Source organism: Bradyrhizobium sp. LTSPM299 (genome assembly GCF_000938235.1).
Classification (GTDB): Bacteria; Pseudomonadota; Alphaproteobacteria; order Rhizobiales; family Xanthobacteraceae; genus Bradyrhizobium.
Genome location: NZ_JYMU01000066.1, coordinates 1 through 53,302, shown reverse-complemented (window position 1 = coordinate 53,302; position 53,302 = coordinate 1). Strand labels below are relative to the sequence as shown.

Annotated in this window: 44 protein-coding genes and 1 pseudogene; 36 read left to right on the top strand and 9 right to left on the bottom strand. The window is 62.1% G+C overall.

What is annotated here, in order from left to right:
* Positions 1-1,392: mannose-1-phosphate guanylyltransferase/mannose-6-phosphate isomerase (locus UP10_RS31850; protein ID WP_245321999.1), on the top strand; the 1,392-nt coding region annotated here is incomplete at its 5' end.
* Positions 1,393-1,453: 61 nt separating this feature from the next.
* Here UP10_RS31850 and galE read toward each other — a convergent pair.
* Positions 1,454-2,458, bottom strand: coding sequence for a UDP-glucose 4-epimerase GalE (galE, locus tag UP10_RS31845; protein WP_044591158.1), 1,005 nt, complete (start codon positions 2,456-2,458; stop codon positions 1,454-1,456).
* A complete protein-coding gene (locus UP10_RS44670; protein ID WP_063775403.1) occupies positions 2,455-3,030 on the bottom strand; it encodes a VanZ family protein in 576 nt (191 codons plus the stop codon). Before UP10_RS44670 ends, galE begins: the two co-directional genes overlap by 4 nt.
* A gap of 256 nt (positions 3,031-3,286) precedes the next feature.
* On the opposite strand from UP10_RS44670, the gene UP10_RS31835 reads away from it, so the two are divergent.
* The 9 genes from UP10_RS31835 to UP10_RS31795 all read left to right on the top strand — a co-directional run bounded on the left by UP10_RS31835 (position 3,287) and on the right by UP10_RS31795 (position 14,090).
* Positions 3,287-3,955, top strand: a complete 669-nt coding sequence (locus UP10_RS31835) for a response regulator transcription factor (protein WP_044539936.1) — start codon at positions 3,287-3,289, stop codon at positions 3,953-3,955.
* Between the two features lie 190 nt (positions 3,956-4,145).
* Positions 4,146-5,522, top strand: a complete 1,377-nt coding sequence (locus UP10_RS31830; protein ID WP_044591157.1) for an ATP-binding protein — start codon at positions 4,146-4,148, stop codon at positions 5,520-5,522.
* Positions 5,523-5,665: 143 nt separating this feature from the next.
* Positions 5,666-7,063, top strand: coding sequence for a hypothetical protein (locus tag UP10_RS31825; RefSeq protein ID WP_044591156.1), 1,398 nt, complete (start codon positions 5,666-5,668; stop codon positions 7,061-7,063).
* Positions 7,064-7,214: 151 nt separating this feature from the next.
* The gene (gene ccmI / locus UP10_RS31820) at positions 7,215-8,339 is read left to right on the top strand and encodes a c-type cytochrome biogenesis protein CcmI (protein ID WP_044591166.1); all 1,125 of its coding nucleotides are present in this window, start codon (positions 7,215-7,217) and stop codon (positions 8,337-8,339) included.
* A 59-nt stretch (positions 8,340-8,398) separates the two neighbouring features.
* Complete coding sequence (ccmE, locus tag UP10_RS31815; RefSeq protein WP_044591155.1) at positions 8,399-8,902, top strand: cytochrome c maturation protein CcmE; 504 nt, start codon at positions 8,399-8,401, stop codon at positions 8,900-8,902.
* Entirely contained in the window at positions 8,899-10,881 is a 1,983-nt protein-coding gene (locus UP10_RS31810) for a heme lyase CcmF/NrfE family subunit (RefSeq protein WP_044591154.1), read from the top strand. The genes ccmE and UP10_RS31810 overlap by 4 nt, the downstream gene beginning before the upstream one ends.
* On the top strand, positions 10,881-11,387 hold the full coding sequence (locus tag UP10_RS31805) for a cytochrome c-type biogenesis protein (protein WP_044591153.1): 507 nt from the start codon (positions 10,881-10,883) through the stop codon (positions 11,385-11,387). The genes UP10_RS31810 and UP10_RS31805 overlap by 1 nt, the downstream gene beginning before the upstream one ends.
* Positions 11,388-11,556: 169 nt before the next feature.
* Positions 11,557-13,146, top strand: a complete 1,590-nt coding sequence (locus UP10_RS31800) for a Do family serine endopeptidase (RefSeq protein WP_044591152.1) — start codon at positions 11,557-11,559, stop codon at positions 13,144-13,146.
* Positions 13,147-13,409: 263 nt separating this feature from the next.
* Entirely contained in the window at positions 13,410-14,090 is a 681-nt protein-coding gene (locus UP10_RS31795; RefSeq protein ID WP_044591151.1) for a response regulator transcription factor, read from the top strand.
* A 641-nt stretch (positions 14,091-14,731) separates the two neighbouring features.
* On the opposite strand, the gene UP10_RS31790 is transcribed toward UP10_RS31795, so the two are convergent.
* A complete protein-coding gene (locus UP10_RS31790) occupies positions 14,732-14,968 on the bottom strand; it encodes a helix-turn-helix domain-containing protein (RefSeq protein WP_044591150.1) in 237 nt (78 codons plus the stop codon).
* An 815-nt stretch (positions 14,969-15,783) separates the two neighbouring features.
* Here UP10_RS31790 and UP10_RS31780 point away from each other — a divergent pair.
* The 12 genes from UP10_RS31780 to ertD all read left to right on the top strand — a co-directional run bounded on the left by UP10_RS31780 (position 15,784) and on the right by ertD (position 30,609).
* Positions 15,784-16,785 carry an ornithine cyclodeaminase family protein gene (locus UP10_RS31780; protein ID WP_044591148.1) on the top strand — a complete coding sequence of 334 codons (1,002 nt, stop codon included), beginning with the start codon at positions 15,784-15,786 and terminating at the stop codon, positions 16,783-16,785.
* Positions 16,786-16,804: 19 nt separating this feature from the next.
* On the top strand, positions 16,805-17,617 hold the full coding sequence (locus UP10_RS31775; RefSeq protein WP_044591147.1) for a phosphate/phosphite/phosphonate ABC transporter substrate-binding protein: 813 nt from the start codon (positions 16,805-16,807) through the stop codon (positions 17,615-17,617).
* A 329-nt stretch (positions 17,618-17,946) separates the two neighbouring features.
* The gene (locus UP10_RS31770; protein ID WP_044591146.1) at positions 17,947-18,888 is read left to right on the top strand and encodes an ABC transporter permease; all 942 of its coding nucleotides are present in this window, start codon (positions 17,947-17,949) and stop codon (positions 18,886-18,888) included.
* A complete protein-coding gene (locus UP10_RS31765; protein ID WP_245321998.1) occupies positions 18,885-19,796 on the top strand; it encodes an ABC transporter permease in 912 nt (303 codons plus the stop codon). The genes UP10_RS31770 and UP10_RS31765 overlap by 4 nt, the downstream gene beginning before the upstream one ends.
* Entirely contained in the window at positions 19,793-20,776 is a 984-nt protein-coding gene (locus tag UP10_RS31760; protein ID WP_044591145.1) for an ABC transporter ATP-binding protein, read from the top strand. The genes UP10_RS31765 and UP10_RS31760 overlap by 4 nt, the downstream gene beginning before the upstream one ends.
* A complete protein-coding gene (locus tag UP10_RS31755; protein ID WP_050043874.1) occupies positions 20,773-21,762 on the top strand; it encodes an ABC transporter ATP-binding protein in 990 nt (329 codons plus the stop codon). Before UP10_RS31760 ends, UP10_RS31755 begins: the two co-directional genes overlap by 4 nt.
* A 64-nt stretch (positions 21,763-21,826) precedes the next feature.
* Complete coding sequence (locus UP10_RS31750; RefSeq protein WP_044591144.1) at positions 21,827-23,752, top strand: LysR family transcriptional regulator; 1,926 nt, start codon at positions 21,827-21,829, stop codon at positions 23,750-23,752.
* Between the two features lie 203 nt (positions 23,753-23,955).
* Positions 23,956-25,248 (top strand): NtaA/DmoA family FMN-dependent monooxygenase, encoded by a 1,293-nt coding sequence (locus tag UP10_RS31745; RefSeq protein ID WP_044591143.1) that lies wholly within the window; start codon positions 23,956-23,958, stop codon positions 25,246-25,248.
* A 382-nt stretch (positions 25,249-25,630) separates the two neighbouring features.
* The gene (locus UP10_RS43390; protein ID WP_156180408.1) at positions 25,631-26,698 is read left to right on the top strand and encodes a flavin reductase; all 1,068 of its coding nucleotides are present in this window, start codon (positions 25,631-25,633) and stop codon (positions 26,696-26,698) included.
* Between the two features lie 71 nt (positions 26,699-26,769).
* Positions 26,770-27,549: an aldo/keto reductase gene (locus UP10_RS31730; protein WP_197086946.1), complete on the top strand. Its 780-nt coding sequence runs from the start codon at positions 26,770-26,772 to the stop codon at positions 27,547-27,549.
* A complete protein-coding gene (locus tag UP10_RS31725; RefSeq protein WP_156180406.1) occupies positions 27,519-29,162 on the top strand; it encodes an ABC transporter substrate-binding protein in 1,644 nt (547 codons plus the stop codon). Before UP10_RS31730 ends, UP10_RS31725 begins: the two co-directional genes overlap by 31 nt.
* A 52-nt stretch (positions 29,163-29,214) precedes the next feature.
* The gene (ertD, locus tag UP10_RS31720) at positions 29,215-30,609 is read left to right on the top strand and encodes a hydantoin-5-propionate amidohydrolase (protein ID WP_044591139.1); all 1,395 of its coding nucleotides are present in this window, start codon (positions 29,215-29,217) and stop codon (positions 30,607-30,609) included.
* Between the two features lie 50 nt (positions 30,610-30,659).
* On the opposite strand, the gene UP10_RS31715 is transcribed toward ertD, so the two are convergent.
* Entirely contained in the window at positions 30,660-32,015 is a 1,356-nt protein-coding gene (locus UP10_RS31715) for a UbiD family decarboxylase (protein WP_044591138.1), read from the bottom strand.
* Positions 32,016-32,037: 22 nt separating this feature from the next.
* The gene (gene ertE / locus UP10_RS31710; RefSeq protein ID WP_044591137.1) at positions 32,038-33,306 is read right to left on the bottom strand and encodes an N-carbamyl-l-glutamate amidohydrolase ErtE; all 1,269 of its coding nucleotides are present in this window, start codon (positions 33,304-33,306) and stop codon (positions 32,038-32,040) included.
* A gap of 146 nt (positions 33,307-33,452) precedes the next feature.
* Between ertE and UP10_RS31705 the strand changes: the two genes are divergently transcribed.
* Positions 33,453-34,022: a UbiX family flavin prenyltransferase gene (locus tag UP10_RS31705; RefSeq protein ID WP_044591136.1), complete on the top strand. Its 570-nt coding sequence runs from the start codon at positions 33,453-33,455 to the stop codon at positions 34,020-34,022.
* Positions 34,023-34,095: 73 nt separating this feature from the next.
* Complete coding sequence (locus UP10_RS31700; RefSeq protein WP_044591135.1) at positions 34,096-35,787, top strand: tetratricopeptide repeat protein; 1,692 nt, start codon at positions 34,096-34,098, stop codon at positions 35,785-35,787.
* 172 nt (positions 35,788-35,959) lie between these two features.
* Here UP10_RS31700 and UP10_RS31695 read toward each other — a convergent pair whose 3' ends face one another.
* Positions 35,960-37,162, bottom strand: a complete 1,203-nt coding sequence (locus UP10_RS31695) for an ABC transporter substrate-binding protein (RefSeq protein ID WP_197086947.1) — start codon at positions 37,160-37,162, stop codon at positions 35,960-35,962.
* Between the two features lie 64 nt (positions 37,163-37,226).
* A complete protein-coding gene (locus UP10_RS31690; protein ID WP_044591133.1) occupies positions 37,227-38,366 on the bottom strand; it encodes an acyl-CoA dehydrogenase family protein in 1,140 nt (379 codons plus the stop codon).
* Between UP10_RS31690 and UP10_RS31685 the strand changes: the two genes are divergently transcribed.
* The 4 genes from UP10_RS31685 to UP10_RS31670 all read left to right on the top strand — a co-directional run bounded on the left by UP10_RS31685 (position 38,365) and on the right by UP10_RS31670 (position 43,636).
* Positions 38,365-39,318: a FadR/GntR family transcriptional regulator gene (locus tag UP10_RS31685; RefSeq protein WP_082077345.1), complete on the top strand. Its 954-nt coding sequence runs from the start codon at positions 38,365-38,367 to the stop codon at positions 39,316-39,318. The two genes, UP10_RS31690 and UP10_RS31685, sit on opposite strands and share 2 nt — an antisense overlap.
* A 61-nt stretch (positions 39,319-39,379) precedes the next feature.
* Positions 39,380-40,189, top strand: a complete 810-nt coding sequence (locus tag UP10_RS31680; protein WP_044591132.1) for an enoyl-CoA hydratase/isomerase family protein — start codon at positions 39,380-39,382, stop codon at positions 40,187-40,189.
* Between the two features lie 47 nt (positions 40,190-40,236).
* The gene (locus UP10_RS31675; protein WP_245321994.1) at positions 40,237-42,432 is read left to right on the top strand and encodes an acyl-CoA dehydrogenase family protein; all 2,196 of its coding nucleotides are present in this window, start codon (positions 40,237-40,239) and stop codon (positions 42,430-42,432) included.
* 10 nt (positions 42,433-42,442) lie between these two features.
* Positions 42,443-43,636, top strand: a complete 1,194-nt coding sequence (locus tag UP10_RS31670; protein ID WP_044591130.1) for a CaiB/BaiF CoA transferase family protein — start codon at positions 42,443-42,445, stop codon at positions 43,634-43,636.
* Positions 43,637-43,652: 16 nt separating this feature from the next.
* On the opposite strand, the gene UP10_RS31665 is transcribed toward UP10_RS31670, so the two are convergent.
* Complete coding sequence (locus UP10_RS31665; protein ID WP_044591129.1) at positions 43,653-44,147, bottom strand: MarR family winged helix-turn-helix transcriptional regulator; 495 nt, start codon at positions 44,145-44,147, stop codon at positions 43,653-43,655.
* Positions 44,148-44,345: 198 nt separating this feature from the next.
* Here UP10_RS31665 and UP10_RS31660 point away from each other — a divergent pair, with 198 nt between their 5' ends.
* From UP10_RS31660 to UP10_RS31625, 8 genes and pseudogenes are all read left to right on the top strand, one after another.
* Positions 44,346-44,666: a type II toxin-antitoxin system HicB family antitoxin gene (locus tag UP10_RS31660; RefSeq protein ID WP_044591128.1), complete on the top strand. Its 321-nt coding sequence runs from the start codon at positions 44,346-44,348 to the stop codon at positions 44,664-44,666.
* Between the two features lie 22 nt (positions 44,667-44,688).
* Positions 44,689-46,008, top strand: coding sequence for a Rieske 2Fe-2S domain-containing protein (locus UP10_RS31655; protein ID WP_044591127.1), 1,320 nt, complete (start codon positions 44,689-44,691; stop codon positions 46,006-46,008).
* 12 nt (positions 46,009-46,020) lie between these two features.
* Positions 46,021-46,980, top strand: coding sequence for a PDR/VanB family oxidoreductase (locus UP10_RS31650; protein WP_044591126.1), 960 nt, complete (start codon positions 46,021-46,023; stop codon positions 46,978-46,980).
* 49 nt (positions 46,981-47,029) lie between these two features.
* Positions 47,030-48,220 carry an ABC transporter substrate-binding protein gene (locus UP10_RS31645; protein ID WP_349643990.1) on the top strand — a complete coding sequence of 397 codons (1,191 nt, stop codon included), beginning with the start codon at positions 47,030-47,032 and terminating at the stop codon, positions 48,218-48,220.
* Between the two features lie 77 nt (positions 48,221-48,297).
* Complete coding sequence (locus tag UP10_RS31640; protein WP_044591161.1) at positions 48,298-49,581, top strand: CaiB/BaiF CoA transferase family protein; 1,284 nt, start codon at positions 48,298-48,300, stop codon at positions 49,579-49,581.
* Positions 49,578-50,768, top strand: a complete 1,191-nt coding sequence (locus UP10_RS31635) for a thiolase C-terminal domain-containing protein (protein ID WP_044591124.1) — start codon at positions 49,578-49,580, stop codon at positions 50,766-50,768. Before UP10_RS31640 ends, UP10_RS31635 begins: the two co-directional genes overlap by 4 nt.
* Positions 50,765-51,241: a Zn-ribbon domain-containing OB-fold protein gene (locus UP10_RS31630; protein ID WP_082077344.1), complete on the top strand. Its 477-nt coding sequence runs from the start codon at positions 50,765-50,767 to the stop codon at positions 51,239-51,241. Before UP10_RS31635 ends, UP10_RS31630 begins: the two co-directional genes overlap by 4 nt.
* A 182-nt stretch (positions 51,242-51,423) precedes the next feature.
* Positions 51,424-52,094, top strand: a pseudogene (locus UP10_RS31625) (SOS response-associated peptidase).
* A 336-nt stretch (positions 52,095-52,430) separates the two neighbouring features.
* Here UP10_RS31625 and UP10_RS44665 read toward each other — a convergent pair.
* Positions 52,431-52,568, bottom strand: coding sequence for a hypothetical protein (locus UP10_RS44665; protein ID WP_156180404.1), 138 nt, complete (start codon positions 52,566-52,568; stop codon positions 52,431-52,433).
* Between the last annotated feature and the right edge of the window lie 734 nt (positions 52,569-53,302).

The window sequence follows — 53,302 nt, the reverse complement described above, 5'->3', positions numbered from 1 at the left end:
CTGATCATGTGCGGCGGCGCCGGCACGCGGCTGTGGCCGGCCTCGCGCGAGGTGCATCCGAAGCAGTTCCTGTCGCTGTTCGGGACGCGCTCGACCTTCCAGGAGACGCTGCTGCGGGTTTCGGACGCGGCGGTGTTCGAGTGCCCGATCGTGATCACCAACGAGGCCTACCGCTTCATGGTGCTGGAGCAACTGGCCGAGATCGGCCGCGAGGCCGATGTGCTGCTGGAGCCGATGCGGCGCGATTCAGGTCCGGCGATTGCGGCCAGTGCGGTATTCGCGCAAAGCCGCGACAAGGATGCGATCGTGCTGGCGCTCGCCGCCGATCATCTGCTGCGCGACACCGATGCCTTCGTGGCGGCCTGCCGCGCGGGACTGGTGGCCGCGGAAACGGGCCGCATCGTGACCTTCGGCGTCAAGCCGGAGCGGCCTGCCACCGAATATGGCTATATCAATCCCGGCGAGGTTGTCGCCGGCGAGGTGCGTGCGGTCGCAAAATTCGTCGAGAAGCCGGATGCGGCGACTGCGGCCAGTTATATCGATGCCGGCTATCTCTGGAACAGCGGCAACTTCATGTTCCGCGCCGCGATGCTGCTTGACGAATACCGCAACGTTGATGCGGACAGCATTGCCTCTGTCGAGGAGTCGGTTGCGAAGGCCGGACACGATCTCGGCTTCGTCAAGCTCGATGCACAGGCCTTTGCTGCGGCGAAAGCGATCTCGATCGACTATGCCGTCATGGAGAAGACGGCGCATGCGGCGGTGGTGCCGGTGGCGTGCGGCTGGTCGGACATCGGCTCGTGGCGCCAGGTCTGGGAGCTCTCCGACAAGGACAGCCAGGGCAACGCGGCGCGCGGGGCTGCCGTGTTCGAGGATTCCCGCAATTGCAACGTCACGACCGACCGCGCGCTGGTCGCGCTCGAAGGCGTCGACGATCTTGTCGTCGTCGCAACCCAGGATGCCGTGCTGGTGTCGCGGCAGCAGAACGCCAACGGGCTGAAGCGGCTGGTCGCCAAACTGAGGGTGACGGCGCCCGAGGTGACTGAGAACCACATCAAGGTGCATCGTCCCTGGGGCTCCTATCAGGCGGTCGACAATGGCGACCGCCACCAGGTCAAGCGCATCATTGTCAAGCCGGGCGGACGGCTGTCGCTGCAGAAGCATCACCACCGCTCCGAGCACTGGATCGTGGTGCGCGGTACGGCGCAGGTGACCGTCAACGAGCTGGTCAAGACCGTGCACGAGAACGAATCGATCTACATCCCGATCGGCGCAGTGCACCGGCTGGAGAACCCCGGCAAGATCCAGCTCGAGCTGATCGAGGTGCAGACCGGCAGTTACTTTGGCGAGGACGATATCATCCGCATCGAGGACGATTATCAGCGCGCGTGAGACCGTTTGGTCGTGACGCGATCGGCCCGGATCGCGTCACGCCCCAATCTCGTTCGCCGTCTCACGCGTATCCGCTCGGATTGCTGCTCTGCCAGCGCCAGTGGTCCGCGCACATCGTCTCGAGCGACCGGGTCGCCTTCCACCCGAGCAATTTCGATGCGTAGTCGGTCGCGGCATAATAGGCGTCGATGTCGCCGGGGCGGCGGGGCTTGACGTCGTAGGGGATCGGCCTGCCGCTTGCCGCTTCGAAGGCGCTGATGACGTCGAGAACGCTGCTGCCGGCGCCAGTGCCGAGATTGACCGCAAAGCATTGCGGCGTGTCGAGCAGTTTCAGCGCAGACACATGGCCTGCGGCGAGGTCCATCACGTGGATGTAGTCGCGCACGCCGGTGCCGTCGGGCGTGTCGTAGTCGTTGCCCCAGACATTGAGCCGCTCGCGCCGCCCGATCGCGACCTGGGCGACGAACGGGACGAGATTGTTCGGAACGCCCTTCGGATCTTCACCGATCAGGCCGCTTTCATGCGCGCCGACCGGATTGAAGTAACGCAGGATCGCGATTGCCCAGTTATTGTCGCTGACATATTGGTCGCGCAGCATCTCCTCGATCATCAGCTTGGTACGGCCGTAGGGATTGACCGCCTGAAGCGGGTGCTCTTCGGTGTAGGGCAGGAACTGCGGCGTGCCATAGACGGTCGCCGATGAGCTGAACACGATCTTGCGCACGCCGGTGGCCCGCATCGCGCGCAGCAGCCGATGCGACCCGATCACGTTCTGGTCGTAATATTCGAGCGGATCGGCGACCGAATCCTGCACAGATTTCAGGCCTGCGAAATGCATCACGGCGGTGCAGCGGTGCTGCGCCAACGCCTTTTCGAGGGCGGCCTGGTCGCGCACGTCGCCCTCGACCACGCTCAACGGTTTGCCGCAGATCGTCTGTACCCGTTCGAGTGCTTTCGGGCTGCTGTTTGAGAAATTGTCGAAGACAACGACGTCTTCACCGGCCGACAACAGCGCGACGCAAGCGTGTGAGCCGATATAGCCGGCGCCTCCGGTGACCAGGATCATGCGATGTCTCTGCGTTGTGCGACGGAGCGTGACGCGACGGCGTTGCCCGCGCTCTCGCAGCCTTCATAGCATTGCAGTTTTTTCGACGCCAAGCGCTGTTTGTCGTTATGGCGAATATCTGATCCGCGCGAGGCAAAAAGCTCACGCATGTTCGAAATATTCACGCACGCGGATCGTCGACGTTGCGTGGTTAAGTATCCGGCGGATTGTCCCGGTAGTTTCCTCGCGCGGTCGATCTGATCCTGCACAATCGCCAGGACGAGCCTGCCGGCCCCGATGCCGCAAACACCGCCTACGGCCTTCACCAGCGCGTCGAGCAGGCGGCCGTGGCGATCCGGCGTCAGCAGCTGCAGCGCTTCCAGTGCGAACGCGCTTCCGACGACAATCACAACGATCGCCAGCGTGCGCCGGGGATAGCCAAGCACCAGCGCCAAGCCCAGCAGCGCAAAGGCCGCGAAATGCTCAAGCTGCGCGCCGGCAATCGACGGCCGGTCGTTGATCGGCGACAGCGTCACAAACGCGATAAAGGCGAGTGCCAGCCAGCCCGCGATACGGGAAATTCTCTGGATCATAATGGATAGGGGTAGGCGACGGCTGATCCGATCGCAACTCACGTTCCCTCGCCAGGCACCGTTTACCGAACCGATCGGCAATTATCGTTAATACCGCGGGGCCCGTCCTCCGGCGTGTCTGGTCGCTCCAAATCTGCTATCAAGCCGGGAAATGACCAAAAAGTAACATTGCACCTGTTGGCCCGTTCATAACCCGTTCAGCGCCGAAAGCCTCATTTGATGACGAATATCGCAATACTCACTCCCGGAGGCCAACGTGCGTCTGCTTGTCGTTGAGGATGATCCCGATCTGAACCGCCAGCTTACGACGGCGCTGACGGATGCCGGCTATGTGGTCGATCGCGCGTTCGACGGCGAGGAGGGGCATTTCCTTGGCGACAGCGAACCCTATGACGCGGTTGTGCTGGATATCGGCCTGCCGAAGATGGACGGCATCTCGGTGCTGGAGGCCTGGCGACGGAACAAGCGGGCAATGCCGGTGCTGATTCTCACCGCGCGCGACCGCTGGAGCGACAAGGTCCAGGGCTTTGACGCCGGCGCCGACGACTATGTGGCAAAGCCGTTCCACCTCGAGGAGGTGCTGGCACGGATCCGCGCGCTGCTGCGCCGCTCGACCGGGCACGCCCAGGTCGAACTGGTCTGCGGGCCGGTTGCATTGAACACGCGCACCAAGCGCGTCACAGTCAATGGCAACCCGATCAAGCTGACATCGCATGAATACAATCTGCTCGACTATCTGATGCACCATACCGGTCGGGTGGTTTCCCGCACCGAGCTGGTCGAGCACCTCTACGACCAGGACTTCGATCGCGACTCCAACACGATCGAGGTGTTCGTCGGCCGCATCCGCAAGAAGCTGGAAGTGGATATCATCCAGACCGTGCGGGGCCTGGGCTACATGCTGGCGCCGCCGTCCGGCGCTTGATCGGCGCCTCGGCATCGGCATGATCCGGCCTCTATAGCCCCGTTCCGATGGAATCGGAACGGGGCTATAGATTCCTGTTTCTTGTTTTGACGCGTTTTCTTGACGCGAACCGGTATCCACTTCGCTCGAAAACGCTCTTGAGGACTGGATTCGCCATGTCGAGGCCTGCTGACATGATTCTCGTGCCCTGATGCGCGGAAGCTCGCTTGCGACCCGCCTGTTCGTCTCGGCGACCGCCTGGGTGGTGGTGATCCTTGCGATCACCGGCGTCATTTTGTCGTCGGTCTACCGCGACGCGACCGAGCGCGCCTTCGATCGCCGTCTCAACCTCTATTTGCGCACGCTGATCGCCGAAGTCGCCACTCCGGACGAGCCGCCGGACCGCCAGTTCCAGTCGCTCGGCGAGCCGCTGTTCGACCTGCCGCTGTCCGGCTGGTACTGGCAGATCACCCGCACCGACACCGAGAAGGGCGAAACCCGCGCCTCGCGTTCGCTGTGGGACAAGAAGCTGCCGAAACTCGAGGAGCACGGCGCGGAATTGACCGCCGCCGGCGTTCGCCTCGGTTATGTCGACGGCCCGGAAGGCCAGAGCCTGCGCATCGTGGAGCGGCCGGTCGATCTCGGTGCCGACGGCAAGTTCCTGGTCAGCGTCGCCGGCGATGCCACCGAGATTTTCGATGAGACGCGAAGCTTCGACTATTATCTCGGCGGCACCTTCGCGGCGCTCGGCATCGTATTGCTGTTGACTACGATCTTTCAGGTCCGCTACGGCCTCGCGCCGCTGAAGCGCATCTCGGACGCGATCGCCGACATCCGCTCCGGCCGCGCCGAGCGGCTGGAAGGCCAGTTTCCGGTCGAGATCGCACCGCTCGCGCGCGAGACCAATGCGCTGATCGATGCCAACCGGGAAATCGTCGAGCGCTCCCGCACCCATGTCGGCAATCTCGCCCATGCGATCAAGACGCCGCTGTCGGTGATCGTGAACGAGGCGGCCGCCCATGGAGCAGATCCCTTCGCCAACAAGGTGCTGGAGCAGGCCGCTATGATGCGGGACCAGGTCGCCCATCACCTGGAGCGCGCCCGGATCGCGGCCCGCGTCACCATCGTCAGCACCATCACCGAGGTCGCGCCTGTGATCGAGGCGCTGCGCCGGACAATGGAGAAGATCCATCGCGACCGCGCCATCTCGATCGAGGCCAAGGCCGATCCGGCGGCGCGGTTCCGCGGCGAGCGGCAGGATCTGGAGGAGATGGTCGGCAACCTCGTCGACAATGCCTGCAAATGGGCGGTCTCGCAGGTGTTCATCGAGGTGCTCGTCGAGCCGCCGGAGCAGCCGGGCGCCGGGCCCAGGCTGCGTATCGTGGTCGACGATGATGGACGCGGCCTGTCCGAAGCCGAGCGTGCCCAGGTGTCGCGGCGCGGCCAGCGGCTCGACGAATCAAAGCCCGGCTCGGGGCTCGGCCTGTCGATCGTGACCGACCTCGCGGGCCTTTATGGCGGCAATCTGACGCTGCAGAACGCGCCGATCGGCGGTTTGCGGGCCGAGCTGGTGCTGCCGGGAGTATAGGCCGTGTGGACATGGCACAGCCCCTTGTCTCGGGGCCGTCATTATTCCTAAACGGGTTCTTAACGCGCCGGCTTCTATGATCCGAAGCGGACGGGCTGCGGCGGTCCGCGGGGTGCGCGCACCAACGATTCATTACTTGACGCATGAGCCAGAGTTCGATCGAGCGGTTGAGGGATTATCTCGCGCAGCTTCCGCCGCAATCGCAGGCGTTGCTGATGCGGGAGTTCGAACGCGCCATCGAGCGCGGCGAAGACGCCGCCGTCGCCAATCTGGTGCTTGAGCAACTGCGCAAGATCGTTCGCGGCGCCGAAGAGGACGAGGAAGCACAGCCGCGCACCGATGACCCGGCGCGGCTCTTGTTCCGGCCGCTCGAGCCGTTCCTCGCCGAGACCAATTTTCCGACGCGAGCGGGTCAGATCCGGCGCGCCTCGCTGCTGCCGGTCTGGCAGTGGCTGGCCCGCGAGGGTGCGCCTGAAGCGGCCCGCGAGTTCCAGGCCGTGCTTGCCACCACATCGGAAGACAGTTCGACGGAGGCGGCGACCCGCAAGTTCCAACTCGCTGCCGCGGTAGCCATCGTCAAGATCACGGCGCCGGTCCAAGGCGACGACCGCCAGCGTGCGTTGTCGCGTGTCGGCCAGCCCAGCGTCGTCGAGGACCTCTTGCCGATCGGCCTGGTTTTGCAGACGCGTGATGCGCTGGAGACGCTGGGGAGCCGCCTGCCGGCCCAGGTACGGGTGTTCGCCGATGCCCAGATCGCGTCCGTCACCGAGGCGCTCAAGGTTCCTTCGCTGCAGACACCGCAATTGCTGCCGTTTGCGCTGTCGCTGATCGCGCAGCGGCTGGTCGCGCCATGGCAGATCGTTCGCCTGGCCATCAAGATGGCGGCCTCCGACGACGAGTTGCGGGTTGCGGCCACGCCTTATGGTGTCGCCGTCACGATCGCGCTGCACGATCTGTCCTTTGCCGCCGCCTGCTTGCGAACCGACATCAGGCGCGGTCATTTCGAATATGTCGGCGAGCAGCTCAAGACCCTGCACGATGGTGTCCGCGGCTTGCGCACCGAGCTTGATCTGCGCAACGATTCCACCTGGGGCCGCCAGCTCACCTCGATCCGCGCCGATACCTCCAACGCGCTTCAGTCTGAGATCGACAGCGTACCCGGCCGGGTCCGCCGCATCCTGCGCCAGCGTGCCGACAAGGACATTGGCACGGGCGCCAAGATCGATATGTCCGAGGTCGAGGACGCCGCCGCGTTGATCGATTTCGTCGCGGTATGCCGCACCTATGCCAGCGAACTGGCCATCAACGAGGTGACGCTGCGGACCTATTCCGACCTCCAGCACTATGTCGAGCAGTCGACCGAGGGATTGGTGCAATCGCTGCGCGGCGGGGAAGCGCGGGTGCTTGCCTTCCGCCAGCAGCAGGTCAAGGCCGCGATCCGCTTCTGCGAGGTGCTGTTCGGCCATGATTACGCCTCGCTGATGAACCGCGCGGTAGAGAACGCCATGACTGGCGATCGCAAATCGACCCGCGCCAGCTAAGCGTTTTCGATCCCGGAGACCCCGTGGAAACCCCTGCGGCGTGCACCCGCTGCCGATCCAGCGATTGTCAATTGCCGGGCTCGCCGCCAGTAGTGTAAAGCGATTCTAAGGCGGCTTGCCGGAAGCCGCCGTTCCGCCCGGGAACCGCTTGATGACGCTGTGGTTTGTGTTCGCGCTGATGACGGTCGCGGCGATCTTTGCCGTGCTGTGGCCGCTCAGCCGCGCCCGACAGGCCAGTCTTGGCGGCAATGAGGCCGTCGTCTACCGGGACCAGCTCGCCGAAATCGACCGCGACATGGCCGGCGGCATCATCGGCGTTGCCGAGGCGGCGGCCGCACGGGTCGAGATCAGCCGCCGGCTGCTCGCGGCCTCGGACCAAAGCGAGCGCGAAGCTCCAGTTCAAGGCAATCTCAAGCTGCGGCGGATGGCCGCGACCTTGGCCCTGGTCGGGTTGCCGGTCATCGCAGCCGGTGTCTATCTCACGCTCGGTTCGCCGCAACTCGGCGATTTTCCGCTGTCCACACGCAGCCGGGCCGCCGACGCCAACCAGCCGCTGGCCAATCTGGTGGCGCAGGTCGAGGCTCATCTGGAGAAGAATCCGACTGATGGCCGCGGCTGGACGGTGCTCGCCCCGGTGCTGTCGCGTCTCGGTCGCTACGATGAAGCGGTTCGCGCCTACCGCAATGCCATCACCTATGCCGGTGACAGCGGTGACCGTCGCGCCGACTTGGGCGAAGCGCTGATGGGAGCGGCCGGTGGTGTCGTCACGGCGGACGCCAAGGCGGAGTTCGAGCGCGCGGTCGCGCTAGAGGCCGATGACGCCAAGGCCAATTATTTCCTCGGCCTCGCCGCCGAGCAGGACGGCCGCAAGGGCGACGCGGCGGCGATCTGGCAGGGGATGTTGGCGAAGGCGCCGTCCGACGCGCCGTGGCGGCCGATGGTGCAGGCGGCCCTGGTGCGGGTCGGCGGCGTCAGCGCCCCCGGGGGCGTCAGCGCCCCGGCGCTGCCCCAGGGGGCGATGGCTGCGGCCAAGGACATGAGCGAGGCGGATCGCAGCACGATGATCCGCGGCATGGTCGACCGACTGGCAACCCGGCTGAAGCAGAATGGCGACGATGTCGAGGGCTGGCTGCGGCTGGTCCGCGCCTATCTCGTGATGGGCGATCGCGACAAGGCGGTGAGCGCGCTTGCGGATGCCCGGCAGGCGGTTGCCAATGATGCGGAGCGGTTGCGTCAGCTCAACGAAGGGCTGAAGAATCTCGGGCTGGATGGATAACGCATGACGCCGAAAAGCAAGCAGCGATTTTCGGAGAACGTCATGCGCGGGAATGGATCATGACCAGGAAGCAACGGCGTTTGACGTTGATCGGCTGCGCGCTCGCGGTGCTCGCCATTGCGGCGGGGCTGGTACTGAACGGGCTGCGCGATTCCATCGTGTTCTTCTCGACACCGTCGATGGTCGCCGAAAAACATATCGGCCCCGGCAGACGCTTCCGCCTCGGCGGCCTAGTGGAGACGGGTTCGCTGAAGCGCGGCGACAATCTCGCGGTGACTTTCACTGTTGGCGACGGCAGCGCGGCGTTGCCGGTCGCTTACAAGGGCATCCTGCCGGATTTGTTCCGCGAAGGGCAGGGCGTCATCGCGGAAGGTGCGCTCGATGCCTCCGGCGTGTTCCGCGCCGACACCATCCTTGCCAAGCATGACGAAACCTATATGCCGAAGGATGTCGCCGATGCTCTGAAGAAACAGGGCCATTGGAAGGACGACTACGGCGCCAAATCAAGCAATATGCCGACCGCCGCGGCGGTGCCGCCGTCCACACAGGGAGCCATCAGGTGATCGCGGAAAGCGGACATTATGCCCTCGTGCTCGCGCTCGCCCTGGCGCTGATCCAGTCCACGGTGCCGCTGCTCGGCGCGCGCTGGCGCGATGTCGCGCTGATGAACGTGGCGCGCTCGGCGGCGCTCGCCCAGTTGCTGTTTGTCGGCGTCTCCTTCATTGCGCTGGTGACGCTGCACGTCACCTCCGACTTTTCGGTCGTCAACGTCTACGAGAACTCGCATTCGCTCAAGCCGCTGATCTACAAGATCACCGGCGTGTGGGGCAATCACGAGGGATCGATGCTGCTGTGGGTGTCGATCCTGGCGCTGTTCGGCGGCCTCGTCGCGGCCTTCGGCAACAATCTGCCGCTGTCGCTGCGCGCGCATGTGCTGGCGGTGCAGGCCTGGATCGCGAGCGCCTTCTATTTCTTCATCCTGATCACCTCGAATCCATTCCTGCGCATCGCCAATCCGCCGATCGAGGGGCGTGATCTCAACCCGGTGCTGCAGGACATCGGCCTCGCGGTGCATCCACCGATGCTCTATCTCGGCTATGTCGGTTTCTCGATCTCGTTCTCGTTTGCGGTGGCGGCCCTGCTCGAAGGCCGGATCGACGCCGCCTGGGCGCGCTGGGTGCGGCCGTGGACGCTGGTTGCATGGATCTTCCTGACGCTTGGCATCGCGATGGGGTCCTACTGGGCCTATTACGAGCTCGGCTGGGGCGGCTGGTGGTTCTGGGATCCGGTCGAGAACGCCTCGCTGATGCCGTGGCTTGCCGGCACGGCGCTGCTGCACTCGGCGCTGGTGATGGAGAAGCGCAACGCGCTGAAGGTCTGGACCATCCTGCTGTCGATCCTGACCTTCTCGCTGTCGCTGCTCGGCACCTTCCTGGTGCGCTCGGGCGTGCTGACATCGGTCCACGCATTCGCGACCGATCCGACGCGCGGCGTCTTCATCCTGCTGATCCTCTGTATCTTCATCGGCGGCAGCCTCACGCTCTTTGCCTGGCGGGCGTCGGCACTGAAGCAGGGCGGATTGTTCGCGCCGATCTCGCGTGAGGGGGCGCTGGTCCTGAACAATCTCTTCCTCACCACGGCGTGCGCGACCGTGTTCATCGGCACGCTGTATCCGCTGGCGCTGGAGGTCGTCACCGGTGAGAAGATTTCGGTCGGTGCACCGTTCTTCAATCTCACTTTTGCACCGCTGTTCATGCCGCTGATGATTGCGGTGCCGTTTGGGCCGCTGCTGGCCTGGAAACGCGGTGACCTGCTCGGCGCGGCGCAGCGGCTGGTGGCAGCCGGCATCGCAGCGCTGGTCGCGATTGCCCTGGTCTGGGCGTGGACCTATGGCGGCGCGACGCTGGCGCCGCTCGCGATCGGGCTTGCGGTGTTCGTGATCGTCGGTGTGCTGTGCGATCTCGCCGAGCGCGTCGGGTTGTTCCGTATTCCGCTGTCGATCTCATGGCACCGCGCGCGGGGATTGCCGCGCGCCACCTGGGGCACCGCGTTCGCGCATGCCGGCGTTGGCATCGCGCTGATCGGAATCGTCTGCGAGACGACGTGGAACAGCGAATATATCGGCACGATGAAGCCGGACGATGTCGCCGCGATCGCCGGCTATCAGTTGCGGCTCGACAGCATGACGCAGCGCCAGGGACCGAACTTCCGCGAAATGGTCGCGCAGTTCACCGTAAGCGAGGAAGGCCAGAAGATCAGCGTGATGACGCCGTCGAAGCGCAATTTCACAACACGTGGTTCCTCGACGACGGAGGCTGCGTTGCTGACGCGCGGTGCGAGCCAGCTCTACATCTCGCTCGGCGACACCGCGGCCGACGGCGCGATCGCAGTGCGGATCTATCACAAGCCGCTGGTGCTGCTGATCTGGTGGGGACCCGTGCTGATGGCCTTTGGTGGCCTGCTGTCGCTGTCCGACCGCCGCTTGCGGGTCGGCGCGCCGAAGCCGGCCAAGGCGGTGCGCGCGTTGCAGGCGGCCGAGTGATGCCGCTACGGCGCACTGTCATCGGCGTGCTTGCGGCGGTCCTGATGATCGGCGCAGCACCGGCCTATGCGGTGCAACCCGACGAGATCATGGCCGACCCCGCAAAGGAGGCGAGGGCGCGCGATCTGTCCAGAGAGCTGCGCTGCATGGTCTGCCAGAACCAGTCGATCGACGATTCCGAAGCACCGCTGGCGCGCGATCTCCGGCTTCTCGTGCGCGAACGCATTGCGGCCGGCGACAGCGACGGACAGGTGATGGATTTCCTGGTGGCGCGCTACGGCGAATTCGTGCTGCTGAAGCCGCGCTTCAACCCGCATACGCTGCTGCTATGGCTGATCCCCCCGCTTGCGCTGTTCGGCGGCGGATTTGCGCTGTGGCGCACCAGCCGGCGCAGGGCAAATGCGGCGAAAGCCGGCGGCGATCCTGACCTCGCGCTGACTGCCGACGAGGAGTCCCGCTTGGAACGGCTCCTGAACGACGAAACACCTCCGAACAGGCCGATTTAGCCCCGTCTAAGCCCTTCATTTGCCTGCGCTATTCTGCCGCACTTTTGGCCGGCTTAATTACCAAAGTTTAATTCCGCAGCCAGCGCGCCGTAAGGCTGCTGACCCCATGTTCAGACGCATCAGGTGCCTGCCCCCCGCACCGAGATTCTGGCCTTGGAGATTTCAAGAAATGACCGACCGTCCCGACCTCTCATCCTTCCCGTCCTACAAGGTGCCGAAGCGCGCATTGTTCTCCGCCCGCAAGTTCGCGCTGATGGCGTCCGTCGTCGCCGGCCTCGGCGTTGCCGGCTATGGTCTCAGCCCCTCGCACGATCCCGCCGACCTGTTCGCAACCCCGGCGCATGCGCAGGTCAACAACGAGGTCAAAAAGATTCAGCAGCCGATCGGCTTTGCCGACATCGTCGAGCGCGTGAAGCCGTCCGTGATCTCGGTGAAGGTCAACATCCGCGAGAAGGTCGCCAAGGACGACGGCAACAACAACAACGACGACTCGCCGTTCCAGCCGGGTTCGCCGATGGAGCGCTTCTTCCGTCGCTTCGGCGGTCCGGATGGTATGCCCCCGGGAATGCGTGGCGGACCGCGTGGCGGTGGCGTGGTGACCGGTCAGGGCTCCGGCTTCTTCATCTCGGCTGACGGTTTCGCCGTGACCAACAATCACGTCGTTGACGGCGCCGATAAGGTCGAGGTGACCACCGATGACGGCAAGACCTATTCGGCCAAGGTGATCGGCACCGACCCGCGGACCGACGTCGCGTTGATCAAGGTCGAAGGCGGCTCCAACTTCCAGTTCGCCAAGCTGTCGGACACCAAGCCGCGCATCGGCGACTGGGTGCTGGCGGTGGGCAATCCCTTTGGTCTCGGCGGCACCGTGACTGCCGGTATCGTGTCGGCCTCCGGCCGCGACATTGGCAACGGTCCGTATGACGATTTCATCCAGATCGATGCGCCCGTGAACAAGGGCAATTCGGGCGGCCCGGCGTTCGACATGTCGGGTGAGGTGATGGGCGTCAACACCGCGATCTACTCGCCGTCCGGCGGCAGCGTCGGCATCGCGTTCTCGATTCCCGCCTCGACCGTGAAGAGCGTCGTCGCCCAGCTGAAGGACAAGGGCTCGGTCAGCCGCGGCTGGATCGGCGTCCAGATCCAGCCGGTGACCTCCGACATCGCCGACAGTCTCGGCATGAAGAAGGCCGAAGGCGCGCTGGTTGCCGAACCGCAGGCCAACGGCCCCGCGGCCAAGGCCGGCATCGAGTCCGGTGACGTCATCACCGCCGTCAACGGCGAGCAGGTCAAGGATGCGCGCGAACTCGCCCGCACCATCGGTGGCCTGGCCCCCGGCAATGCGGTCAAGCTGAACGTGTTGCACAAAGGCGAGGACAAGGTCGTCAACATCACGCTCGGCCAGCTGCCGAACACTCTGGAAGCCAAGGCTGACACCGACAACGCCGACAAGGGCAATTCGAGCCGCGGTACCGACGTGCCGAAGCTCGGCCTCACCGTTGCTCCTGCCAACAGCGTGGCAGGCGCCGGCAAGGAAGGCGTGGTCGTGACCGAAGTCGATCCGAAGAGTGCCGCCGCCGAGCGGGGCTTCAAGGAAGGCGACGTGATCCTGGAGGTCGCCGGCAAGACCGTCGCCACCGCCGGTGAAGTGCGCGATGCGATCACCGCGGCGCGGACCGACAACAAGAACAGCGTTCTCATGCGCGTGAAGAGCGGCGGTTCGTCGCGCTTTGTGGCAGTGCCGCTGGCCAAGGGCTAACTATATGAGCTGGGAAGTGTCGCCGGCATTAGTCGCCCCCGCCGACGGCGCTTTCCGGGGGGCGAGCGCCTCGCTCGCTCCCTTTGGTACCTTTCGATGGAATACGCCCCCCTCCGTCGGAAGGGCTAAGGGCGGTGAGGTTCCCCAGCCTCACCGCCCGCTTTTTTCACACAATCTGGATTGTGCGCGGTCGTCTTGCATGTGCAGGCCGGCCGCGCCATGGTGAGAGAAGGCCAATTCCCGTGACTGCAACTGCCCCCCAAATGCGCATCCTGATCATCGAAGATGACCGCGAGTCCGCCGACTATCTGGTCAAGGCGTTTCGCGAAGTCGGTTACGTCGCCGACCTCGCCGCCGACGGCGAGGAAGGCCTGTCGATGGCCGACAGCGGCGACTACGACGTGCTGGTCGTCGACCGCATGCTGCCGAAGCGCGACGGGCTGTCACTGATCGGAATCCTGCGCGAAAAGGGCAACCGGACGCCGGTCTTGATCCTTTCCGCGCTCGGCCAGGTCGATGACCGCATCAAGGGCCTGCGCGCCGGCGGTGATGACTATCTGCCGAAACCGTATTCCTTTGCCGAGCTGCTCGCACGCGTCGAGGTGCTGTCGCGGCGCAATGTTGGCCCCGCCGAGGAGACCACCTACCGCGTCGGCGACCTCGAGCTCGATCGGTTGTCGCATCGCGTCGCCCGCGGCAAGGATGAGTTGACGCTGCAGCCGCGCGAGTTTCGTCTGCTTGAATATCTGATGAAGCATGCGGGGCAGGTGGTGACGCGCACCATGCTTCTGGAGAACGTCTGGGATTATCATTTTGATCCGCAGACCAATGTCATCGACGTGCACATCTCGCGGCTGCGCTCCAAGATCGACAAGGGGTTCGAGCGGCCGCTGCTGCACACGATCCGCGGCGCGGGGTACATGATCCGTGACGGGATACGTTGAAACTCTATAAAAATAGGGGTTTCATGACTCTAACGCGCCGATCGCTTACCGATTTAGTCTAAGTCGTTGATATTCAGAGATGCAACCAATCACGGATGCTTTGTCCGTGGCGCAATCGAAGAAGTGACCATTGTTAAAGGGCTTTCTTCATTTTGCTTGGTCCGGTTACTTACCGCTTTTGCGCCGCGTCCCTGCGACGCGCGAGACCGCCTGTGCGCTGGCGACGGCTGGCCCTCGTCCTTTAGCACCGTGTGCTGGGGCAATGCGACACTGACAAAGTGCTCCACAATCCCATCGATGGACGGCTGGGCTCAATAAAGGGCGAACGTGATCGAAGTTCCTGGCTGGCTTCGTTGAAGCAGTGCAATCGCTCGGAAAGCGACCCACTCCGCCCAAGGCCAAAATGATCGACACCGACTTGCTACAAGACGGTAATGGCAGGATGGGGCGCTAAGGAATAAGGCGACGCATCGCCGCTCCTATGTGGCAAAAGAGCGGCAATTCAAAGCCAGCTTGAACTGACATAGAACCAGTCGGCCAGTTCAAGCGGCCAACCCGAAGATCGCACTTCACAAGATGTTCGTCTTCGATGTCGAAGAACGGTAAGTTCGCCAACGCACCAGTACGTCATTCGGAAGACGTCAAGCGGGGCTTACTTCAATCGACTTGCGCGCGTCCGGCAGCGTTTTGAGCCATAATCTCAAATCGTCCGGCAGGATGATCGTACGCCTCCCGTGTTTCTTGGCCTTGAGATCACCGCTGCTGATCGCCTCGCGAATAGAGGTCAGCCCGATCCCGGTAAGAGCGCTTGCCTCCTCACGTGAGGCCGAGAGCCGTTCCGCGAGCGGTACCTTTCCCTTCTGCCCGAACTCGTTCATTACAAAAGCCCCTTATCGCTTGCGGGCCGCAGCGGTGTGGCTAGTCTCGTCGCCCTTGTTCTCGACCAGCGATACCGACACAGGCGGAAATCTCACGCGCCTCCTTCGTAGCTTGGTACAGCGGCCAACAGAGAACGCATCAAAAAACATATACATCGCCACGTGATGCAATTGGCCGTGCCGAAGCAGAATGGCTGTCAAAAATGCGTCGGACACTTGGATACCAAAGCGAACGAAAGGGAAGGTTCCCGCTTCCAATTTCTTCGCCCCTACCCAAGGCAATAGCTGTGACGAATTTCTGGAGCCTGGGGCGAAGCCCCTCACCAGTGTGAAGGTGGTCAGCTGCTGATATCGTAAATGGTTCGCCCGGACTCGAGCCTGCAACCTGGCCGTTGTGGGCGGGACGATAACGCTCGGCTTCATTGATCTATTGCAGTCGTCCAATGATGGATCGGAGCGAGAGTTTAAGTTTTTCAATTAGTTAGAAGGCTGCATGTGCACGACGTGTGCACCGAGAGATCAATAAATATCTCGTCACGGACAATGTGAGCAGGCGCTTTAGGACACACCCACAGCCCTCTGCGTACTCCACGCAGCTCGAAGGCGAACGGGGGACCTTGATCGTGGCTTGGGAGCCGTCAATCGGATAACAGAATGGCACGGCGCCGCCGGGACTGCTGCAGGCGGCGATCACGGTAATTGTGCCCGTTACCTATGTTGTCATCGGAGCAAACATGCCTCCGAGCAGCGTTGAGCGTTGACTCCCCGGCGCTCCCAGATAATGTCTATACATATCATGCGGCTGGAGCAGGATCGTGCCACCGATCTATATCGCTTACCTCAATCGTCTCGATATCGAAGAACTCAAGATCACCGACGACGAAATTCTTGCGGCAATCGAATTGAGCCTGGCGGCCCAGGGCCGGGGGGATACCGTGATCGAGCCGCGGGTCCACCTCGAGCCAGGAGCCGCCAATGGGCACTTCAACGTGCTGCGCGGCGCAATCAAGACGCCGATCGATAGGGCCGGGGTCAAGATCGTCGGTGACTTCGTTGACAACTACAAGCTTGGACTACACTCGGAGCTCGGTATTTTGGCGCTGTTCGATCCTCGTACCGGCGCGCCGAGGGCGATCCTGGATGCAAGCGGCATTACGGACATGCGCACCGGCGCGGTCACCGCGATTGGCGCCAAATATCTGGCACGCAAGACCGCAAAGGTTCTCGGCCATATCGGTGCGCGCGGAACGGCTTACTGGAACGTCCGGCTGCTCGACCGCTTGTTCAATTTCGACGAAATCCGCGTGCATTCCCGCCGCGAGGAGAGCCGCACCAGTTTTGCCGAACGACTAAGCCGAGACCTTGGCAAAAAGATCGTTGTGACGGACGACTGGCAAAGCTGCGTTGAGGGTGCGGACATCGTGGTCGAGGCGTCGCGGCTCGACAAGCCGACGCCGATGCTCAAGACCGAGTGGATCAAGAAAGGCGCGTTTGTCGTGCCATACGGCACGATGAGCGCCATTGAGCTGTCGCTGACCGATGTCATGACAAAACTGGTGGTCGATGATTGGGGACAGTGTAAGGCCGGCAAGTTTGGCAGCCTGCGCGCTCACGTTGAGGTAGGCAAGCTCTCCGAAACGACCTTGCACGCCGAGCTCGGACAGATCGTGGCGGGTCTCAAGCCAGGCCGGGAAAGCGACGCTGAAACCAATTTGCTTTGGCATCGCGGGCTGTCTCTATCCGATATCGCGCTCGGACATACGATGCTGGAGAAGGCCGAGCGCATCGGGATAGGGCAACGCTTGCGCTTTGCCTAAACGGGAGCAAGCTCCGCAGATGAGTCTTGTTGCCAACGCGAGAATGTACTCGGTCAATCCCCAGGCTTCAGCAGCTTGGAAAGAGTTGTTCGATTGGCTTGCGCATGCAAGCGGCGTGAAGCTCGATATCGTCGACTACGCGTTTCCGCTCAAATTGTCCGATCTTTGGTCGCGAGACGATCTCGCCTGCGTTTTCATGTGCGGATTTCCCCTCATGTTATCAGGGCGGCGTCCAAAGCTTGTCGCTGCCCCGATTCCGGCAAGTGCCCCTTTGGCGGGTCGGCCCGTCTATGCCACGCGGCTGCTGGTTCGTTCGGGATCCGGCTTTCAATGCCTTGAAGACACTTTCGGCGGCCGGCTGGGTTACACCGTTCATGACTCGCATTCCGGTTACAACGCGCTACGTCACCACCTCCTGCCATATTATCGACAGCGCGGAGAAAAGTTGTTTGGCGAAAGCGTCGGTCCGCTCACGACACCCCGACGCGTGGTCGATGCGCTGTTGGACGGAAGTATCGATGTCGGACCGCTCGACAGCTACGCGCTCGACTTGATGTTGCGTCACGACGAAACACTTCGATCGCAAATCAGGGTCGTTGCGAGCACAGACGTTGCTCCGATCCCAGCGCTAGTCGCGGCCCCCAGTTGTCCCGACGAGGTGATTGCGAAGTTGCAGGGCGCTCTTGATAAGGTCGCTGACACAGCCGAATGCGTGTCTCTAAGAGATCGCTTGTGCCTCAGTGGATTCACGAAAGTGGCGATCTGCGACTACGAGTTGACCTTGCGGTGGGATGCGGAAGCGCGTCTAGCGGGATATCCCGAGCCGGGCTGACCCGTAACGTAAAGGAACAAGCCCGATCAGCCGCGTCGGGCGGAGCAACGTTGGATTCAGTCGAGAAGTTCGTCGATTGACGCTCCTCCGTTACGGCCATGAACGGGTAATTTCGTTGCACCTATTGATAGTGTTTTGAGCAAACTGACTAACTAATTTGCTTTCCATCCTCCTAACCGCGGAATCTATCGCCAGAGACGCGAACGGCTATTGGCCGTCCTAGAACTACCGGACTAGTGTCGCCGCGCCAGTCGAGCAGCGCAATGTCGGTGGCCGGACGAACCGTTCGTATGGTTCGTGCATTGCCGGCGCGCGGTTCGGGAGACGCCATGGTCTACTACGTATTTCGCCGCTTATTGATGCTGCCTCCGGTCATGCTGATCGTGGCCTTCATCGTATTTGGCCTGCTTTATGTCACTCCCGGAGATCCCGCCGCGATGATCGCCGGCGATCAGGCCACTCCTGAGGAAGTCGAGCGTATCCGTGTGTCGCTGGGGCTAGATCAGCCATTCTACATCCGCTTTGCATTCTGGATATGGCAGGTGATGACCGGCGATCTTGGCACATCAATCTTTGCCAATCAGCCAGTCGTGCAAATGATCGGTCAGCGCATCGGGCCAACGTTCTCGTTGCTTACGATGAGCCTCGTGATCTCCGTGGCAATTGCGGTTCCGGTCGGAGTGGCGGCGGCTTGGCAACGTGGTCATGCGATCGACAGAATCATCACCGCGCTAACCGTGCTCGCCTTCTCTCTGCCGGTATTCGTCGTTGGATATCTGCTGGCGTTCTCGTTCTCGACATCACTCGGCTGGTTGCCGGCGCAGGGCTATGTACCTCTCGCCGACGGGTTCGTGCCCTACATTTCACATCTGATACTTCCTTCGCTCACACTCGGGGTGTCCTACTCCGCCATTTTGGCGCGCACGACACGAGCCTCGATGCTTGACGTGCTCACGCAGGACTATGTGAGGACCGCGGTTGCAAAGGGAGCGGGCCCGCGGGTCGTCCTGTACAAGCACGCGTTAAGAAACGCGTCGGTGCCTATTGTCACGGTCATCAGCATCGGTATCGCGACGCTCATGGGCGGTTCGGTGATCACGGAGAGCGTGTTTTCTATCCCGGGGCTCGGGCGTCTTACGCTCGATGCGATCCTTCATCGTGATTATCCCGTGATCCAGGGGGTGGTGCTCCTTTTCAGCGCCAGCTACGTGGCGATCAACCTGATCACCGACCTTGCGTATACAATCGTGGATCCGAGGATCCGATATTGAACCATCAAGCGCCTTCTTCCAGCATGGCTGCTCATTTGCAAGCGGCCGAGCGGCCGACCCGTCGGGCGAACTCCGAATGGAGAGCTTTGCGGTTCCTGAAGCGCCATCCACAGATCGCGGCAGGCTCTCTGATTTTATTCGCGGTCACGCTTGTCGCCATTCTTGCGCCGCTCCTCGGCACGGTCGATCCGCGCGCCATCTCGGTGACCAAGCGATTGCGGCCGCCGTCGGCAGAGTTTTGGTTTGGGACAGATGCATTGGGGAGAGACCTCTATTCTCGCGTCATGTATGGCGCGCGAATCTCGGTGGGCGTGAGCGTTTCTTGCGCGTTTCTGTCCTGTGTCGGAGGCACCGTCGTCGGAATGATATCTGCCTCCGGAAGATGGGCGGACTCGGTCGTGATGCGTGTCATGGACGGCCTCATGTCGATTCCATCGATGTTGCTTGCTATCGCACTGATGGCGGCCACGCGTGGGTCTGTCGGCACGGTAATCGCAGCCATCACGGTGGTCGAAATACCGCGTGTTGCTCGGGTGATACGCGGCGTCATGCTGACGCTTCGCGAAATGCCCTTCGTGGAAGCGGCGATTGCGGCCGGGTCGACAACCCCAAAAATCCTAATTCGGCACCTCCTACCGGCAGTCGTGTCCCCGCTGACGGTTCAGGCAACATTCGTGGGTTCGGCTGCGATCATCATCGAGGCGAGCCTCTCGTTTATCGGTGCGGGCACGCCGCCGACAATTCCCTCATGGGGGAACATCATGGCTGACGGGAAGGCGCTCTGGCAGGTCAAGCCACACTTGGTGTTTATCCCAGCTGCGTTTCTCGGCGTGACGATCCTGGGAGTGAACCTGTTGGGTGACGGGCTAAGGGATGCCCTGGATCCAAGAATGGCGGAGCGATCTTGACAGTCGTCTTGGAGGTTCAGTGCCTGGATGTTTCATTCGTCGCGGCGACAGGAGTTGTTCGAGCTGTTCGCGGCGTATCGTTCTCGGTCAGGCGATCGGAGACGTTAGCAATCGTTGGCGAATCCGGATCCGGCAAGAGCGTGACGGCCTTATCTCTCTTGAGGCTGCACGACGCGGAAAGAACCAGGATCTCAGGTAGCGTCAAGTTCAAGGGAGCCGAACTCCTCGAGGTATCCGAAGCTGAAATGCGATCAGTCAGGGGCAACGAAATCGGCATGATCTTTCAAGAGCCGATGAGTGCGCTGAATCCGCTCATGCAGATCGGAAATCAGATCGCTGAAACAATCCTCTTGCACCAGAGTGTCGCTCGAAGCGAGGCCAGGCAACGCGCCCTGCGGCTCCTGATCCAGGTTGGCATTGCCGATCCGGAACACCGGATGCGGGAATACCCGCATCAGTTATCCGGCGGAATGCGGCAGCGCGTGATGATCGCAATGGCGCTCGCTTGCGATCCCGAGATCCTGATCGCAGATGAACCGACGACGGCGCTGGATGTGACGGTGCAGGCGCAGATTCTAGATCTTATGCGCGAGCTCAAGGCGCGCACAGGTGCCTCAATCGTTATCATCACGCACGATCTGGGCGTCGTTGCTGAACTGGCCGACCGCGTCGTGATCATGTACGCCGGGGTCAAGGTGGAGGAGGGGACAACGGCGGAGATTTTTTCGCGACCCGTGCATCCCTACACCGTCGGACTATTGGGAGCCATCCCTCGCCTGGATCGCAACAGGAGTGAAGGGCCGCTGACCGAAATCCCAGGGCAGGTACCTGCACCCAGCCAGGCCAGGGTTGGGTGCTCTTTCGCCGCAAGATGCAGTCTCTCGTCATCGGTCTGCTTCGAGATCGAGCCTGCGCTGGAAGACGTCTCTCCCAGTCATGCCGCAGCATGTCATCACAAGATTCGGGTGCCGCTTGCATGAGCCAAGCCGCTCTTCTCGAAGTCATTTCGCTCAAGAAGCATTTCCCGCGACCTCGTGTCGGGTTTGGGCCCCGCGAGGTTGTAAGGGCTGTCGACGACGTCTCGTTCGCGGTCGCGCGAGGCGAGACACTTTCCATCGTAGGTGAGAGCGGCTGCGGCAAGTCCACATTGGGCAGAACGGTCCTCGGCCTAACCCCACCAAGCGCGGGAGCCGTGTGGTTTGATGGCTGGCGCGTCGATGGTTTAGCCAAGCCGCAACTGCGAAAGATCAGGCGGCATTTCCAGGTCATATTCCAGGATCCAATGGCGAGCCTCAGTCCGCGGATGCGCGTCCGCGACATTCTCGCCGAGCCGCTCGTTAATTTCGGTCTTGTCAGAGGCCGTAAGGCCGTCGACGAGCGGGTTGGCGAACTCCTCGACACGGTGGGCCTCCCCCGCGATGCAGCGGCCCGCTTTGCTCATGAGTTCTCCGGCGGCCAGCGTCAGCGAATATGCATTGCGCGGGCACTGGCGCCAGAGCCAAGCCTGATTGTGTGCGACGAGGCAGTGTCGGCGCTTGACGTGTCGGTCAAGGCACAGATCGTCAATTTGCTGGTGAGCCTCCAGGACAGGTTCGGCCTGTCGTTGCTCTTCATCAGCCATGACCTGGCCATCGTCGGCCACCTCTCGCATCGCATCGCGGTGATGTATTTGGGAGTCATGGTCGAGATTGGCGACCGGGACCTCATCCTCGATCGTCCGCTGCACCCTTACACGCGGGCGCTCATCTCTGCGGTGCCAAAGACAAAAGGAGAGATATCCAGGCGCATCGTCCTTGCCGGCGACGTCCCTAGTCCGATTAACCCGCCGTCGGGCTGCCGCTTTCATACCCGATGCCCAAAGGCCTTCGATCGCTGCAAAGTGGAAGAGCCTAAATTGCGGTCGGTTGGGACCCAACGCAGGATGGTGGCCTGTCATTTGGATATCTCGGAGCAGGCTACGTCCTAGGGCCGGAAGCGAGGCTGGCACGCATCTTGCTGGACTTGAGGCTAGGTCCGGTGAGAGCAATTGCATGCCTGTTGCAGAACTTCGCGATCGCGCCTCCGGCATCAATCTGAGCCAGATCGAGACCTTCCTGGCGTTGGTCGAGGAAGGAAGCGTCGCGCCGGCGCTGAAGCGCCTCGGCTTAGGGCGGTCCTCGCTCAGTGCGCATGTCAAGTCGCTCAGCGACGAACTTGCCCAGCGTCTGGTTATGCGCCTCCAGGGGGGCCTGGCCATTACTCCGGCCGGTCGCGAGGCTTACAGATTACTGCACCCATTCATGGAACATGCGGCGCACTGCCTTGCCTATTTTCGCGGCGGACAAGAGACCAATCCCACGCGCATCGAAGTCATGCTGCCGCAGGGCTATGCAGGGGCGTTGTTTGATCAAACGCTTGTCCAGGTCGCAAGATCGGCGATGACGCGCATGCGCTCGCATTGGATCTCGCCGACATACGGAAGACCAGACCAGGCCGAGAAAAGTGGTCTGGTTGTCAATTTCGGGGACAGGCGGGCCGGCCGGTCAGGGGCGGCTGACGTTCACGTGATCGCGGATCGATGGGTGCTCGTGCGCTCGGGGTCAAACAAGGGTTGGTCGACCGAAAACGTACCGTTGTCCGATCTGGTCAACAACACTTTCACGGTGCCTGAGCTGCCCGAAAGTCAACTTGCACTGTTGCTTGCCGTGGCGGACAAGACCCAGGCGCGCATCAACTGTCTTAGCCAGGATCCGCAGGAGATTCTAGCCAATGCCAGCATGAGTAGAAATTTCAACTTCCTGATTCCGGCGGCCCAGCTGAATCCAAGTCTGGTGGCTGAGCAGTTCGAATGCGCTCTGCTCGAAAAAAGCGACTTCGATCCGACGATCGCGATCTCGGGCGAATACGGTTCGACCTTCGGCCCGGAGATATCCGAGCAATACGAGAAGTCGCTTACTGCCTTGATCGCGTCCGAACCATCGGTCTCGGGAAGCGATACCGAGCCGGAACGAGTTTCCCTGAAACTGTGTCGATCGTTCCTGGCATTGTACGAAGAGGGGAATATGAGGCGCGCCTCGCAGCGCCTGTGCATCGTGCAACCGGCGCTCACGGTCCAACTGCATGGCCTTGAGGAACTCCTGGACACCCAGCTGTTCGAGCGCTCCCATCGCGGTCTCGAGCCGACCTCACGCGCGGATTTTCTGTACGGCCTGCTCGCCCCGCTCATGGCGGAATTCGAGGAAGCAGTTCGAACGCTCCGTGCGGGTGCAATCGGCGGGCGCTTGCGGCGCCTCCGGCTTGGCCTCATTCCCGCTCTGGATGCCGAGAGCGAGACAGCCGAATACTTTGCGAACGCGCTCAATCGCTGGTCGGCGCGTTATCCGGAGACGATCGTCCAGGTTCTGGAGGCCTACTCGGCCAAGCTGCTCCAATGGCTTTCATCCGGGCGGATCGACTTCGCCTTGACGGATCGCGTGGTCGAAAGCCCGGACATGTCGTTCGATTTGATCGCAGAGGACGAAATGGCGGTCGTCGTCGAGAGGTCCACGCAGCTCCTGCCGCCGGGGCCGGTCACGTTGGAGACCGCATCCAAATTGCCGCTAGTGCTTCCGTCCAGCCGGCATGGCCTGCGTTCAATCATCGCGCAGCCACTGCAAAAGGCAGGATTGGACCTCAATCCAAGGATCGAGGTCGATTCCATGGCCGCGGCGATCAGTCTGGTGAAGATCGGACGATACGCGACCATCCTGCCGACCGGAGCCATACACAAGAGCACTGACCGCCGGCGTCTTTCCATTCATACGATCCGCGCGCCACGCATTCTGCGCAGCATTTGCCTGGTCAGGATGCGGAACGAGATACCGGATCCGGCTGCGCAGGAGTTTATCGAAGAGTTGCAGAGCGCGTTTTCCTCGGCGGGAGAGCGCATCTCCGTCGAAGAAGGCGACGTTACTGCCTCATCGAAGCTCATCGCATAACCGCTGCCTGGTTGAACCTGGATCGCAACGTCGAGCGGATTGATCGCCGGGCGAAGGCATTGCAGCGCGCTCTCTGGGGCGGCCGAAATCGGTACGGCAATTGTTATCGGCGGTTTCGGTAGATTGAATTATCGGCCGTTCGACGGTCGTGGTTCCCTGCTTTCGAGAGATTATTCCGCAGGGATCGGAACGCAGGAGTCGTCATGAGCATGTTTCATCTGGGTTGGTTTCTGGGCCCCGGCATCACGGTCCAGGGCTGGAATACGCCCAACTACGCTCCGAGCTATGAGTGGACGCAGCCGGACATCTACCAGGATGCGGCAAGGGCACTCGAGCGGGCCTGCTTCGATTTCATGATCCTGGAAGACACGAGCGCTGTCCCTTACGCCTACAAGGGATCCATGGATTTCTACCTGAAGAACGCAACGATGACGCCGAAGCTCGATCCGGCGGTCCTAACCCCCTACATACTTTCGGCGACCAAGCGTCTTGGCGTGGCGTTGACCCTGACTACGACTTTCTATCCGCCGTGGATCCTGGCGCGGCAAATGGCGACGCTCGATCACTACTCAAAGGGCCGCATCGGCTGGAACATTGTGACGGCAACCAGCGATGCCGCTGCGCAGAACTTCGGCTACGACAAGCAGTTCGAGCACGATCAGCGCTATGACATGGCCGACGAGTATCTCGACCTTGCGGCGCAGCTCTGGGAGGCCTGGGATGCCGATGCTGTTCGCATGGACCTTGAAAGCCAGACCTTCATCGATCCATCGAAGGTGAAGGCAATCAACTTCGAAGGAAAGTACTACAAGTCGCGGGGGCCGCTAAACGTGCCGCGTTCCCCCCAGACGAAGCCCTTGTATGTCGCTCCAGGAGGGTCGCCGCGTGGACGGAAGTTCAGCGGGCGCAACGCCGAGGTTGTACTCGCCGGCGGCGAGTCCATCGCGGAGATGAAGGAATACCGCGCGGAGGTCCGCGCGCATGCGAAGGCGTATGGTCGCGACCCGGACAAAATCAAGACGATGTTCATCGCCGGCGTCCTGGTCGGACGGGACAAGAGGGGAGTCGAGGAGATCAAGGAGAACCTGCCGAAGATGAGGCAGCGCCGGTTTGAAGCCCATCTGGCTTCGCTGTCGTTCTTGTCGGGCATCGACTTCTCTAAGTTTGAGCTCGACACACCGCTACCGGAGATCAAGACCAACGGCATGCAGACGATGTTGCGCATGTTCAAGGATGCCGGACCCAAGGCGACGCTGCGCGATATCGGAATGCGTCCTCCGGGGTGGGAACTGATCGGGACGCCGGACGAGATCGCCTCGATGATGAAGGAAGCGATGGAGGAAATCGGCGGAGATGGCTTCCTCGTCACGGGGCCGGTCACGCCGCGCTACATCAACAGCGTCGCCGACGAGCTCGTTCCCGTCCTTCAGAAGCGTGGCCTGACGCGGAAGGAGTACAGCCATGAGCACTTAAGGGATAATGTGATGGCATTCTAGGCCGGGCAAATTCGGTCCGGAGGCATCCCATGACAAGGTCCCTTATTTTCCAGCGCAATGTGTTCGCGCTAATCAGTGCTCAAGCTTTCGGAGCTGCCGGACCGCCCATCGTGATTTCCTTGGGCGGTCTGGGTCGCGGGCTGTTGCGACCCGATCGAGCGTCCTCGCGTGCTCAACGACTTTCTCGTTTTCGGCACCACGGCGTCGGGATCGTTGTTGGCGGGCGGTCTCATGAGAACGGATTGGGGCTGGTCAGTCGTTGCCTGGACAGCGGCTACCCTTGCCATGGTCAAGGGCACCGTCCTTTCGCTCGTAATCTATCTCGGCAGACGCGTCGAGCCGGCGACGGCATGACGTCGGTTCGTTCGATGAGGAGTGACACGTGAACGGATATGAGGACCCGGCGCTTATGAATGGCGAAATCTTCAAATCGCTGATGCGCAATATTGCCTCGAGCGTGGCGGTCATTACGACTAGCAACGAAGGGCGGCTTCATGGAATGACAGCCACGGCGGTCTGCAGCGTCAGCGCCGACCCCGCGACGATCCTCATCGTCGTCAACCGATCGACCCGCAGCCACCCGATCATATCCTCGACCAAGCAGTTTACGGTCAACATCCTCGCTGAAGATCAGCACGAGATCAGCGGGCTTTTTGCCTCGAAGCAAGACAATCCGTTCTCGGCCGTAGAGCATCGGATAGGCCTGAACGGCAATCCCATCGTCGTCGGCGCAGCGGCACATCTCGAATGCTCGACTTACTATGAACTGGACGTCGGAACCCACACGGTTTTCGTCGGCCATGTGACGAGCGGGGACGTCTCGACGGTGCCGCCGCTCGTTTATCACGAAGGGCAATATAAGTCCCTCTCGCCTCGCAAGCCGGAGCGCGAGGTGGCACCGATGTTCATCGACCGCTGGTCGCCCAGGGCATTCTCGCCGAGCGAGATCGATGACGAAACGCTGATGTCGCTGTTCGAGGCGGCGAGATGGGCGCCGTCATCGATGAATGCGCAGCCATGGCGGTTCATCTATGTCAGGCGTGGGCAAGCGAAATGGCAAGCGTTTCTCAACACGCTTTCGAACACGAACCGGTCGTGGTCGATCCATGCGGCCGCGCTCATCGCGTTCGTGTCGAAGAAGACCCTGCAATTCGACGGAAAGGAATTTCCGTCGCCTACGCACAGCTTCGACACTGGCGCAGCCTGGATGAGTTTCGCGCTCCAGGCAAATCTGTCCGACTGGTATACGCACGGAATGGCGGGGTTCAACGCCGAGAAGCTCGCTCACGAATTGGAGTTGCCCGATGATTTCGCCATCAACGCGGTGGCGGCGATCGGAAGGCTGGGCGATAGCTCATCGTTGCCGGATCATCTCAAGGCGCGGGAGATACCGAGCGAGCGAAAGGCCCTGTCGGAGCTTGTATTCAACGGAACCTTTGGTGCGGCATGAGTGGCGGGTCGGGGGCCACGCCGCAGTCCGGCCGGAGCGATACACTGCCCAAGGTCGGGTTGGGGACGAGATTGTTGCTCGGCGACAGATGTGCCGATGTGGTCGTCAAAGCCATCGAAATTGGTTACCGATACGTCGATACCTCGCCGAGTTACGGCAACGAGGATGCCGCCGGTCGGGGAATAAGACTGTCCGGTATTGACCGGCGCGAGATGTTCGTCACCACGAAGGTGGAGCGTGAGGATCTTCGTCCGGAACGCCTTCTGGAATCAGCGCAACGAAGTCTTGATACGCTCGGCCTCGATTGGATTGATCTCCTGCTCATCCACTGGCCGAACGCCGAAGTGCCGATTTCGGAAACGCTCTCGGCGATGCGCGAACTTCAGCTGTCCGGTTCCGTTTCGCATATAGGGGTCGCCAACTTTCCCATTGCAATGCTCGATGAGACGGTTGCGGCCTCTGGTCGAGCCGGGACAAAGGTGTTCGCCAACCAGATCGAGGTTCATCCGTCGCTTCCGCAGCGACGACTTGTCGCTGCGTGCGCCGCACGCGGCGTGCGTCCCATCGCCTATTCGCCCATGGGACGCGAGGATCTGAGCCATCCCTTGGTATTGGGTATCGCCGAACGCACGGGACGAACCCCAGCCCAAATCGCGCTCCGTTGGCATATTCAGAGAGGCGTCTTTCCTGTGCCCATTCCGGATACAGGTGAACCGGCGCAGATCGCAGTCCAATTCGAGCTCTTTGACTTCGAACTCTCCCAGGACGACATGGCGGTGCTCAGCAACGTTGGCCCGGAGAGGCGTTACTTCTCGCCTGCTTGGGCTCCAGTCTGGGATCCGCAGGATTGAACCAACCTATCGAAGGCGACCTTAGAGGGCGGAAAATGCGTAGACGAGATTTCCTGAAGGGTGTGGCCGCAAGCGCACTACCTTTGCCCGCCTTCGCGCAGGGTAAAACGACGACGTTGAGGATCATCAAAAGCCAGAATCTCGGCAGCGTCGATCCGATCTGGACGACCGCGGCTGCGACGCAGGACTTCGGGTTCATGGTGTTCGATACGATCGTTGGCGCGGACGCCGATTTCGTGCCGAAGCCGCAAATGGCCGAGGGATGGACGGTCGAAGACAACGACAAAACCTATATATTCAATCTTCGCGAGGGCCTCAAATTCCACGACGGCGAACCGGTCAGGTCCGTCGATTGCATCGCGTCGATGAAACGCTGGTGGGCGCGCGACGTCGCCGGCCAGATGGTCGCGGGCGTGACGGATTCCGTCGATGTCATCGACGATCGCACCTTCAGGATGCGCCTGAAGTCACCGTTTCCGCTGCTGCTCGATGCCCTGGGCAAGCTCAGTCCCGCAAGCTGCATCATCATGCCCGAGCGGATCGCCAAGACGGATCCGTTCAAGCAGATACCCGAGGCCATCGGCAGCGGTCCGTTCAAGTTCCTGACGAGCGAATGGGTGCCGGGGCAAAAGGCGTCGTTCGCAAGGTTTGCCGATTACATTCCCCGCTCCGAGCCCTTCAGCGGTCTCGCGGGCAATCATGCCGCCCTGGTCGACCGGGCGGAATGGTCGTTCATCGGTGATGCGGCAACGGCAGCGGCAGCCATGCAAGCGGGCGAGCAGGACTACTGGGATGGTCTGCCGGTCGATCTCGTGCCTCTCATGAAGGAGAACCAGAACCTTATCGTGGGGCCGAGAAGTACGAGCGCCACAAACTATACGTTCGTCATGAATCATCTCCAACCACCGTTCAACAACCCGGCGATCCGGCAGGCTGTTGCGATGGCGATCGATCAGAAGGAATATCTGCTGGCGGCAACCGCTGGCCTTCCCGAAAATGGCGGGGCTTGTCCAAGCTTCTATACGTGCACCTCGCCGTACGCGAGCGATGCCGGGGCTGCCGTGCTGAAGGAGAAAAGCATCGAGAAAGCGAAGGCGGCTCTCAAGGCGGCCGGCTATGCCGGCGAGAAGGTCGTGTTCATCGGCGCGAGTGAACCGCCTGCGCTGGCCGCGATCGCCCAGGTCTCGGACGATCTTCTCAGGCGCATGGGGTTCAACGTCGAATTCGTGACGACCGATTTCGCGGGAATGATCCAACGCCGCGTCAATAAGGGACCGGTCGACAAGGGAGGATGGAGTGCTTTCAACAGTACCTATGGCGCCGTCGATCTTCGCAATCCGTCGGTCAACTCGCTGCTGCGCGGGGCGGGGGAGCAGTCCTGGTTCGGCTGGCCGACCAATCCCCGGCTCGAGGAACTACGCAACCAGTGGTTCCTCCTGACCAATGCAGAAGAGAGGGTAAAGGTTGCTCACCAGATCCAGGTCGAGGCCTTCAAGACGCTCCCCTACATTCCGATTTGCTACTCGTACCCACCGATTGCCTACAGCAAAAAGCTGACAGGCGTTACACGGCAGCCGATCAATTCGTTCTGGGGAATCGGCAAGCAATCCTGAAGACGCGCGCCCATCGCGCGGCAGCACTGACGAATCTAGAAAAGGTGTGTTCATGAGCGATTTCGATCTCGTTCTTACCGGGCAGGTGGTGCGGACCGACCGGGTGATAGAGAATGGCTTTGTGGCGATCCGGGGAGGGACCGTCGAATTGGTAGGCAACGGCGAGCCTCCTGCCGCGCGCGAGCGCCAGGACTTCGGCGGGTCCTATGTGCTTCCGGGCGCGGTCGACGCCCAGGTCCATTCGAAGTCACAGCTCGGTCAGGAGGATTTCATCTGGTCGACGCGCGCGGCGGCGGCAGGCGGCGTTACGACCGTCGTCGATATGCCCTACGACGCCGGCTTTCTGGTTTGCACAGGCGATCGGGTTCGGCAGAAGATCAAGGAAGCGGGCGAGCAGGCGCGTGTGGACTATGCGCTCTACGGTACGATCGATCCCGGTGACGGGCCGAAGCACATCGCGGGAATGGTCGAGGCTGGGGTCTCCGCTTTCAAATTCTCGACGTTCAACACGGATTCAAAACGCTTTCCCCGTATCCCGCCACAGGATCTTTACGCCTGCTTCACCGAGATCGGCCGGCTTGGCCTGGCCGCCGGCGTACACAACGAAAACGATGAAATGGTGCGCGCCGCGATGGCAAGTGTCGAGGCCAGCGGCATCACCGATTATCGTGCCCACGCGTTGTCTCGACCGCCGGTCACGGAAACGCTCGCCATGGCGGAAGTGTATGAACTCGGCGCCCAATCGGGATGTTCGACGCATGTCGTCCATTGCTCGGTCGGACGGGGCTACGACCTATGCGAAGCCTATCGCCAGCAGGGCTTCGATACGACCGTCGAAGCGTGCATCCATTATCTCACGCTGGACGAAGAGAATGACGTCGCGCGCCTCGGCGGAAAGGCCAAGATCAACCCACCCGTCAGGCCACGCGCCGAAGTCGAGGCCCTATGGCGACATCTTGCCGCCGGTCACGTCACGGTGGTGTCCACCGATCACGTCAGCTGGTCGGAGAGCCGCAAAGCAGACCCGGTCATGCTGAAGAATTCCTCCGGAGTGCCTGGATTGGAGGTTCTCTATCCCTTGCTTGTTAAAGGGCTCATCGAGCGTCGTCTCGATATTACCCTTGCTGCAAGGCTGCTTGCTGCCAATCCCGCTCGTCTGTTCAGGTTTGGGCACCGAAAGGGAGCGTTGGAGAGAGGGCGGGATGCCGACATCGTGGTGATGGCCCACGCGCCCCATCGCTATAACCCAGAGGAGTCAGGCCACAACTTTGTGACTTGGAGCCCGTATGCCGGCATCGAATTGCCTTACCGCCCTGTTGCGACTTATTTGCGCGGCGAGCTCGTGTTCGACGGAAAGGACGTATTGGCAGAACCCGGTACGGGCTGTTTCGTCCGGCCGCCGGCTCTCCGGCCTTCGCTCGCCAAGAATGAATCAGTAGCCGCCTGAGGCGGCTACCTGACGACGTATCGCGACCCAGTACGCTCAGCGGTACGGGGTCAGTATTGTTCGAGTTCCGCGGCGATGCGATTTATGACGTCTTTCGGTGGGTTGACGAATTCCGACCTGCTCAGAGGCTCGCCGTCGCCGGGGCGCGTCGTGGCAATCATGGCAATCTTGGTCACGGTGAGATTTTCGTGGATGGGATCGCAGCGGTCGGCCTTGACGCCTTCGACGACCATGAGGTCCTCGTGACCGCGGAAGCGCGCAGCCAGGGCCCACTCCACCTCGCGCGGATTTTCGATGTCGATATCGTCGTCGACGACGGTGACGAGCTTCAGCAGGTTGACCTGCCCCATCGCGAGCATAGCTGCCCGTTTGCCTTCACCCCGCTTTGGCTTGTGCATGGAAATAATCGCGTGCAGGCGACCCATGCCACCCTCGGTGATGAGAACACGCCGCACAGCTGGAATCATGCGGTGTAAGGCCTGGCGCAGCGTGGCGCCGATCGCGATCCCGCCGAGCAAGCAATGTTCGCTCGCGTATCCAGGCAAGATTGCCTGGTAGATGGCGTCCTTGCGTCGGGTGACGCACGTAATCCGTCCCCCCATTCCAGCGCCGTAACTGACGTAGAACCCGTGGAATTCGGATACGGGGCCTTCCTCGATCTGCTCCTCCGGGTCGAGTTCGCCCTCCAGAACGATCTCCGCCTCTGCCGGCACCTCCAGATCGACGGTCTTGCATTTGACCAATTTGAGCGGCTCGCCAAGCATGCCGCCGATGTTGTCGAATTCGTCGTCGCCCAGACCAAGATAGAGCTGCGAACCAAGCAGCACAGCCGGATGATTTCCGATGGCGACGGCGATGGGTAGCCGCCGGCCGAGCGCCTTGGCCTTCTCCGCGAGGAGGTTGAGGTGATGGTTCTTCGCAATACCGGCCATGACCCTGCTGCCTCCCTCGAGCCGAAGCCGCGCAATCGATACGTTGCGGCGCCCGGTTTCGGGATCCTTTGCGATGATCACGCCGGCCGTAATGTATGGGGCTGTTTCACGTTCGAACCAGGTTGGAACGGGCAGGGCGGCGGGGAGATCGATATCACCGGACTGAACGATCTCTTGTACCGGCCCCGAGTCGCTCATCACGGGCTTGATGGGGTAGGAGAGCGCGTGGATGCAGAGATCATCGAGCTTGCTTGCTTCGAGGTTCAGCCCAAGTGCGAACCTCTCTCGCGAGACCAGAAGGTTTCCAACGACCGGCAACGAGCCGGTTTGCTCGAAGAGGATCGCTGGCCCCCGATCCCGGAGTGCCAGCACGGCGCCGATTTCGAACTTCGGATCGATTCGCCGCTTCACACGATGAAGCGCTCCCGACGCATCGAGCTGCGACAGGAATCCACGCATGCTTTGATCGGTCATAAACTTTCGCTCTCATGGTCGTTCAGTTGGCGTTGTCTGCATTATCCAGCGATCGCACGGCATCATAGAGCGTGGCGGTGCCCATCGCCAACGCGTCCGGGTCGGCCCACTCGTCGGGACTGTGGCTCTTGCCTTCCAGGCAAGGGATGAACAGCATCGCCGAACGGCCGATCCGCGCAACGAAAGCGGCGTCATGGCCGGCCCCTGACGCAAGTTCGGTCGTGCTGTACCCAAGCTTCGACGCGCTGCGAGCCAAGATATCTCGAAGGTGCGGATCGCACCTGGTCGGGTCGGTTTTCGAGATGATCGCGAAGCGCTCGCGCTTTACGCCGGACCTTTGGGCCGCTTCCAGACTGTGCCGATCGAGCAGCATGATGAAGTCGTCGATCTCCCGGCCATCCTCTGCGCGTATGTCCAGAACCAACCGTGCCTGTCCCGGCACGACGTTTGCGGCGTTCGGCGCGATCTCGATAATTCCCGTGGTCGCCACGAAGTGGCCGCGACCGCTCGTTGCTTTGAGCGCGCCTTGTTTCGCGGTCCATGAGACGATCTCCGCGGCCGCTACGCCTGCATCGCGCCTTAGGTTCATCGGGGTGCCGCCGGCGTGGTCGGCAGATCCCAGCAAAATCAATTCGACCCGCGCAATTCCGACGATGCCGCTGACAATCCCGAGCTCGATTCGGCCGCTCTCGAGCACGCGCCCTTGCTCGATATGAAGCTCGAGATAGGCTGCAATGCTCGGCGGCGTGGTCCGCTCCAGAGCGGAGGGGCTGCCTCCGACCCTAGCCAAAGCGTCCGACAAGCGCTCGCCGGCGGCATTGGCCCGAGACAGCATATCAGGACTCAGGGCCCCAACCATCGCCCGACTACCGATGCAGGAGATGCCGTAGTCGCTGGGCTCCTCGGCCAGGAAATCCACGATCTCGAGCGGGTGATCGAGGGCGTGGCCGGATCGGATGACGGCTCGCGCAATCTCGACGGCTGCGAGGAGCCCGGCTGCCCCGTCAAACCTGCCTCCCGATGGAACCGTGTCCGAATGCGATCCCAGTACGATCGGTGGGAGCGGACGACGTCCTTCCAGCCGGCCGATCAGGTTGCCCCCGGCGTCCGTCCTGACGGCCAGCCCCGATTGAATGAAAAGGTTACTGAGCCAGGTCCGCCCCTCGGCAAAGCGAGGCGTAAACGAGCGGCGGGTCCAAGGACGATCCGGCTCCGTGATGGCGGCGAGCGCCATGAGGTCGGCCCATAGGCGGTCGGCGTCGATGCTCGACGTGCTTGGATCGAATGGCATTCCCTACGTGAATATGCGGGCGAGCCATCGCGCCAATAATCGTTTCCGGAAACAGGTATCAGAAAGGTCGTCTCGGCCCGTATTCCGCGCCGAAGCCGTTGACAGGGTAACGCAGCCAGAGCATCTGCAGAAGAGAAGGAGTTTTCATGTCTGGCGAGGCACGATTGATCGTTGGCATAACCGGGGCGTCGGGCATCGCGTACGGCGTCCGTCTCCTGAAGCTGCTGCGGCAGGCCCCGGTTGAAACTCACCTCGTGGTTTCGCGCGCGGGGGAGATCGCCATGGCGCATGAGGGCCCCGTCAAGGTATCGGACGTCCGGGATCTGGCGGATCGCTGGTACAAGTTCGACGACGTGGCGGCGCCCATCTCGTCCGGATCATTCCGCACGCAAGGCATGATCATTGCACCGTGTTCAGTCAGAACAATGTCCGAGATTGCAACCGGGGTGACATCTTCACTTCTGTCACGCGCGGCGGACGTCGTACTCAAGGAGCGCCGTCGGCTGACGTTGCTCGTTCGTGAGGCGCCGCTCCACACAGGGCATCTCAGGACCATGACGACACTCTCTGAACTGGGTGCAATCATCTACCCGCCCGTACCTGCGCTCTATACCAAGCCAGCGAACATTGAAGACATGATCGACCAGACGATCGGGCGCGTGCTTGATCTCTACGATATCGACCTTGGCCTCGTGTCACGATGGAAGGATCCGTAGTGTTGCCAAAGTGTCTGCAAATTGCCGGGGTGTCCGAGGTTGACGAGTTTCGCTGTCAACGGGAGATGGTCTGATGCAGCGCTTCGACCTCGGCGAATACACCCGACGCATCTCGACCACTTCAGCAGAGGCTCAGGATTGGTTCGACGCAGGGCTTAATTGGTGTTACGCCTTCAACAAGGCGGAAGGGGTGAACTCATTCAAGAAGGCGCTCGAATATGATCCTCAATGCGTCATGGCTCATTGGGGCATGGCATATGGCAGCGGCCCCTTTTATAACCTGACTTGGCGCGATCATGGCGAGCGTGAGGCGAATGCTGCCACCGCCACTGCTTTCAAGCACATCGCGTTGGCCCGCGCTTTGGTGAACAAGGCGACCCATGTCGAGGCCCGGTTGATCGAAGCTCAAGCGTGCCGCATCCAGAAACCGCATGCGGTTCTGCCTGAGGAATTTGACCGGTGGGACGACGACTACGCGGCGGAGATGCGCAGGGTCCATCGCGAATATCCTGACGACGCCGATGTCACGGCACTCTTTGTTGAAGCCCTGATAACCAGGACGCCGCGGCGGTTGTGGGATGTCAAGACGGGCCGGCCCGCGAGGAACTCCGACGTGCTCGAGGCACTTTCGATTTGCGAGCGCGGTATTGATGTCGTGCGGTTGACAGGCGCTCAGCCAAATCCGGCTCTGCTGCACCTGCATATCCACATCTTGGAGACGTCGAATGAACCCGAGAGAGCGTTGGCATCGGCGGCGGCACTGGCGCCCCTATGCCCGGACGGCGGGCATCTGAACCATATGCCGGCACATGTCCACATGCTCGTCGGGGACTATCAGAGTGCCAGGCAGGCTAGCGAATTGGCGATTGCAGCCAACGACAAATTTCTTGCTTGCGCCGGCACGCTATCGCCCTACACGACCGCGTGTGCTCATGATCTGCTTTTGATGATGCATGCCTGCATGTTCTTAGGAGCATACGGCGATGCGATTGGAGCGGCCGGCAAGCTCGGCGGCATGGTGACCGAAAACCTTCTCGCGGTCCCGGACCGCCCCAAATTCGTGACAAGTCTCGAGGGTTATAATTCCATGCGCACCCACGTTCTCGTACGGTTTGGCAAATGGAAGGAAATCATCGACGAGCCTATGCCCGCGACGCCAGCGGCGTATCCAGTCACGACAGCCATGCTTCACTACGCCAAGGGTGTGGCGCATGCCACCCTTCGAGACTTCACCGCGGCAGAGCGCGAGCGCGTGCTCTTCCTGGAGTGCGTGTCGCGCATTCCGGCAGATCGCAAGGTGTTCAACAACACCGCGAAGAGTATCCTTTCGGTCGCGGAGAGTATGCTGGAAGGAGAATTGGCCTACCATAAAGGACAATACGAGACGGCATTCGCGCATTTGCGGGAGGCGGTATCGAGAGATGATGGCCTGGAATACGTCGAACCTTGGGCTTGGATGCATCCTCCGCGGCATGCGCTCGGAGCGTTGCTCGCCGAGCAAGGCCACTTTTCCGAGGCGGAAAGCTGCTACCGTGCCGACCTCGGCCTGAGCCCGGGCGTTCAGAGGTGCGCGCAGCACCCCAACAACGTTTGGGCGCTTCAAGGGCTTGTAGAATGCCTGCAGGTTCGCGGCGCCGTCGATGAATTGAAAGATGTCGAACTCCGATTGTCCGCGGCTAAGGCGTTGTCGGACACAACCATTGCGGCTGCCTGCATGTGCCGGACTGGTTCGGCCTCAAATACAGGTTCAAAGTGCTGCGGTTGACGCCGGTCTATCGTCGCCAGGCACGCTGGCTGACTTAGAGCGAGCTGCAATAGATATCGGCGCGAACTGAATCCCAATCGGCGACTTGGTCGATCTCGACGGCATTGCGTCCTGGGGGCAGGCAGCCATCCGAGATTAGCGAGAACCTCGCGAGAGGTTCTCACCGGCGTTCTCAATCGGCCGACAGCGGCTCGCCCCTCAGCGACCAACTCGCTCCGTCAAAAATTGCAATTCGCAGGGTCTTGAATGGAGTGTAGTCGCCGGGTTTGGTGCTGATCGAGATGCCCGGGAGCATCATCGGCAGTCGCTCGCCGTTGAGCGACGTCGCCTGCCGGATGAGGTTATCGCGGGTCAGTTGATCGCCGCACTTCCGTAAGGCCAGCGTCACGGCGTGAACGTTCATGTAGGCGACCAGCACAGAATAGTCGTCTGGATTGGCCGTGGGCGCGTATTTTTTCAGGAAGTCCTTGTAGGCGTTGACTTCGTCGTCGTTGGCCCAGGCCGGATCTCCTGGCTGCTTGAGGAACTGCGTCGTGACCAGCCCTTTCGAAGCCTCGAGTCCAGCGGGTTTCAAGATGGTCTCGACGGAGGCGGTCGAGCCGCCGATCACGTGCAGCGGCTTCCAGCCGAGCTCGTAGACCTTGCGGATCGACTGTGCGGCGGCCTTCGACGATGACTGCTCGATCAGCGTGTCGACGCCCGCAGCCTTCAGCTGAACGATCTGCGAATCGATTGTGGGGTCGGCGAGCTCATAGGAGGTTACGGCGACGATTTGCGAGGCCTTGGATCCGAGTCCTGCGCGGAGGCCTTTGAGATAGTCCTTTCCATAATCGTCATTCTGATAGAGCACGCCGATCTTGGCGTCAGGTTTCGCCTTAACGATGTATTTGGCAACTACCTGGCCTTCGGTCTCGAAATCTGGGTAGAGCGGGATGGTCCACGGGAACGCCTTCGGGTCGTTGAAACGGCGTCCGCCCGCGGTGATGAACAGCTGTGGCACCTGCTTGCCGTTCAGGTACTTCTGGATCGCGACATTGGGCGCGGTACCGATGGTGCCGACCTCGGCCAGCACGCCAACATCTTCGATCAGCTTGCGCGACTGCTCAATCGCCTTCGGCGCGTTGTAGGCATTGTCGAACTGCGTGAAGCTGATCTTGCGGCCGTTGATGCCGCCTTGGGCGTTCAGCATCTCGAAATATCCGACGACGGCGCGTCCTGCTCCGGCACCAAAGGCCGATGCCGGGCCGCTGAGCGGCGTCGATTGTCCGAGCTTGATCTCAGTGTCGCTGGCACCGGGGCCGTAGGCCTTTTGCGCATGGAGCGGCGCGGCTGCGAATGCCGCGAATACGGCAAGCGCGCCTAGCGCTTGACTAATCGTCCTGTCCAAAGTGTTTCCTCCCGTGTTGTCTGCTTTTATCGTTTTGCCTGATTGATAATTTTCATCGCAGCAGTTCTCGGGCAATGACCATCCGCTGAATCTGGTTGGTGCCCTCGAATATCTGGGTCAACTTGGCGTCGCGCATCATGCGTTCGACCGGGTAGTCCATCGTGTAGCCGTAACCGCCGAAGATCTGCACGGCGTCGGTCGTTACCTTCATGGCCATGTCGCTGCCGACGCATTTGGCCATGCTGGCGAGGACATTCAGGCGTTTCCAATCGCCGACATCGCCGGCGCGCGCGCATTCATAGACCAGGGCGCGCGCGGCCTCGATCTGCATGGCCATGTCGGCCAGCATGAATTGCACTCCCTGAAATTCGGAGATCGACTTCTCGAACTGCTTGCGCTCTTTCGCATAGGCGACGCTGGCGTCGAGCGCGCCCTGCGCCAGTCCGACGGATTGCGCGCCGATGGTCGGGCGGTTGAGGTCGAGCGCCCGCATCGAGGCGCGAAAGCCCTTACCTTCCTCGCCGACGAGATTCTCGGCCGGCACCCGCACATTGTCGAGGAAGATCGGCGTGTTGGGGGCGCCGCGAAAGCCCATCTTGCGCTCATGGCGACCGAACGAGATGCCCGGCATGGTCTTCGGCTCGACGATGAAGGCGCTAATCCCGTCCGCGCCGGTGCCGTCGCTGGTCCTCGCCATCACCACGATGTAGTCCGCGACGACGCCGTAGCTGCACCATTGCTTGCGGCCATTGAGGACGTAGCAGTCGCCGTCGCGTTTCGCCCGTGTGTTGATGGCGGTGACATCGGAGCCGGCCTGTGGCTCGGAGATCGCGATCGCGGTAACGACGCCGCCTTTCGCGATAATCGGCAGGTACTTTTTGCGCTGTTCCTCCGAACCGAAATGGAGCAGCGGCATGATGAACATGGTGTTGAGGCAGGCGATCGAGGCGCAGGCCGGCGATATCCTGGAGATCTCCTCGCGCGCGATGCAGGCCATGGTCAGGTTGCCGTTGGGGCCGCCATATTGCTCGGGCACCCACAGCTGCATCAGCCCCATCTCGCCGAACAGCTTGACGAGCTCGAGCGGGAAGCGGTCGGTTTCGTCAATCTCGGCGGCGATTGGCGCGACGTGCCTGGCGGCCATCTTTCGGACGTTGTCGCGAAACGCGACCTGCTCCTCGGTAAATCCCATGCGCAATCCCCGCTTTCTGCCTTTTTGCCGGAAAGTCCAAAAAAGGACTTCCATTGAATGGGTGATCCATTTAATAATTCACCGCATGTCGACCAAGTCAAGCCCTCGTGCGCCCGCCAGCCCAGCTTCGCCCTCACCGAAACGGAGGGGACGGGCCTCGGATCACCGTGCGGCCGGCGCGCCGGCGCCGCTGACGTTCCGGCCCATCCACACTCGCCGGGCGTTCGAGGAGATATGCGCGCGCATCCGCGAACAACTGGCGCTGGGAGTGCTCAAGCCCGGCGACAAATTGCCGCCGGAGCGCGACCTCGCGCAGCAGCTTGGCGTCAGCCGCAATGTGCTCCGAGAGGCGCTGCGCAGCCTTGAAATGGCCGGGGTGCTTCGTCTCCAGAAGGGCGTCAAGGGCGGCGCCTTCGTCCAGCAGGGCGACACCAGCCGGATGAATGTCGTGATGCGCGACATGCTCAGTCTCGGCACGATCTCGGTGCGCGAATTGTCCGAAGCGCGGATTCACGTCCTCGATATGGGGGTGCAATTGGCGTGCGTGAACGCGAAGCAGGCCGACTTCGAGGCGCTGGAAGGAAACATCGCGCGTACCGAGCTTGCCACCCGCGAGGGCCGGCTGCTGGACCGGGTCGAATGCGCCCGGGAGTTCTACAGGCTGCTGGCCGTGGCGAGCGGAAACAAGGTGATCGCGATGATCATGGATTCGGTCACCGAGATTCACATGCGGTTCGTCTATGCCAAGGTGGCGTCGAGCGGCGTGGCGATGGCCCGGCTGGTCGAGCGGCGTCGACAGTTCATGACGGCGCTGCGCGAGCGAGATGCCGCGTTAGCGACGCGCTTGATGCGCAGCCATCTCGGGGCGGTGCAGCGGATGCTGGAACAGGATCCCGGCGCCATGTCGCTTCAGGTCGCCTTGGCCGAGATGCAGCCCGGCATCAGAGGCTGACGGAGCCAGAAGTCGCGGCAAGACGGATCGAGTTCGAACAAGAACAGACACGGAGGAAGAAATGTCCCACTATGCCAAATATGAGTGCCTGACCGTCGACGTGGCCGACAAGGTCGCGACCGTAACCTTGAACCGGCCGCAGGCGCGCAACGCGATCAATCAGAAGCTGATCCGTGAGCTCCGGACGATCTGGGACGATCTGGCCGACGATCATGCCGTCAACGTCGTCGTGCTCACCGGCGTGGGGGAGTTCTTCAGCGTCGGCGGCGACGTCAAGGCGATGTCGGAACGACCGGGCGGTGATGTCCTCGAAGAAGGCGAGGTGCATGATCCCATGATCAGCCGGCGCGGCGTCACCCGTCAGCTCGAGCTCGACAAGCCGATCATCGCCGCCATCAATGGCGACGCCATCGGTCTCGCCGCAACCCACGCACTGCTTTGCGACATCACTGTGATGGCCGAAGATGCGCGCATCGGCGATACCCATGTGTCGCGCGTCGGCCTGGTGGCCGGCGATGGCGGTACCGTGATCTGGCCGCTTTTGATCGGCATCAACAAGGCCAAGGAGTACCTCATGCGAGGGACGCTCCTGAAGGGAAAGGAAGCCGAGCGGATCGGGCTGGTCAATCATGTCGTTCCGCGCGCGGAGGTGCTGGCCAAGGCCCGCGAGATCGCGGTCGAACTTGCCAATGGTCCGACCTGGGCCATTCGCTGGACCAAGCTGTCGATCAACCAGATCGTCAAGGAGCGGGTGAACATGATGCTCGAGGCTTCAATGGCGCTCGAACAGGTGACATTCGCGACCGCCGACCACAAGGAGGCGACGATGTCGTTCAAGGAGAAGCGCAAGCCGCGGTTCGGCCAGGGCTAGTGCTCGCCATGGACGGGGCTGAGCTCCCAACCGACGACGTCAGGGAGATGCTCCGGGATTCCCTGCGCGGGTTTCTCGGCGAGCACTGGAATGCGGATTGCCTCAGGCATGGTCCGTCTCCGCGCGAGGTCGCAGAGATATGGACCAGGCTCGTCGGGCAGGGCGTTGCAGCGCTCGGTCGCGATCCCGGGGAAGGGGGGCTTCGCGAGGTCTCCGTTGTGCTCGGAGAGCTCGGTCGCGCGGCGTGCTCGGCGCCGATGTGGTCCGCCGCGCTCGCCAATTTCGCGCTGTCGGCTTCGTCCTCTACGGCCGCGGCTGACCTGCTGGAGGGGCTTCATGCCGGCGCCGCACGGGTCGCGTTTTCGTTTGGCGCGCTCGATCCCGACGTCGGCGCAATCAAGGTCGCCGATCACGTTGCGACCGGCACGCTTCGCTTTGTCGAAGCCGCCGGAAGCTGCACGCATCTGCTCGTCGCAGTCGACCGATCCACGCTCGGTCTTGTCGCTTTGGATACCCCAGAGGTCGCAATAGCGCCGACCCGCGCCATGGGGGCCTGGGGTTTTCATGAAGTTCGGCTGAATTCGGCGCCGGTAACGGCCATTGCTCTGGACAACGGCGTGCTCGATGATCTCATGGTCAAGGGAAAGCTGGCGCTGATCGCACGGGCGCACGGCGCAGCCCGCCGCGCCTTCGAGCTGGCGACAGACTACGCGAAAGAGCGGCACCAGTTCGGGCAGCCCATCGGAAAGTTCCAGGCGATCCAGCACAAGCTTGCCGATTGCCTCATCGCCCTTGAAGGAGTGCGTCTGGCTCTGGATCACGCGGCGGCGTTGCACGATCGTGGCGATCGCGATTGGCGCTATTTTTCGAATTGTGCGGTTGTCTTTGCGAGCGGCGCTCTGCGGCGGGTGTCACTCGAAACCCACCACGCGTTCGGCGCCATCGGTTACGCCGACGAACACGAGGCGCCGCTGCACTTCAAGCGGGTGCACCTGGACACGATCGCGCTGGGCGGACTATTGCATGCGAAGCGGCGCATAGCTTCGCATTTGCTTGATCCCGGCAGCTCCGGCCTGCCCGAATACGACCTCGGTCCTGCCGGCAATCGGCTGCGCGTGCAGCTGCGGGAATGGCTGGAGCAGAACTGGTCGGGGGACAGCAAGGCGGAATTCGATTCCAGGCCGTTCGCCAAGCGGGAGTTCGACGCCGATTTCGCGCGCGACATCGGCAAGACGGGCTGGATCGGTCTCGGCTGGCCCAAGGAGTTCGGCGGCCAGGCGCGCTCGCCGCTCGAGCAGATCGCCTTCATGGAGACGATGGAACGCGGCGAGGCGCCGCGCATCGGCGCGTCGATCCAGGCCAACGCCCTGATGATGTTCGGGACATCAGAGCAGCAACGCAAATACCTGCCCGAGATACTTCGTGGCGAGGCCATGCATGGCATGGGGTACAGCGAGCCGCAGGCTGGCTCCGATCTTGCGGCACTGCGCACCAGCGCGGTGCGCGGCGGCGATCACTGGGTGATCAACGGCCAGAAGATCTGGACCACGACGTGGTGGGGCAAATACATGTTCCTCGCCGCGCGCACGGACAAGGACGCAAAGCCGCCGCATGCCGGCATCAGCATGTTCATCGTGCCGATGAATGCTCCGGGGATCACGATCCGGCCCGCGACCACGATGTATGACGGTTCGTTCGCCAACATCTTCTACGACAATGTCCGGATTCCGCAGGAGAACATCGTCGGCGAGGTCAATGCCGGCTGGAAGGTGTTGACCGGCGCGCTCGCCTTCGAGCGCGGCCTGGTCGGAGGCGGCATCGTGCTGAAGGTCGCCCACGCGTTTGAGCAATTGTGCCGGCATGTCATCGCGGCAGATACCGCCGGGGCGGCGCTGGGCGATGATCCGGTTATCCGCGACAGGATGGCTACCCTCGCAGCGGATATCGAAGTCGGACGCCTGTTGATGATGCATTGCGCCGAACTCGCCACCGGCGGCGTGACGCCGCCTGAATACGGCGCCATCAGCAAGGTCTTCTCCAGCGAATTGATGGAGCGTTTCGGCGAAGCCGCGCTCGACATTCTTGGCATGCGCGCCGCGCTGTCCGAGCAGATGCTGGACGCGATCGACAACGGCCGCTTCGAACAGAACCTGCGCCATTCGCTGATGTGGGTCATCAGCATCGGTACCAATGAGATTCAGCGCAGCCTGATCGCGCAACGTGCGCTTGGATTGCCCAGATAGGAGTCGTCGCATGCAGCAGCAAGCCTCCGCGCCACCTCTCGAGGGCAAGCGTGTGCTCGATTTCTCGATCATGCTGGCCGGCCCCTATTGTGCCCGGCTGCTCGCCGACGTCGGCGCTGATGTGATCAAGATCGAGCCGCCCGAAGGCGATGACATGCGGTTGCGGACACCGCTTCGCGACGGCCATAGCGCCTATTTCGGGCAGCTCAATGCGGGCAAGCGGAGCTTGGCGCTCGACCTGAAGAGCCCTGAGGCGATCAGACTGGTGCATCAATTGGTGTCGGAGACAGACATCCTGGTCGAGAACTTTCGGCCGGGCGTGATGGATCGTCTCGGCCTCGGCTATGAGGCGCTGCGCGCGATCAATCCCCGCCTGATCTATTGCTCGATCTCGGGTTACGGACAATCCGGTCCCGCCGCGGAGCGCGCGGCCTATGCCATGATCGTCCATGCCGAGAGCGGCTTCGATCGTTCATTGATGCGATATGCCGGCGACAGGGATCGGCCGGCGTCCGGCGCGATTTTCGTCGCAGACGTGCTGGGCGGCATTTTCGGCTACTCCGCGATTCAGACCGCGTTGGTGCAACGTGCGCGGACCGGGGTGGGCCAGCGGATCGACGTCGCGTTGATGGACTGCATGCTGAACCTGCTCGTCTACGAACTGCAGGAGGCGCAGTTTCCGATCCGCTCGCCGCGCCCGACCTATGGTCCGGTGCGTGCCCTGGATGGCGATATCCTGATCGCGCCGATCACACCGCGGAATTTTGCGGCGCTCTGCGAGGTGACGGGGCAAAGCGAGCTTGCCGAAGACGCGCGGTTCAAAACCGTACCCGGACGAGGCGCGAACTGGACCGCGATGATGCAGGTGATCGAACAATGGACCGCGCAGCACACGGTGCGCGATTGCATGGCCGCGCTCGATCGCGCCGGCGTTCCCGCTGCCGAATATCGCGATCCCGGCGCGGCGCTGACCGATCCGCATCTCCTTCAGCGCGGCTCATTCGCGTCCATCGCCGACGGAGCGGGCGAGTTCATGGGGGTGAATGCCCCCTGGAAAATGTCGGGCGCGTCGACTTCCATGCAGCGCGACATCCCCGGGATCGGAGCGCATCGCGACGAGGTGCTGTCGCGGGTGCTTGGCCTATCTGCGGAGGCCATTGCCGATCTTCGCGAAGCGGGCGCGTTTGGCAGCGTGACGGCCTAGCTCGGCCACGCTGTCGTCACGTGTCGGTTGGCGAATCCGGCGGCGGAGCCTTTGCGATGGCCAGCAGGCATTTGAGGAAATGCGCGCGGTCTTCCTTGCGCAGGGGAGCCAGCATGATGTCCTGCAACTCGGCCGCGGCCGGAATCACGGCCAAAAGGGCTTCTTCGCCCTTGGCAGTAATTTGCACCTGAATCGACCGGCGATCGTCCGGATTGCTCTTCTTTGAAATCAGCCTGCGCGCCGTCATCCGCTTGAGCATTTCGCTGAGCGTGTTGCGGTCGCAACTGATTCTGTCGGCCAGAACCGACGGCGTGAGCGGACCCAATTGGTAAAGCGCCATCAGAAGGCCGAATTGCCGCGGCGTGATGTCGGACTGGCGGGTCAGGCTCTGATAGAGGCCGTCGTACCGGGCTTCGAGCAGCCGGAGCAGAAATCCGACGCCGCCCTCCAACTGCCAGTGACGGGCAATGTCCGCGGCGGAGCCAGTCTTGATTGCCTTGTCGGCCGACATGCCGTCGTGATCCCCGCTGCAGATGCGAATTCACGTAGGCGTTAGCAGCTTGACGGCGTGCCCTCAACGGCCCGGTGAACCGGCGATGCAGCGGGTTCCAGTCGATATCGAGACTTTAGAGCTATTGCACGGTCGTCATCAATGTAGTACGTATACGTATCAAGTGCGGCGCAACAAGACGCCGTCTGGGAGGTTTCCTTGGACCTGCGTGAATTGCTCTCGATTCCCTATCTGCTTGAGGCCGAGGCGGTCGAAACCGAGCCCGGACAGTGGCTGCTTCGTCTCGCCTATCCGGAGTTGCCGGGCTGCACCGCGGAAGGGGCCGTCGTCGAGGACGCGCTGAAGGAACTGGAGCGGCGGCGGATCGAAATGATCGTCAGCCTGGTCGAGCAAGGGAAAGAGCCACCCATCCCACGTCGTCCGCTCGCAGCGTCTGATCCGCTTTGGACCGTGCAGGATCTGGGATTGTCCGGCCGCGTCGCCGCACTGCTGGGCCGCACGCCGAACCAGAGCACCTGATTACAGGAAACGGAGGAAGCTCATGCTCTCGCGAGAAGACAATGAACGCCTGGTCAGAGTTGGAAAAGGCACACCGCTCGGGGATCTCTTTCGGCTCTACTGGATTCCCTTCCTGCCGTCGGCGGACCTCGTCAAGGACGGGCAACCGAAGCGCATCCGGCTGCTTGGGGAAGATCTGGTCGCCTTCAGGGACTCCGAAGACCGCGTCGGGTTGGTCGACCAGGCCTGTTCGCATCGCGGCGCGCCGCTGATCTTTGGACGAAATGAGGATTGCGGGCTTCGCTGCGTCTACCACGGCTGGAAATTCGACGTCAGCGGCGCTGTGACCGATATGCCGGCGGAGCCTGCCCGCAGCCGCCTCAAGGAGCGCGTGCGCATCAAGGCCTATCCCTGCAAGGAGCGCAACGGGATGATCTGGACCTACATGGGTCCCGATCAGGCCGAACTGCCGCTGCTGCCCAATGTCGAATGGAATCTGGTCCCGGAGGCGCAGGTGCACATCTCGCTTCGGGTTCAGGAGTGCAACTGGCTGCAGGCCGTCGAAGGCGAGATCGACTCGGCGCATGCGCCGCTGCTGCACGGGCGGCTGGATGCCCAGGGCACGACGAGTGCCTGGATCCAGAAGCGCGACCTTCGCCCGACCTTCGAATGCATCAAGCAGGATTTCGGGATGAGCATCGCGGCGCGGCGCAACTACGACGCCAATACGCTGTACTGGCGCGTCAACCAGTTCATGCTGCCGTTCTATACCCTGGTGCCGCCGTTGTCGCCGTTCCCGGATCTGAGCGGACACGCCTGGGTGCCGATCGACGACGAGAACACGCTCTGCATCATGTTCTCGTATCATCCGTCGGAGCCGCTGCAGGCCAAGACGCGGCAGATCTTTGCCGAAGGACACAATGGCCGGGAAAGCGGTCATGCCAGCCGCCATGCGCTGGTCGAACATCCCGTGACTGTTCCGTATGCGGGCTATTGGACGAAATACAATCCGCAGAACGGCTTCCAGTTCGACCACCAGGCGCAGCAAACCACTTGGTTCTCCGGATTGCCGGGCCTCTGGGTGCAGGACGGCGCCTGCCAGAGCGGCGTGTCGCCGATCTTCGATCGCACCAAGGAGAACCTCTGCTCGAGCGACACCGGAATCGCGATGACGCGGCGTTTCATTCTGGAGGCGCTTGGTGCCTATCGCGATCACGGCACCAGGCCCAAGGGCGTGACGGATCCTGATGTCTTCATGGTTCGAGCGGTGTCGATGCGATTGCCGCCGGAGGACTCCTGGGTCAATGTCGGTGCTCCGTTCATGCGGGCGAAGCTCGGTGCCGATTTCGGGTACGAGCTGTGAGGCGCCCGCGTCATGGCTGATGGTCTCGAGGTCCGGGTCAAGCGCATCAGTTACGAGGCCGAGGGCATCAATTCCTACGAATTGGTGTCACCGACGGGCGGCGATCTCGTTCCCTTCACCGCCGGCAGCCATATCGACCTGCATCTCTCGAACGGCATGATCCGCAGCTATTCGCTGGTGAACGACCAGCGCGAACGGCATCGCTATGTCATTGCGGTCAACAAGGATGCCGCGAGCCGGGGCGGGTCACGCTTCGTCCATGACAATTTCAAGGTGGGCGACATCATCACCGTGTCTCACCCGCGCAACAATTTTGCGCTGCAAGAGGGAGCCGAGCTCTCGGTGCTGATCGCAGGCGGGATCGGGATCACGCCGCTGTTGTCGATGGTCCGCCAACTTGAGACGCTGCGGCGACCCTGGAAGCTGTTCTATGCCGCAAGGACGCGCCTGGCCGCCGCCTTCCTCGACGACCTCAATGCTCTCCGACCGGACATTGGTCGGAATCTGCACCTCGATTTGGATGACGAGCGCCCGGGCCGTCTGTTCGATCTTGCTGCCATTGTCAAGAACGCGCCTGCGCATGCCCATCTTTACTGCTGTGGCCCGGTGCCCATGCTCGAAGCATTCGAGGCGGCGACGGCCGATCGCCCCGCCGATCACGTGCATGTCGAGTATTTTCAGGCCAGGGAAGCGCCGGCGATCGAAGGTGGCTTCGAGGTCAGACTGGTGCGAAGCAATCGGACGATCGCGGTCGACGCCGGTAAGACGATCCTGGATGCGCTGCTGGATGCCGGAATATCGGCGAACTACGCCTGCACGGAAGGGGTTTGCGGCACCTGCGAAACGCGCGTGATCGACGGCATACCCGACCATCGCGACCAGTTCTTGAGCAAGGACGAGCAGGCGGCGAACAAGTCGATCATGATCTGCTGTTCAGGCGCCAAATGCCGCACGCTGGTCCTGGACCTTTGAAGCAACAACATCGTCAATGGGTGGACGCACAATGAAATTTCTCTCGCAAATGATTGCAGTATCCCTTCTCGCCATCGGTGCATGCGCTCCTGCTTTCGCCGATGCGGCGCGCGCGATCAAGATCGGCGTACTCAACGACGCCTCCGGCCCGTATTCTGACAATGCCGGGGAGGGCTCGGTGACGGCGGCGAAGATGGCCGCCGAGGATTTCATGCAGCTACACCCTGATTTCAAGGTCGAGATCGTCTCGGCTGATCACCAGAACAAGGCCGATGTGGGAGCCGCGATTGCGCGCCGCTGGATCGACCAGGACAAGGTCGATGCGGTTGCCGACGTGCCGAACTCGGCGGTCGGTCTCGCCGTCAACGAGGTCGTCCGCGGCAGCAAGGCGGCCCTGATCGCGTCGAGCGCCGCGTCGTCGGACCTGACCGGAAAATACTGCTCGCCGAACACGATACAATGGACCTTCGACACCTGGGCGGCCTCGCATACGATCGGTAGCTACCTTGTGCACCATGGTGGCAAGAAGTGGTATTTCATCGCAACCGACAACGCGCTTGGAAAGTCCATGGTGCGCGACGGAACGTCGGTGATCAACGCAGGCGGCGGCACCGTCCTCGGGTCAGTCAATGTACCCATCAACAACGCGGACTATGCGTCGTTCATCCTGCAGGCGGACAGCTCCGGCGCCGACGTGATCGCTTTCGCGACCGCCGGCGGCGACACCGTCAACCTGATCAAGCAATCTTCGGAGTTCGGGCTGAAGCAGAACGGCCGGACCTTTGCCGCGCTGCTGACCACCACGAACGATGTCGAGGCGAGCGGGCTCATCGTGGGGCAGGGGCTCATCATCACCCAGCCGTTCTATTGGAACCTGAATGATGCCAGCCGCGCTTGGTCGGCGAAGTTCGGCGAGCGGCAACATGGCCAATCGCCGACCGCTTTCCACGCCGGGGTGTATTCGTCGGTGCTTGCCTATTTGAACGCGGCGCAGGCGGCCGGAACCAACGACGCGCCGGCGGTCATCGGAAAGATGAAGGAAGCGCCGATCGATGACGCGCTGTTTGGACCGGTCGTCGTGCGTGCCGACGGCCGCGCCATCCACAACATGTACATCCTGAAGGTGAAGGACCCGAAGGCCTCGACAGGCAAATGGGACCTTCTGGAGAACGTCGGCGTCCTGAGCGGCCCCGAAGCGTTTCGGCCGGTCGATCAGGGCGGATGCGCGATGGTCGAATAATCCAAAAGCAACTGACGCGCTGCAACCGAAGACCCGATTTCACGACCGCCCGGCGGCAAACACCAGTGGATGTCAACATGTTGGACCAGCTCGAAGCAGACTTTCCGGAGCATACGCCGCGTCCGTCCCATGCGCCGAAGGCGCTCGAGGGGATCCGGGTCGTCGACTTCTCGCACTTCATCGCCGGTCCCTTTGCGACGATGATCCTGGCCGACATGGGGGCGGAGGTTATCAAGATAGAAGCGCCCGGTCGCGGCGACGATCTTCGTCGCTATCCGCCGGTGCATGCCGAGCTCAAGCACGGGGCGCCGTTTCTCTGGACCAACCGCAACAAGCGCAGCGTCGCGCTTGACCTGAAATCGGCAGAGGGTGTCGAGATCGCTCGCGAGCTGCTCGCGACCGCGGATGTCGTCGTCGAGAACTTCTCGACTGGCGTCATGGCGCGGCTCGGGCTCGACTATGAGACCTGCCGCAAGATCAGGCCGGAAATCATCTACTGCTCGGTGTCGGCCTATGGACGCGAGGGGACGTTCGCGGACCGACTCGGTTTCGATCCGATCGCACAGGTCGAGAGCGGCTTCGTGTCCATGAACGGCTATGCCGATCGCGAGGGGGTGCGGGCGCTCTCGCCGGTGATGGACATCAGCACGGCGATGATGGCCTCTAATGCGATCCTCGGTGCGCTCGTCGCCCGCGAGCGCAGCGGCCTCGGCCAGGCGGTCGAGGTCTCGCTGTTCGACAATGCCGTATTGATGACCGGCTATGCCACGATGCAGCATCTGTTCAGCGGCGCAGATCCGCAACGGCAGGGTAACACCAGCCCCGACACCTGTCCGTCGGGCGTGTTTCAAGCGAAGGATTGCGCGTTCTACATCAACTGTGGCAATGACAAGATATTCCAGCGCCTGATGTCGCAGGTGATCGATCGCGCCGATCTGGCGGAGGCCGAGATCTATGCAACAGGATCCGATCGGATCCGGCGGCGGGACGAACTGTTCGCGATCCTTGGCGAGGCGTTCGCTGCCCAACCCTGGTCGCACTGGCAGTCGCGGATGCGGGCGGCCGGTGTCCCCTGCGGGCAGGTTCGCACCGTTGGCGAAGCGATCCGCTCCCCGGAAGCGAGGGAGCGCGGAATCGTCACCCGGATTCCGCACGATACAGTGGGCTGGGTGCCGAACGTGAACCTGCCGATCCGCTATTCGCGGACGCCGGTGGTCGATCCCGTCGCGGCACCCGCCGTTGGACAGCACACCGAAAGCGTATTACGGGAGCTGCTCGGCTATGACGACGCGCGCCTGGCGCGGCTGGCAGAGGCGGGGACGTTCGGCGCGGCTGTATCGCGACAGGACATCAGGACATGACGGTGCGAACCGAGCGCACGCTCAGAGGCCGTGTTGCCGTCATCGGGATCGGCGAAACGGACTATTATCGCCACGGCGCCTCGCCGGACCCGGAATTCAAGCTCGCCCTCAAGGCCATACTGGCGGCTTGCGCGGACGCCGGGCTCGATCCGCGCGAGATCGACGGGTTTTCCTCCTACAGCGATGATCGCAGCGAAGCATCCCGCCTGGCTGCGGCGCTTGGCACACACAGGCTGCGTACCGCAACGATGCAGTGGGGCGGTGGCGGCGGTGGCTGCTGCGCGGCGGTGGCCAATGCGGCCGCCTCGATCGTCGCAGGGCTTGCCGATTGCGTCGTCGTGTTTCGTTCGCTGGCCCAAGGTCAGTACGGCCGGTTCGGACAGGCCGGTGCGGTCGACACCATATCAGGCGAGAAAGCCTATCTGATGCCCTACGGCGTTCTGGCGCCGCCGCAGCGGTTTGCAATGAGGGTGCGCCGGTACATGCACGAGCACGGCGTCCGGCAGGAGGCGTTACGCGCGATTGCGCTGGCGTCCTACCATCACGCACAGGCCAATCCGCGTGCCGTCATGCACGGCAAGCCGCTCGACCCCGACAAGTACGACGCCTCCCGCTGGATCGTTGAGCCGCTTCATCTGTACGATTGTTGCATGGAGAACGACGGCGCGGCGGCCATTGTTCTGGTATCCGAAGAGCGCGCCAGTGAATTCCGGCACAAGCCGGCCTACGTGCTGGGTGCAGCCGTAGGCTCCGGATTTCGCGCAGGCGCCGTTGCACACAACGCGCCGCTCTATGCCGGCGCGAGCTTCGCGACGGTTGCACCGGATCTCTATCGCATGGCTGACGTCGGGCCATCAGATGTCGGTGTAGTCCAGTGCTACGAAAATTTCACGGGCGGCGTGGTGATGGCGCTGGCGGAGCACGGCTTCTTCAAGCCGGAGGAGGCCAACGACTTTCTGACGGTCGAAAACCTGCTGGCGCCGTCCGGGCGGCTGCCGCTCAATACCAGCGGCGGCAATCTGGCCGAATGCTACATGCACGGCTTTGAACTGGTTCTGGAAGCCGTCCGCCAGGTGCGAGGCACTTCAACGAGCCAGGCGCGGCGACGTGACGTTGCGATGGTCATCGGCGGTCCCATGGTCACACCGGCCAGCAATCTCATCCTTGGTTCGGAGGCAGTGCTATGAGCAACACCGTAAGCTCGTTCTGCCTTCCCGTAGGACTGCCGATACCGGTGGCCGAGCCCGATGCCTTGTCAGCTCCGTATTGGGCAGGGCTGCGGAACAACCGGCTGTTCGTGCAACGCTGCGATCGTTGCCGAACCTGGCAATTTGGACCGGAATGGCTTTGCCATCATTGCCACGCCTTCGATCCAAACTGGACCGAAATCGAGCCGAGCGGCCGGATCTACAGTTGGGAGCGCGTGTGGCATCCGGCGCACGCGGCGCTAAGGCAGCACGGTCCGTACATCGCAGTCCTTGTCGAACTTCCTCATGCCGGCAACGTACGCATGGTGGGTAATTTGCTGGGCGACCCCATGCAGGTGGTCGCCATTGGAGCCGACGTCGAAGGTATGTTTGAACACCATCCGGAATCGAATCCACCATATTCCTTGCTGCAATGGCAGCTGAGGTCGGACCCTCAGGTGATCGACAATTGAGCGAACGAGCGTTACATACGTTTGGAGCTTGAGATTAGGTCGAATTGGACTTCAATTACTGGACATGGCTCAAACTTCCTCATGATGGATTGGAGCGCGAGTTTAATCGTTTCAATTAGTTAGAAGTTGCGTGTGCACGATGTGTGCACCGGGAAATCAAAGAAAATCTCAGCAAAGCTGACATGCGGGGGCGTTGGCTGAGCGTTTCGCTTGCCGGGACCAACCAGGAAGCCATCCGCGCGCTCTTTCGCGCGGTCAACCGCTATGTCGGCAACCTTGCACCGATGCCCGGCGTGTTTCCCGACTATCCGGCGCCCGTTGTCAGGAACGCCGGTGCAGATCGCGGGATGACCATGATGCGCTGGGGCATGCCGCCGCCACGCGCGGGCGGCTTCCCCGTCACCAATATCCGCAACACCACGTCGCCGCACTGGCGGGGCTGGCTGAAGCCGGAGAGCCGCTGTGTCGTACCGGCCAACAGCTTCGCGGAATATGCGCCGGACCCCAACCCTGCGACCGGCAAGAAAGACGTCGTGTGGTTCGCCTTGAACGACGACCGGCGCCTGTTCGCTTTCGGGGGACTCTGGACCGAGTTCAAAGGTGACCGCGGGACCAAATCGAAGCCGATCCCCGGACCTCACCTTGTTTACGGCTTTCTCACCACCGCGCCGAATGCGATCGTCGAACCGATACATCCCAAGGCCATGCCGTAATCCTGACGACCGACGAAGAACGCGACGTATGGATGCGTGCGCCTTGGGACGAGGCCAAGGCTTTGCAGCGGCCACTGCCGGATAACGCTTTGCGGATCGTGGCGCGTGGTGCCGATGAGGAAGACCGCGCGGCGGCGTGAGAAAGTTGTGCGACAGGTGCGGTGGCGCTCACGCCATGGTTCAAATGAATCGCGATAGGGCGCGTCCGCATTCGCGGACCAGGCTCTCGTGAACCGCACCGCAAGAGCGTCGCGGCCATGCGGCATGAATCCTTCGCGCAAGAGCAGATCATGCCCACCGGGGCAGAAACGAAAAGCCGGACCTTTATGCAGTAGCCACCTGCACAAAGGTCTGGCCTTATCTTGCCTTGCCGCGATACCGAACGGCTGCAAAGGACACTTCATATCCTTTGGGAGAGGTTTCACTTTGCGTCCGGGGTGTGATCCAGCGACGCAATCTATCGGTCGCGGTTACGACTACTTCTTTTTCTTTGAAGTCTTCTTTGCCACCTTCTTGGTGGCTGCCTTTGCGGTCTTCTTTGCCTTCTTCGCTTTCTTGGCCATGTCGTCCTCTTTAAGTGGCTCAGTGAACATGCACACGCCGAGTATCGACATGCACAACATCGAGATTATATCATAAATGCAAAATTGATACCAACGCGTCGTGAAGTCGTTCCTGAGTCGCTCGCCGGAGGCACTCGCTCGCGGGCCCCGCCGTCATTGCATGCCGGCGTCGCTATCACTGTCCCGCGTTCGGGTGCCTTGTTAACCGGTCTCCCGACTGCAGTCGCCTCGGTGCCCGCGGTCATTTCATGCCCGCGTCGCTATCACTGCCCTCGCGTCGGCTGCCTTTTTCTCAAGGCATGGCTTGCATCAACAGATCTCTCTTGGGGTTAAGGGGCGCGGCCCCTCGCGCGCGCCAGGGTGAAGCGCCGGCAAACGCCGGCGCCGACCCGAGCGGTATCCCCGGTCTTCCGCGCTTCCCCAGATCCTGAATCGTCGCGGTCAGTCGTGCGCTTGTGTAGACCCGCTCTTCGAGCGACCCTTAAGGCGGGCGATCCCCCTCCACTCGGGTCGCCCTGGCACTTGCTACCCCCGCTCTCGCCGACGGGCAGGGCGCAGGCGCAGGTGCGTGTCTCGCGCCCTTGGCCAAAAGGAGATCGATCATGGCGGCCAAGCACGCAGAAACCATGGTGCCGAATCCGACGACCTGACGGCGCAATGTGAGAGTGCCGAAGACTGCCTGATGAGGTCGATGCGCGTTTCGGTGAGCTTAGGGAGAGCGAGACGCTGTTTGGCCCAAAGCCAGTCGGATGCGGGCGCGTTGTGCTCAGCGCTCGGACACCCGC

Coding starts and splice junctions, on each gene's coding strand:
- UP10_RS31805 (WP_044591153.1), top strand. CDS start 10,881: ATGCCGCTACGGCGCACTGTCATCGGCGTGCTTGCGGCGGTCCTGATG.
- UP10_RS31650 (WP_044591126.1), top strand. CDS start 46,021: ATGGCTGATGGTCTCGAGGTCCGGGTCAAGCGCATCAGTTACGAGGCC.
- UP10_RS31830 (WP_044591157.1), top strand. CDS start 4,146: ATGCGCGGAAGCTCGCTTGCGACCCGCCTGTTCGTCTCGGCGACCGCC.
- UP10_RS31705 (WP_044591136.1), top strand. CDS start 33,453: ATGTCTGGCGAGGCACGATTGATCGTTGGCATAACCGGGGCGTCGGGC.
- UP10_RS31640 (WP_044591161.1), top strand. CDS start 48,298: ATGTTGGACCAGCTCGAAGCAGACTTTCCGGAGCATACGCCGCGTCCG.
- UP10_RS31825 (WP_044591156.1), top strand. CDS start 5,666: ATGAGCCAGAGTTCGATCGAGCGGTTGAGGGATTATCTCGCGCAGCTT.
- UP10_RS31665 (WP_044591129.1), bottom strand. CDS start 44,147: ATGTCGGCCGACAAGGCAATCAAGACTGGCTCCGCCGCGGACATTGCC.
- ccmE (WP_044591155.1), top strand. CDS start 8,399: ATGACCAGGAAGCAACGGCGTTTGACGTTGATCGGCTGCGCGCTCGCG.
- UP10_RS44665 (WP_156180404.1), bottom strand. CDS start 52,568: ATGTCGATACTCGGCGTGTGCATGTTCACTGAGCCACTTAAAGAGGAC.
- UP10_RS31635 (WP_044591124.1), top strand. CDS start 49,578: ATGACGGTGCGAACCGAGCGCACGCTCAGAGGCCGTGTTGCCGTCATC.
- UP10_RS31755 (WP_050043874.1), top strand. CDS start 20,773: ATGAGCCAAGCCGCTCTTCTCGAAGTCATTTCGCTCAAGAAGCATTTC.
- UP10_RS31745 (WP_044591143.1), top strand. CDS start 23,956: ATGAGCATGTTTCATCTGGGTTGGTTTCTGGGCCCCGGCATCACGGTC.
- UP10_RS31770 (WP_044591146.1), top strand. CDS start 17,947: ATGGTCTACTACGTATTTCGCCGCTTATTGATGCTGCCTCCGGTCATG.
- UP10_RS31680 (WP_044591132.1), top strand. CDS start 39,380: ATGTCCCACTATGCCAAATATGAGTGCCTGACCGTCGACGTGGCCGAC.
- UP10_RS31670 (WP_044591130.1), top strand. CDS start 42,443: ATGCAGCAGCAAGCCTCCGCGCCACCTCTCGAGGGCAAGCGTGTGCTC.
- UP10_RS31715 (WP_044591138.1), bottom strand. CDS start 32,015: ATGACCGATCAAAGCATGCGTGGATTCCTGTCGCAGCTCGATGCGTCG.
- UP10_RS31795 (WP_044591151.1), top strand. CDS start 13,410: ATGCGCATCCTGATCATCGAAGATGACCGCGAGTCCGCCGACTATCTG.
- UP10_RS31690 (WP_044591133.1), bottom strand. CDS start 38,366: ATGGGATTTACCGAGGAGCAGGTCGCGTTTCGCGACAACGTCCGAAAG.
- UP10_RS31630 (WP_082077344.1), top strand. CDS start 50,765: ATGAGCAACACCGTAAGCTCGTTCTGCCTTCCCGTAGGACTGCCGATA.
- UP10_RS31800 (WP_044591152.1), top strand. CDS start 11,557: ATGACCGACCGTCCCGACCTCTCATCCTTCCCGTCCTACAAGGTGCCG.
- UP10_RS31645 (WP_349643990.1), top strand. CDS start 47,030: ATGATTGCAGTATCCCTTCTCGCCATCGGTGCATGCGCTCCTGCTTTC.
- ccmI (WP_044591166.1), top strand. CDS start 7,215: ATGACGCTGTGGTTTGTGTTCGCGCTGATGACGGTCGCGGCGATCTTT.
- UP10_RS31775 (WP_044591147.1), top strand. CDS start 16,805: ATGAGTCTTGTTGCCAACGCGAGAATGTACTCGGTCAATCCCCAGGCT.
- ertD (WP_044591139.1), top strand. CDS start 29,215: ATGAGCGATTTCGATCTCGTTCTTACCGGGCAGGTGGTGCGGACCGAC.
- UP10_RS31700 (WP_044591135.1), top strand. CDS start 34,096: ATGCAGCGCTTCGACCTCGGCGAATACACCCGACGCATCTCGACCACT.
- UP10_RS44670 (WP_063775403.1), bottom strand. CDS start 3,030: ATGATCCAGAGAATTTCCCGTATCGCGGGCTGGCTGGCACTCGCCTTT.
- UP10_RS31675 (WP_245321994.1), top strand. CDS start 40,237: ATGCTCCGGGATTCCCTGCGCGGGTTTCTCGGCGAGCACTGGAATGCG.
- UP10_RS31655 (WP_044591127.1), top strand. CDS start 44,689: ATGCTCTCGCGAGAAGACAATGAACGCCTGGTCAGAGTTGGAAAAGGC.
- UP10_RS31750 (WP_044591144.1), top strand. CDS start 21,827: ATGCCTGTTGCAGAACTTCGCGATCGCGCCTCCGGCATCAATCTGAGC.
- galE (WP_044591158.1), bottom strand. CDS start 2,458: ATGATCCTGGTCACCGGAGGCGCCGGCTATATCGGCTCACACGCTTGC.
- ertE (WP_044591137.1), bottom strand. CDS start 33,306: ATGCCATTCGATCCAAGCACGTCGAGCATCGACGCCGACCGCCTATGG.
- UP10_RS31685 (WP_082077345.1), top strand. CDS start 38,365: ATGCGCAATCCCCGCTTTCTGCCTTTTTGCCGGAAAGTCCAAAAAAGG.
- UP10_RS31790 (WP_044591150.1), bottom strand. CDS start 14,968: ATGAACGAGTTCGGGCAGAAGGGAAAGGTACCGCTCGCGGAACGGCTC.